Annotated in this window: 50 protein-coding genes and 4 pseudogenes (1 of these 54 only partly in view); 26 read left to right on the top strand and 28 right to left on the bottom strand. The window is 67.3% G+C overall.

Translation table 11 applies throughout. The features are described from left to right. The 5 genes from J3A75_RS05515 to J3A75_RS05495 form a co-directional block, all read right to left on the bottom strand. Positions 1-57, bottom strand: partial view of a BON domain-containing protein gene (locus J3A75_RS05515; protein WP_209649772.1) — the start only. It extends 594 nt beyond the left edge of the window; the window shows 57 of its 651 coding nt (coding positions 1-57); it begins with the start codon at positions 55-57; its stop codon lies off the left edge, out of view. Positions 58-121: 64 nt separating this feature from the next. Further along, complete coding sequence (locus J3A75_RS05510; protein WP_012317426.1) at positions 122-469, bottom strand: DUF1476 domain-containing protein; 348 nt, start codon at positions 467-469, stop codon at positions 122-124. A 104-nt stretch (positions 470-573) separates the two neighbouring features. Next, the gene (gene mgtA, locus J3A75_RS05505; RefSeq protein WP_209649770.1) at positions 574-3162 is read right to left on the bottom strand and encodes a magnesium-translocating P-type ATPase; all 2589 of its coding nucleotides are present in this window, start codon (positions 3160-3162) and stop codon (positions 574-576) included. A 39-nt stretch (positions 3163-3201) separates the two neighbouring features. After that, a complete protein-coding gene (locus J3A75_RS05500) occupies positions 3202-4461 on the bottom strand; it encodes a S41 family peptidase (RefSeq protein WP_245364363.1) in 1260 nt (419 codons plus the stop codon). A 166-nt stretch (positions 4462-4627) separates the two neighbouring features. Next, positions 4628-5884, bottom strand: a complete 1257-nt coding sequence (locus J3A75_RS05495) for a bifunctional aminoglycoside phosphotransferase/ATP-binding protein (RefSeq protein WP_245364364.1) — start codon at positions 5882-5884, stop codon at positions 4628-4630. Between J3A75_RS05495 and J3A75_RS36405 the strand changes: the two genes are divergently transcribed. The 5 genes from J3A75_RS36405 to J3A75_RS05475 all read left to right on the top strand — a co-directional run bounded on the left by J3A75_RS36405 (position 5852) and on the right by J3A75_RS05475 (position 10891). Continuing rightward, positions 5852-6238, top strand: coding sequence for a hypothetical protein (locus J3A75_RS36405; protein WP_245364365.1), 387 nt, complete (start codon positions 5852-5854; stop codon positions 6236-6238). The two genes, J3A75_RS05495 and J3A75_RS36405, sit on opposite strands and share 33 nt — an antisense overlap. Positions 6239-6453: 215 nt before the next feature. Next, the gene (locus J3A75_RS05490) at positions 6454-6855 is read left to right on the top strand and encodes a DUF6455 family protein (protein WP_209649764.1); all 402 of its coding nucleotides are present in this window, start codon (positions 6454-6456) and stop codon (positions 6853-6855) included. Between the two features lie 85 nt (positions 6856-6940). Then, on the top strand, positions 6941-9550 hold the full coding sequence (locus J3A75_RS05485) for a cation-translocating P-type ATPase (RefSeq protein WP_070998477.1): 2610 nt from the start codon (positions 6941-6943) through the stop codon (positions 9548-9550). Between the two features lie 67 nt (positions 9551-9617). Then, on the top strand, positions 9618-9914 hold the full coding sequence (locus J3A75_RS05480; RefSeq protein WP_070998475.1) for a hypothetical protein: 297 nt from the start codon (positions 9618-9620) through the stop codon (positions 9912-9914). A 116-nt stretch (positions 9915-10030) separates the two neighbouring features. Beyond that, entirely contained in the window at positions 10031-10891 is an 861-nt protein-coding gene (locus J3A75_RS05475) for a universal stress protein (RefSeq protein WP_070998473.1), read from the top strand. Positions 10892-11164: 273 nt separating this feature from the next. Here J3A75_RS05475 and J3A75_RS05470 read toward each other — a convergent pair whose 3' ends face one another. From J3A75_RS05470 to J3A75_RS05455, 4 genes are all read right to left on the bottom strand, one after another. After that, entirely contained in the window at positions 11165-11857 is a 693-nt protein-coding gene (locus J3A75_RS05470) for a helix-turn-helix domain-containing protein (protein ID WP_070998471.1), read from the bottom strand. A gap of 121 nt (positions 11858-11978) precedes the next feature. Further along, positions 11979-12203 carry a hypothetical protein gene (locus tag J3A75_RS05465; protein ID WP_070998469.1) on the bottom strand — a complete coding sequence of 75 codons (225 nt, stop codon included), beginning with the start codon at positions 12201-12203 and terminating at the stop codon, positions 11979-11981. Positions 12204-12294: 91 nt separating this feature from the next. Continuing rightward, positions 12295-12663 carry an SPW repeat protein gene (locus J3A75_RS05460; RefSeq protein ID WP_070998467.1) on the bottom strand — a complete coding sequence of 123 codons (369 nt, stop codon included), beginning with the start codon at positions 12661-12663 and terminating at the stop codon, positions 12295-12297. 401 nt (positions 12664-13064) lie between these two features. Further along, positions 13065-13961, bottom strand: a complete 897-nt coding sequence (locus tag J3A75_RS05455) for a LysR substrate-binding domain-containing protein (RefSeq protein WP_012317416.1) — start codon at positions 13959-13961, stop codon at positions 13065-13067. A gap of 326 nt (positions 13962-14287) precedes the next feature. Here J3A75_RS05455 and J3A75_RS05450 point away from each other — a divergent pair, with 326 nt between their 5' ends. From J3A75_RS05450 to J3A75_RS05440, 3 genes are all read left to right on the top strand, one after another. After that, entirely contained in the window at positions 14288-14566 is a 279-nt protein-coding gene (locus J3A75_RS05450; RefSeq protein WP_012317415.1) for a hypothetical protein, read from the top strand. A gap of 329 nt (positions 14567-14895) precedes the next feature. Further along, the gene (locus J3A75_RS05445) at positions 14896-16596 is read left to right on the top strand and encodes an ABC transporter ATP-binding protein (protein ID WP_209649762.1); all 1701 of its coding nucleotides are present in this window, start codon (positions 14896-14898) and stop codon (positions 16594-16596) included. Further along, positions 16580-17602 (top strand): efflux RND transporter periplasmic adaptor subunit, encoded by a 1023-nt coding sequence (locus tag J3A75_RS05440; RefSeq protein WP_012317413.1) that lies wholly within the window; start codon positions 16580-16582, stop codon positions 17600-17602. Before J3A75_RS05445 ends, J3A75_RS05440 begins: the two co-directional genes overlap by 17 nt. 111 nt (positions 17603-17713) lie before the next feature. Here the strand turns inward: J3A75_RS05440 and J3A75_RS05435 are convergent, their stop codons facing one another. The 3 genes from J3A75_RS05435 to J3A75_RS05425 form a co-directional block, all read right to left on the bottom strand. After that, positions 17714-18103, bottom strand: coding sequence for a response regulator transcription factor (locus tag J3A75_RS05435; RefSeq protein ID WP_070998463.1), 390 nt, complete (start codon positions 18101-18103; stop codon positions 17714-17716). Positions 18104-18192: 89 nt separating this feature from the next. After that, on the bottom strand, positions 18193-18801 hold the full coding sequence (gene fixJ, locus J3A75_RS05430) for a response regulator FixJ (RefSeq protein WP_012317411.1): 609 nt from the start codon (positions 18799-18801) through the stop codon (positions 18193-18195). Beyond that, on the bottom strand, positions 18791-20341 hold the full coding sequence (locus J3A75_RS05425; protein ID WP_071000621.1) for a PAS domain S-box protein: 1551 nt from the start codon (positions 20339-20341) through the stop codon (positions 18791-18793). Before J3A75_RS05425 ends, fixJ begins: the two co-directional genes overlap by 11 nt. A 261-nt stretch (positions 20342-20602) precedes the next feature. Here J3A75_RS05425 and J3A75_RS05420 point away from each other — a divergent pair, with 261 nt between their 5' ends. Then, positions 20603-21463, top strand: coding sequence for a universal stress protein (locus J3A75_RS05420; RefSeq protein ID WP_070998461.1), 861 nt, complete (start codon positions 20603-20605; stop codon positions 21461-21463). A 242-nt stretch (positions 21464-21705) separates the two neighbouring features. Here J3A75_RS05420 and J3A75_RS05415 read toward each other — a convergent pair whose 3' ends face one another. The 5 genes from J3A75_RS05415 to J3A75_RS37230 all read right to left on the bottom strand — a co-directional run bounded on the left by J3A75_RS05415 (position 21706) and on the right by J3A75_RS37230 (position 25718). Beyond that, positions 21706-22137: a BLUF domain-containing protein gene (locus tag J3A75_RS05415; RefSeq protein ID WP_070998459.1), complete on the bottom strand. Its 432-nt coding sequence runs from the start codon at positions 22135-22137 to the stop codon at positions 21706-21708. Positions 22138-22216: 79 nt separating this feature from the next. Beyond that, entirely contained in the window at positions 22217-22543 is a 327-nt protein-coding gene (locus tag J3A75_RS05410) for a c-type cytochrome (protein WP_070998457.1), read from the bottom strand. After that, a complete protein-coding gene (locus tag J3A75_RS05405; protein ID WP_070998455.1) occupies positions 22543-23355 on the bottom strand; it encodes a universal stress protein in 813 nt (270 codons plus the stop codon). Before J3A75_RS05405 ends, J3A75_RS05410 begins: the two co-directional genes overlap by 1 nt. A gap of 100 nt (positions 23356-23455) precedes the next feature. After that, complete coding sequence (locus J3A75_RS05400; RefSeq protein WP_070998453.1) at positions 23456-25381, bottom strand: heavy metal translocating P-type ATPase; 1926 nt, start codon at positions 25379-25381, stop codon at positions 23456-23458. Between the two features lie 64 nt (positions 25382-25445). Further along, positions 25446-25718: a sensor histidine kinase gene (locus J3A75_RS37230; protein WP_024831162.1), complete on the bottom strand. Its 273-nt coding sequence runs from the start codon at positions 25716-25718 to the stop codon at positions 25446-25448. Between J3A75_RS37230 and J3A75_RS37225 the strand changes: the two are divergent. The 4 genes and pseudogenes from J3A75_RS37225 to J3A75_RS05380 form a co-directional block, all read left to right on the top strand. Then, a pseudogene (locus J3A75_RS37225) lies at positions 25638-26201 on the top strand (efflux RND transporter periplasmic adaptor subunit); the annotation flags it as partial. The gene J3A75_RS37230 and the pseudogene J3A75_RS37225 overlap by 81 nt on opposite strands. 25 nt (positions 26202-26226) lie before the next feature. Beyond that, positions 26227-26640 carry a hypothetical protein gene (locus tag J3A75_RS37220; protein WP_312892934.1) on the top strand — a complete coding sequence of 138 codons (414 nt, stop codon included), beginning with the start codon at positions 26227-26229 and terminating at the stop codon, positions 26638-26640. A 9-nt stretch (positions 26641-26649) separates the two neighbouring features. Beyond that, a pseudogene (locus J3A75_RS05385) lies at positions 26650-29786 on the top strand (efflux RND transporter permease subunit). A gap of 86 nt (positions 29787-29872) precedes the next feature. Beyond that, positions 29873-30190 (top strand): annotated as a pseudogene (locus J3A75_RS05380) (IS3 family transposase); the annotation flags it as partial. A gap of 81 nt (positions 30191-30271) precedes the next feature. Here the strand turns inward: J3A75_RS05380 and J3A75_RS05375 are convergent. After that, positions 30272-31351: a PAS domain-containing protein gene (locus J3A75_RS05375; protein WP_058606527.1), complete on the bottom strand. Its 1080-nt coding sequence runs from the start codon at positions 31349-31351 to the stop codon at positions 30272-30274. Positions 31352-31922: 571 nt separating this feature from the next. On the opposite strand from J3A75_RS05375, the gene J3A75_RS05370 reads away from it, so the two are divergent. The 6 genes from J3A75_RS05370 to J3A75_RS05345 all read left to right on the top strand — a co-directional run bounded on the left by J3A75_RS05370 (position 31923) and on the right by J3A75_RS05345 (position 39897). Beyond that, the gene (locus J3A75_RS05370) at positions 31923-34328 is read left to right on the top strand and encodes a putative bifunctional diguanylate cyclase/phosphodiesterase (protein WP_070998451.1); all 2406 of its coding nucleotides are present in this window, start codon (positions 31923-31925) and stop codon (positions 34326-34328) included. 142 nt (positions 34329-34470) lie between these two features. Continuing rightward, complete coding sequence (locus J3A75_RS05365; protein WP_070998449.1) at positions 34471-36168, top strand: methyl-accepting chemotaxis protein; 1698 nt, start codon at positions 34471-34473, stop codon at positions 36166-36168. Positions 36169-36306: 138 nt separating this feature from the next. Further along, positions 36307-36627: a hypothetical protein gene (locus tag J3A75_RS05360; protein ID WP_070998447.1), complete on the top strand. Its 321-nt coding sequence runs from the start codon at positions 36307-36309 to the stop codon at positions 36625-36627. A gap of 440 nt (positions 36628-37067) precedes the next feature. Further along, positions 37068-37214 carry a hypothetical protein gene (locus J3A75_RS05355; protein WP_209649760.1) on the top strand — a complete coding sequence of 49 codons (147 nt, stop codon included), beginning with the start codon at positions 37068-37070 and terminating at the stop codon, positions 37212-37214. A gap of 1 nt (position 37215) precedes the next feature. Beyond that, on the top strand, positions 37216-38496 hold the full coding sequence (gene tnpC / locus J3A75_RS05350; RefSeq protein ID WP_209649719.1) for an IS66 family transposase: 1281 nt from the start codon (positions 37216-37218) through the stop codon (positions 38494-38496). 24 nt (positions 38497-38520) lie between these two features. Further along, on the top strand, positions 38521-39897 hold the full coding sequence (locus tag J3A75_RS05345) for a methyl-accepting chemotaxis protein (protein ID WP_209650908.1): 1377 nt from the start codon (positions 38521-38523) through the stop codon (positions 39895-39897). A 354-nt stretch (positions 39898-40251) separates the two neighbouring features. Here the strand turns inward: J3A75_RS05345 and J3A75_RS05340 are convergent, their stop codons facing one another. Next, complete coding sequence (locus J3A75_RS05340; RefSeq protein ID WP_070998443.1) at positions 40252-40470, bottom strand: hypothetical protein; 219 nt, start codon at positions 40468-40470, stop codon at positions 40252-40254. Positions 40471-41629: 1159 nt separating this feature from the next. On the opposite strand from J3A75_RS05340, the gene J3A75_RS05335 reads away from it, so the two are divergent. The 4 genes from J3A75_RS05335 to J3A75_RS05320 all read left to right on the top strand — a co-directional run bounded on the left by J3A75_RS05335 (position 41630) and on the right by J3A75_RS05320 (position 44087). Then, positions 41630-41905, top strand: coding sequence for a hypothetical protein (locus J3A75_RS05335; RefSeq protein WP_209649759.1), 276 nt, complete (start codon positions 41630-41632; stop codon positions 41903-41905). Positions 41906-41926: 21 nt separating this feature from the next. Next, on the top strand, positions 41927-42826 hold the full coding sequence (locus J3A75_RS05330) for a hypothetical protein (RefSeq protein WP_209649757.1): 900 nt from the start codon (positions 41927-41929) through the stop codon (positions 42824-42826). A 197-nt stretch (positions 42827-43023) separates the two neighbouring features. After that, positions 43024-43311 (top strand): hypothetical protein, encoded by a 288-nt coding sequence (locus J3A75_RS05325; protein WP_159392707.1) that lies wholly within the window; start codon positions 43024-43026, stop codon positions 43309-43311. Between the two features lie 581 nt (positions 43312-43892). Next, complete coding sequence (locus J3A75_RS05320) at positions 43893-44087, top strand: hypothetical protein (RefSeq protein ID WP_133250851.1); 195 nt, start codon at positions 43893-43895, stop codon at positions 44085-44087. Positions 44088-44392: 305 nt separating this feature from the next. Here J3A75_RS05320 and J3A75_RS37345 read toward each other — a convergent pair whose 3' ends face one another. The 4 genes from J3A75_RS37345 to J3A75_RS05300 all read right to left on the bottom strand — a co-directional run bounded on the left by J3A75_RS37345 (position 44393) and on the right by J3A75_RS05300 (position 47502). Then, on the bottom strand, positions 44393-45211 hold the full coding sequence (locus J3A75_RS37345; RefSeq protein ID WP_051516175.1) for an AMP-binding protein: 819 nt from the start codon (positions 45209-45211) through the stop codon (positions 44393-44395). After that, positions 45160-46002 carry an AMP-binding protein gene (locus J3A75_RS05310; protein WP_051475906.1) on the bottom strand — a complete coding sequence of 281 codons (843 nt, stop codon included), beginning with the start codon at positions 46000-46002 and terminating at the stop codon, positions 45160-45162. Before J3A75_RS05310 ends, J3A75_RS37345 begins: the two co-directional genes overlap by 52 nt. A gap of 501 nt (positions 46003-46503) precedes the next feature. Then, positions 46504-46740: a hypothetical protein gene (locus J3A75_RS05305; RefSeq protein WP_133250852.1), complete on the bottom strand. Its 237-nt coding sequence runs from the start codon at positions 46738-46740 to the stop codon at positions 46504-46506. 99 nt (positions 46741-46839) lie between these two features. After that, complete coding sequence (locus J3A75_RS05300) at positions 46840-47502, bottom strand: hypothetical protein (protein ID WP_159392706.1); 663 nt, start codon at positions 47500-47502, stop codon at positions 46840-46842. A gap of 470 nt (positions 47503-47972) precedes the next feature. On the opposite strand from J3A75_RS05300, the pseudogene J3A75_RS05295 reads away from it, so the two are divergent. Then, a pseudogene (locus J3A75_RS05295) lies at positions 47973-48847 on the top strand (IS5 family transposase). Here J3A75_RS05295 and J3A75_RS37215 read toward each other — a convergent pair. Next, positions 48840-49181, bottom strand: a complete 342-nt coding sequence (locus J3A75_RS37215; RefSeq protein ID WP_158682002.1) for a hypothetical protein — start codon at positions 49179-49181, stop codon at positions 48840-48842. The pseudogene J3A75_RS05295 and the gene J3A75_RS37215 sit on opposite strands and share 8 nt — an antisense overlap. Further along, entirely contained in the window at positions 49178-49576 is a 399-nt protein-coding gene (locus J3A75_RS37210) for a hypothetical protein (protein WP_159392705.1), read from the bottom strand. Before J3A75_RS37210 ends, J3A75_RS37215 begins: the two co-directional genes overlap by 4 nt. A gap of 651 nt (positions 49577-50227) precedes the next feature. Between J3A75_RS37210 and J3A75_RS05280 the strand changes: the two genes are divergently transcribed. Next, positions 50228-50575, top strand: a complete 348-nt coding sequence (locus tag J3A75_RS05280) for a hypothetical protein (RefSeq protein ID WP_159392704.1) — start codon at positions 50228-50230, stop codon at positions 50573-50575. A 443-nt stretch (positions 50576-51018) separates the two neighbouring features. Here J3A75_RS05280 and J3A75_RS05275 read toward each other — a convergent pair whose 3' ends face one another. Next, positions 51019-53019 carry a glycosyltransferase gene (locus J3A75_RS05275; RefSeq protein WP_024831176.1) on the bottom strand — a complete coding sequence of 667 codons (2001 nt, stop codon included), beginning with the start codon at positions 53017-53019 and terminating at the stop codon, positions 51019-51021. Then, a complete protein-coding gene (locus J3A75_RS05270) occupies positions 53001-54251 on the bottom strand; it encodes an HlyD family efflux transporter periplasmic adaptor subunit (RefSeq protein ID WP_209649755.1) in 1251 nt (416 codons plus the stop codon). The genes J3A75_RS05275 and J3A75_RS05270 overlap by 19 nt, the downstream gene beginning before the upstream one ends. Before the next feature lie 727 nt (positions 54252-54978). Between J3A75_RS05270 and J3A75_RS05260 the strand changes: the two genes are divergently transcribed. Beyond that, positions 54979-55956 (top strand): sensor histidine kinase, encoded by a 978-nt coding sequence (locus J3A75_RS05260; RefSeq protein ID WP_053620294.1) that lies wholly within the window; start codon positions 54979-54981, stop codon positions 55954-55956. 390 nt (positions 55957-56346) lie between these two features. On the opposite strand, the gene J3A75_RS05255 is transcribed toward J3A75_RS05260, so the two are convergent. Further along, the gene (locus J3A75_RS05255) at positions 56347-56583 is read right to left on the bottom strand and encodes a DUF6894 family protein (protein ID WP_012317391.1); all 237 of its coding nucleotides are present in this window, start codon (positions 56581-56583) and stop codon (positions 56347-56349) included. Between the last annotated feature and the right edge of the window lie 23 nt (positions 56584-56606).

Genomic DNA, 56606 nt, shown 5'->3' with positions numbered 1-56606 from the left:
GCTGGGGTCGAAGTCTAGCTCGTCGAGCACGTCGCGGCGCAGATCCTTGTCGGTCATGGCATCCTTCCTCATGGCATGTGTCCAATCGGTGCGGGGTGGCTGCCGGGTAATCCTGCGCGGCCTAGACGAAGGTGCCTTGATCCAGCGCAACCTCGACGCGCCGCTCGGCCTGCGCCAGCGCGGCGCACCGGGTCATCTCCGTGCGCAGGCGATCTACCGTCGCCTCGATGCCGGCGGCCTTCAGGTCGGATTGAAGCCTCGCGATCAGCGTCTCGTCGTTGGTCACGACCGCGCCCTCGGCGAAGGACATGACGTAACCCTCGGCCGCCGTGCCGGTTAGGCGCATCCGCTCACAGGCCCAGGTCGCCAGGAGCCGATTGCGCCGGTTACGGGCATGGAAGCGCGCCTCCTCCTCCTGGACGAAGCGGCGCTCGGCGGCCCGCTCGCGCTCGTCGAACGTCGTGGTCATTGAAGCCTCCAACCCGGTGCGGCGCCGGACCGTACCGGCGGCCGATCAGCTATTGTTCGACCGGTCCCGGCGGCCAGCCTTGAGGCAGATCAAGCTCACGGACGTCAACCCTGAATGCGTCGCCGCGGGCGGACGACCCATGGCTTCACGGCCTCGACCGCCGCTAAGTACGCGAGGGTGATCAGCCCGATGGCGAACAGGATCGGCAGGTCTGGGACCTGGAAGCCGAACCAGCTTCCCAGCGGCGAGAAGGCAAGAGCCAGCGCGGCCGCGAGTGCGGCGAGCGATGAACCGGCCAGCGCCGCGCTCGCACGGTCCTCCCAGGGACGCCCGCTCGTCCGGATGACGAAGATCACCAGGATCTGCGTCGCCATCGACTCCAGGAACCAGGCCGTGCGGAACTCCTCGGCCGAGGCGCCGAAGACGAGGAGCAGCACACCGAAGGTCAGGAGGTCGAACAGCGACGACAGGGGCCCCATCACCGCGGCGAAACGGAGTACGGTCGCGATGTCCCAGACCTGGGGCCGGGCGGTCGCGGACGGGGCCACCCGGTCGAACGGGATGCCGACCTCTGAGAGGTCGTAGAGCAGGTTGTTGAGGAGGATCTGCGTCGGCAGCATCGGCAGGAATGGCAGCGCCACCGAGGCGACCGCCATGGAAAGCATGTTGCCGAAGTTCGAGCTCGCCCCCATGCGGACGTACTTCAGGATGTTGGCGAAGGTCCGCCGTCCCTCCTCGACGCCGTCGGCGACGACCTCCAGGTCGGAGGCGAGCAGGATCATGTCGGCGGCGGCCTGGGCCACACCGGTCGCGCCGTCGACCGAGAGGCCGATGTCGGCCTGCGCGAGACCCGGCGCGTCGTTGATGCCGTCGCCCAGGAAGCCGACGACGGCGCCCTTGGCCTGGAGCGCGCGCACGACGCGCGCCTTCTGGTCGGGCGTCAGCCGCCCGAAGGCGTCCATCTTCCGGACCCGCACCGCGAGGGCCGCGTCGCTGAGCGCCGCGACCTCGGGGCCGGACAGGACCGTGCCGGCATGCAGCCCGACGAGGCCTGCGAGCCGGCGCACGACCACAGGATCGTCGCCGGACAGGATCTTCAGGCGCACGCCCGCCCGCGCGAGCCGCGCGATGGCGGCCGCCGCCGTGGGTTTCGGCGGATCGGCGAAGGCACAGAATCCCTCGAAGACGAGGTCGACCTCGTCCGCGGCCTCGGGCGGTGTCACAGGCCCGGACCAAACCCGCGTGGCGACGGCGATGCTGCGCAGTCCGTCTTCTGCCAGCGTCCGGACCTGCCCGAGGGCCTCTTCGCGCGCAGCAGGGTCCATCGCTTCCGTCCGCTCGACGGCACGGCGCGCGGTGCACAGCGCGAGGACGGCTTCCGGGGCGCCCTTGAGGATCAGCAGCGTCCCTTCCGGTCCCGGTGCGAGGACCGACCCGGTGCGGCGCCCGTAGTCGAACGCCCTACGGCCGGAGAGGACCCACCCCTGCCCGGCGTTCGGATAAGCGTTGGCCAAGGCGGCGTCGAGCGAACCACGGTCGCCGCCGAGGTCGGCGGCGACGGCCGCGAGCTGCGCCGGCCGCGCATTCTCCCGGCCCGCCGGGTCGAGGCTGCGCGCCAATGCGATCTCGGCGGAGGTCAACGTCCCGGTCTTATCGGTGCAGAGCACGGTCATCGCGCCGAGGTCGTGGATGGCGGCCAGGCGTTTCACGATGACCTTGCGCGCCGCCATGCGCAGCGCGCCCCGGGAGAGCGTCACGGTGGTGACCATCGGCAGGAGCTCCGGGGTCAGGCCGACGGCGAGGGCCACGGCGAACAGGAGCGAATCGAGCACCGGCCGGCCGAGGACGACACGGAACGCCAGGACGGCGAGCACCAAGCCGATGGTGAGCCGTGCGACGACGAGCCCGAACGCGTGCAGGTCGCGCTGGAAGGGCGAAGATGCCTGAGCCTCGGCCAGCATTGAGGCTGCCGCGCCGAACATCGTGGACCGACCGGTCGCGACGACGAGGGCGGTCGCCTCGCCCGTCTGGGCGACGGCGCCGCGGAAGAGGGCGTTCGAGGCCTCAGCCGGCTCGGAGGCCGTCACCGGTCCGGGGCGCTTCTCGACCGGGTAGGGCTCACCGGTCAGCGCGGCTTCGGCAGCCGTGAACGCATCGCTCTCGATGATGACGGCGTCTGCCGGAACGATGTCGCCGGCTCGAACGCGCAGGAGGTCGCCCGGGACCACCTGTTCCACCGGGACGGTGACGAAGCGGCCGTCGCGCCGTACTTCGGCTTTCAGCGCCACCGCGTGGCGCAGAGCCTCCGCGGCCCTCGTCGCATGACCCTCCTGCACGGTGTCGAGACCGACGGACAACTCCAGGATGGCGACGATGATCGCGCCTCCGACGACGTCGCCGGTCGCCACCGACACGAGCCCGGCCGCGAGCAGGATCAAGGCGAGCGGTTCGAGCAGGCGGCACAGCACCGCTCGCAGAGCGCCACCGGCCTGCGCACCGGCGTCGCTGTTCGGCCCGTAGCGTTCGAGCCGGCGCGCCGCGTCGGCGGAGCCGAGCCCGTCGAGCCCGCACCCGAGCTCGGCGCAGAGCGCCTCGGATCCGCGCGTCCAGAAGGTCGCGGCGGACACGGAGGGCGGCTGGTCCGGCAGCGAGGAGATGTCCCGGGCGAGGACCGGGATCGCTGTCATTTCCATGGGTGCAGGTCCATCGCCTTCCGCTCATGACGGACGACATCATCGGCGGGCGATGGGGTCGTTGCGCTGGATCAAGCCGCCGCCCTGGCCGGCGGCCCGTAGGTACTTCAGGCCGGCGGTCAGCTGCCGGTCCGGCGACGGGTCGATAAAGCCATCCTCCACGATGCCATCCTGCATTGACCCGCCGCTCCCGTACGGCCTCTCCGACGGCCTTCCGTTATTCTCCGCCGCGGTTGCGTCCTCCGGCACTACGCCGTCGGGCTCGATGCCGTTGCCTTCCACGCGGCGGCCTGCGGGCGTGACGACCCAGGCCGTGGTCAGCCGCAGACCGCGCCCGTCCCGGTGCGCGTAGGTGGTCTGAACGGCGCCCTTGCCGTAGGTGCGCGTGCCGATGACGGTCGCGCGTCGGTGGTCCTGCAGCGCACCGGCGACGATCTCGGCCGCGGAGGCCGTGCCGCCGTCCACGAGCAGGACGAGCGGAAGTCCATCGATCAAGTCACCTCCGGTCCCGTCCAACGCGAACCGCTCGACCTTGTCGGGACCGCGTCCGACCAGGCGCACGATCTCACCGTGCCCAAGGAAGGCTCCGGCCACCGCGACGGCCTGCACAACAAGGCCGCCTGGGTTGCCGCGAAGGTCCAACACGAAGCCGCGGAGCCGGTCCCGGCCAATGCGGGCCTTCAGGGTCTCGACCGCGCTGACCAGCCTGCCAGTGGTGAACTCGTCGAAGTGATCGACACCGACATAGGCGATGGCATCCAGGACCCGTATGCGGACCGGGTGCAGTGGCAGCCGTTCCCGTGTCATGATCACGTCGACCGGGGCAGGCGCCTCCATTTGCACGACCTGGAGGCGCACCGTGGAGCCCGGCTCGCCCCGCAAGCGCTCGGCGACTTGGTCGACCCCGAGGCCTTCGACGGCGTCGCCATCGATGCGCTCAATCACGGTTCCGGGCTTCAAGCCGGCTCGCGCCGCGGGGGCGCCGGGAAGCGTGCTCCGAACCCGCCCACCTGCCTCGACTTCCACGCCGATGCCGACGTAGCTCCCGGTATTCTGCTCATCGAGCCGGCGAAACTCGGTCGCCGTCAGGTAGCGTGAATGCCGGTCCAGAGAGGCGACCATCCCGGCGATGGCCGCGTCGACCAAGCGGCTGTCGGCTGGCATGTCGACCGCTCGTGTCCGGACGACGTGGAACGCAGCCCCGAAGGCGAGCAGGTCCCGATACGAGGACTCGCGCGCACGGTCGGGCCAAACGACGGCATCGGGTGAGGCCGGCGTCACGAGGGCCGTGCCGACCATCCCGGCTAACCCGGCCAACCCGACGATCAAGCACGCGACACCGCGACCGGGCGTTGACCGGTCGCGTGCCGGCTCGCCTTCGGTCGATCTGAACGGCATCGTCTGGCCCGGATTGCTGATGTGCCTTCAGGGTGGCTATGCGCGTCTGGCATCGCCTTGACGTGCGTCAACGGACGCCGGTGCGCGCCCCTCTCGACCGTCCCTGGCCGGATCTCGGGGCCGCCTGAGGAGGACGGGCGGTCGGCTGCCCCGTCACGCCGACGCTCCCGTCGAGAGACAGGACAGTGGAGCGCAGGATGTCCAGCGGCAGGTCTGACTGAAGACGATGCCACGCGAGCGCGCCGCAACCGTTTGCGACCTGGGCCTTCAGGACTGCCGCCGTCGCGTCCGATGGGTCACCGACGCGCTTCTCGATGCGGCTTGCGAGCGTGGCGGCCGGCGCTTCCAGCCAGACGCCGAGGAACCCGGCATCAATGTCCCGGGCGACCGCCTCGATGCCTTCCCGTTCCGCAGGGCGGTCGAAGACCGCATCGGCGACGGCGCAATGGTCCACGGCCAGAACTCGTGCCGCCTCCGACCGCAGGATCTCGTAGACCCGACGTGACACGGCGGGAGCATAGGCCGATGCCGGCAGCCGCGTGAGGGCGTCGACGCCAAGCAGGCGCTTGCGGATGCGGTCGCTCGACAGGATCCGGGCACCCGGGGCCGCCCCGATCCATGGGGCAACTGCGACCGCGACGGTCGACTTGCCTGAACCGCTGAAGCCGCCGACTGCCAGGACGACGACTGGCTTGTCGGTGAGCAGGCTCTCCGCGAGGACCAAATAGGCTTGCGCCTCGGCCGTCTTCTCGGCGGCGGCATCGCCGGTTCCATCCGCCGCTTGCGCCGCGGTGACGTGGGCGCGGATCACCGCGCGCAACGCCATCAGGAACGGCAGCAGCCCGATCCCGTCGGTCTCGTCCGCCAAATCGAGGTACCGGTTGAGGAGGAGGTTGGCGAGGTCGAAGCGGTCACGGTGCCAGAGATCCATGAGGATGAAGGCGAGGTCGTACAGGACATCGGTCGTCGCGATGGTCTCGCTGAATTCGATGCAGTCGAACGGCGTCGGTCTTCCCTCGAACAGGCAGATGTTGCGCAAGGTCATATCGCCGTGGCAGCGGCGGACCTTGCCGGCCGTGCGGCGCGCATCGAGCAGGGGGGCGTGCCGCGCCAGGTGCGACCGGAACCGCGCCGTGAGAGCCTCCGTCCCCTCGGCCGTGAGGAGCCGCATTGATCGGAGGGCGGCCTCGTTCATGTCGACGAGCGTCGCCATGGCGGCGGCCCCGCCTTCGTCCTGGTGGATCTCCGCGCTGGCATGGAAGGTCGCGATGACCTGCGCGAGCTCCGCGACGTGGCTGGGTTCGAGGCGGCCGTCGCGCGCCATGACGTCGAACAGGTCCGCCTCCGGGAAGCGACGCATCTCCACGACGGCGTCGACGAGATCTCCGGCCCCGTCGAAGGCCAGTGTCCCGCCCGGGTCGTTCGTGATCCGCCGGGCTCCGAGATAGAGCGCGGGAGCCGTGCGCCGGTTGAGCGCGACCTCCGCCTCACAAGCCGCGAGCCGGCGCTCGGGCGTGGAGAAATCGAGATAGGGGAAGCGGACCGCGCGCTTGAGTTTGAACACGCGGTCCCCAGCCAGGAAGAGCTTGGAGATGTGCGTGGTCGCGGTGTCCACCTTTCCCGCGCACGCCAGGCAGCGTGTCAGGAACTCGACGACTGCGTCCTGATCCACGGCTGACATGCGGGTTGATCCTCGGGCAGGGCGATCTCGGAAACTGCGCGATCTGACAGCGACGCGTCGCGGTGGTCAGACCTCGTGGGGGCCCGCGAAGGTGCGGGCCGCGAGGCTGCCGCGCCGACCGTGATATCCGCCCGGGCCGCTCTGTCGGCGTTGAGATGGGTCAAGGAAGCCGCGACCGCCGTGGGGCACGCAGGGGCTTTCAGGAGGCCTCAATGGCTGCACCCGCCGACAGACCCGAACCGTTCGACCCGTTCGGCATCGCCGCCTCGATGACCGAGTGGTGCTGCCTGTTGAAGGCGGCCCGGGAGCTCAGGGACATCGACGCGGAGATGATGGAGACGATGATGGAGGCCGACGTCGTCGCCTCCGTCACTCCGTCCCCGGAAGCCGCCGCGAAGGTCTGCAGCGTCGCGAGGCTGATGCGAAGCCTCAACCTCGACCCAGAGGCCGTGCGGCGGCGTGAGCCCGAGGTCATGCGGGCACTTGAGGCGGCCTGCCTGGGCTGCTCGGAGCGCAGCCGGTGCACGCGCGAGCTGTGGTCCGGGAAGGCCGCCGACACATACCCGGAGTTCTGCCCGAACGCGGCATGCCTCGACCGGCTGCGCCATGCTTGAACCGGCCTTGGCCATCGAACCAGCACCGTTCGACGCGCAGGTCGCGGCGCATCGTGCCAGGCCGGGAGCGAAGCAAGCCCACGCCATGCCGGTCGGGGACGTTCCCGGGCGCTTCGGGACGAGCCTGCACGCGGGCTTGACGGGAGCGGAGGCTCGGCGCCGGCTCTCGTGGGCGGGTCGAAACGTTATCGCCCCGAAGGAGCCGACCGGCGCGCTCGTCCTGTTTCTGCACCAGCTTGCGAGCCCCGTCGTCTACCTGCTGGCTGCGGCCGGGGGACTGGCGCTCTACTTCGGCGATTGGCGGGAGGCGGTCGCGGTCGTAGCGGTCCTCGCCGTCAACACCGGCCTCGGCTTCTTCACCGAGCTGCGGGCGGTGCGGTCCGTCGAGGGATTGCGGGCACTCGGGACGCACTCGTCTCGCGTCCGTCGAGACGGGTACGTCCGGGTGCTGGCAGCCGAGGATCTCGTCCCGGGCGACATCGTGCTGGTGGAGGGCGGGGATGCGGTCCCAGCAGACATCCGGCTGGTCGAGGCTTCCAACCTGGGCGCTGACGAGTCGATGCTCACGGGCGAATCCGTGCCCGCGAACAAATCGGCGGACCCGGTCGCTCCGGACGCGCTCCTGGCCGAGCGCTCGTCGATGCTCTTCCGAGGAACATTGATCACTCGCGGCAGCGGTACCGGTATCGTCGTGGCGACCGGCGCCGAAACCGAGCTCGGCGGCGTCTCCCGCCTCGTGGAGCAGGCTGAACCGGAGAGATCACCACTGGAGCGTCGCCTGGAACACCTGTCCCGGCAGATGGTCTGGCTCGTCCTGATGGTGGTCGTTCTCCTCGCAGGCGTCGGCGTAGCGACCGGGAAGGATCTCCGCCTGATGACCGAAGCCAGCATCGCACTGGCGGTCGCGGCCATTCCGGAAGGGCTGCCCATCGTGGCGACCCTGACGCTCGCGCGCGGAATGTGGAGGATGGCGTGCAGGAACGCGCTCATCCAGCGACTTTCGGCCGTCGAGACGCTCGGGGCCACGACCCTCATCCTGACCGACAAGACGGGCACGCTCACCGAGAACCGGATGACGGTGCGGCACCTGTCGTCGCCCTCGGGCGATTTGCCCGTATCCGAGGGAGGCTGCGACGCGTCCAGCGAAGCCCAACGCCTGCTCCGCGTCGCCGTGCTCTGCAACGATGCCGCCCTTGGAGCAGGCGTCCGAGAGGGCAGCGGCGACCCGACGGAACAGGCGCTTCTGCGTGCGGGTCGGTCCGCGGGCCTCGACCGCGACGCCCTCCTGCACGAGTGGCCGAAGGTGAAAAAGCACGCCTTCGAGGCGGACACCCGCATGATGGCGACCGTCCACCCTTCGGGTCCACGCTACTGGGTGGCGGTCAAGGGCGCCCCCGAGGCCGTGCTCGCCGCCTCGCGGCGCACCGGCGTTGGGGAGTGCGACCGCCTACTCGACCACAACGACCGCGACCTGTGGCGGCGACGCGTCGAGGATCTCGGCGCACGAGGCCTGCGGGTCATCGCCTGTGCCGAGAAGATGGCGGACGACAGGGACATCCATCCGTTCGAGGACCTCACGTTCCTCGGGCTGGTCGGGTTGGAGGATCCCGCCCGGGAGGACGTGCCGGCGGCGTTGGCAGCCTGCCGCGCTGCCGGCATCCGCGTCGTGATGGTTACCGGCGACCACGCCATCACGGCGCGAAGCATCGCGTGCGCAATCGGGCTCGCCCAACCAGAAGACCGCGTTGTGGAAGGGGCTACCGCGGGCGGCCTGCCGAACGGACACGAGGACATCGCGGTCTTCGCCCGGGTGAGCCCGGTCGAGAAGCTGGCGCTGGTGCGTGCCTACCAGGACATGGGTGAGGTGGTCGCCATGACCGGTGACGGCGTCAACGACGCTCCCGCGCTGAGGCAGGCGGACATCGGTGTCGCAATGGGTCTACGGGGGACGGACGTGGCGCGCGAGGCCGCCGCAATGGTCCTCCTCGACGACGCGTTTCCGACCATCGTCGGCGCGATCCGGGAAGGGCGGATCATCTTCGACAACATCCGCCGGTTCGTCGCCTACCTCCTGGCCTGTAATTTGAGCGAGGCGATGGTGGTCGGGCTGGCGGTCGTGTCGACGTTGCCGTTGCCGATCCTGCCTTTGCAGATCCTCTACCTGAACATCGTCACCGACGTCTTCCCGGCATTCGCGTTGGCGTTGGGAGAGGGTCGCGACGACATCCTCCAGCGGCCGCCGCGGGACCCCAAGGAGCCCATCCTTGGGCGAAATCAATGGGGCTGGATCGTCCTGCACGCCGGCGCGATGACGGCGTCGACCTTCGGCGCCTTGGCCGTTGCCGAGCTCTGGCTCGCCTTCGACCGAGCGTCGATCGTGACGGTCACGTTCCTGACCCTAGCCTTCGCGCAGCTCTGGCAGGTGTTTAACATGCGCGCCTCCGGTTCGAAGTCCTGCCGGAACGAGGTCATGCGCAATCCCTGGGTCTGGGCCGCGTTGCTCCTGTGCACGGCGCTCCTCGTCGGACCGACCTACCTTCCTTCCGTCGGCACCGTGCTCGGCCTCGCCCCTCTTGGCTGGAACGGCTGGGCAGTCGTTCTATCGGCGAGCCTCGCGCCGCTCCTGGCCGTCCAATTCGCGACCCTGGTCGCAGGAGCAATCAAGCAGTCCGCGCGCGAGGGCCGATCCGTTTAATGTCCGATGAACTCGACACCAGCGACGGGGGCATTTTTGCGAGCTTTCACACTGGAGCAGGATAGCGATGGACCCGATTGCGGCGGATTGGGATGCACGGGTCGAGCGGCTGGCCGGTCGCCTTCCCGCGCGTCTGCGCGATGCGGTCACCTGGCTGAGAAAGCCATCGCGGCGCCCGGTGCGGCTTGCGGCGGCGCTCGCGCTGATCGGAGGCGGCCTGCTGTCGTTCCTGCCCATCCTTGGCCTCTGGATGCTGCCACTTGGCCTCGCCCTCCTGAGCGAGGACGTTCCGTCTCTGAAGCCGCGGCTTGAGACGCTCGCCAGGGCGGTCGAGCGCGCCGTTTCCCGATTCCGGAAGCCATGACCGAGCCGGCTGCAAATGACTGGCCGCGGTCGTCGGAAGACCCGGCGTTGCGCTGGATCAAGGTAGGTCCGCCGCTACGATGAAGACTTAGCCGACAAGGCAGCCCGGACCCCTCCATGGCCCTCCCATCCTCCTCCCCCCTCGCAGCATTCCGTGACATTCTGGTCGCCGTCACCCAGGAGGGCCGCGGCGACGAGCCCGAGACGGCGCTCGGCTATGGCCTCATGCTCGCCGCCACGGCGGGCGCCCAGCTGACCGTGCAGTCCGCCGCCCGCCGTTTGACCATGGTCGGCGGAGCGGGTTTGGGGTTCGTCAACGACCTCGTCGCGGGCGAGAACCGCCGCCTGCGCATCCTGGCCCAAGCCGTGGCCGAACGCGTCGCCGGGGACGCAGCGAGGGCGGGCGTGACCTGTACGACCGAAGCGCCCGCGCTCGCCTACCCCAACCTGGTCGCGCGGCTAACCGCCCGCGCCCGCCTCGCCGACCTGACCGTCCTGGATGCCGAGACGCGGGAGGTGGATCTCGATCGCGACCTGATCGACGGGGTTCTGTTCGGGAGCGGTCGTCCGCTCGTCGTCGTGCCGACGGGCCGCTCGGCGTTCTCCGCGCGGCGGGTCGTCGTTGCCTGGGACGGAAGCGCACAGGCTGCCCGGGCCGCAAACGACGCGCTGCCGTTCCTGCGCGCGGCCGAGGCGGTCGAGATCGTATCGGTGGTCGGCGAGAAGGACTTGTCGGCCTCGGCCGCCGGCGTGGAATTCGCGCCGCACCTCGCGCGTCATGGCGTGAACGTTTCGGTGAACGTCCTGCCTGTCGTCGCTGACGTTGCGGAGACGCTCAGGGCTCAAGTTGGACTGTTCCGCGCGGACATGCTGGTGATGGGAGCCTACCGACACTCGCGCCTGCAGGAATGGTTCCTCGGCGGCGTGACGCGGTCGCTCCTGACGCGAAGCCCGGTACCGCTGTTCCTTGCCCATTGACCGATGGCGCGGCAGGCGCGCCGCGAGCGCTGATCCCTCCGCCGCCCGGGGACATCCGCCCTTCAGTCCGATGCCCGCACCCTGCATCGGCCAGCGGGGAGCTTCGCCCGACAGGCCCGGATTGCCAGAGGCATCCACAAGTCCGTTGGGCATCGCCTCCATTGCGGTCCGACGAAACCGGGCGTGCGCTGGGGCAGCTCAGCCAGAGGAATTGCAATCGCGAGGGCTGCGGCGGAACCGTGTTTCGACACCTCCTCGGTGGCAGTTACCCCTTCAGTCCTCGACCACGCGGCGGAGGCGGGCACGTCGCAGGATGACCTGGCGGCCGCCGACACGCCGCAAGGCTCCGTCCTCCTCAAGCTGCGAGAGCGTGCGCGAGACGGTCTCGATGGTCAGGCCGAGGAAGTCGGCGATATCGCGCCGGGTCATCGGTAGGGCGAACGTCCCGGTGCCGCCCAGGCGCTCGTCCACCTCCATGAGGAAAGTCGCCACGCGCTCCGCCGCCGAGCGGCGCCCGAGCAGCAGCATGTGGTCCTGGGCGTGCCGCAGGTCGTTAGTGGCCATACCCCAGAGCTGGCAGGCGACCTCGGCACTTCCAGTCGCGGCACGCTCGACCTGCCGCCGCTTGAAGATCAGCACCTTGGTATTGGTCAGGGCCTCGGCGGTGTGACGGTTGCACGCGCCCTGCTCGAACCCGAACAGGTCGCCGGGCAGGTGGAAGCCGGTGATCTGGCGGCGGCCGTCGCTTAGCACCTTGTGGGTGCGCACCGCGCCGCTGATGACCTTGTAGACGAACTCGGCTTCCTCGCCCTCGCCGTAGACCTCCTCCTCGCGGGCGTAGGAGAAGGGCGTACCGATGAACTCGGGGCAACCGGCGAAAAGGACGCTTTCGTTGATGCCTGGGACGGAAGCGGAATGGCCGACCGGCACCCGGGTGGACGTCCGTGCCGTGTGCTCGGTGCTCATCGGTTCGCTCCTCACCTGCGTCGGTGGGAGGAGATTGGCGGCGGTCGTGGATCGACGAAATTCCGGTCAGTCTCTTAAGCGGGTCCGCTTAAGGGGAACTACGTAGCCTCGCTGGCCGCGATCAGATGCCCGCGGTCGCCACGAGCGCCCACGCGGGATCGGGGTCGGACAAACGGAGCAGACCGTTGCGTCCCGCGAGCATCCAGCCGACGGCGGTGGTAAGCCCGTACGCCAGCCCGCTCAGGACGAGCGTGACGACGTCGGCGTGGCTGCGGAGGGCGTGGATGCCGGCGCAGCCGGCCGTAAAGGTCGCCGCGGCGGCGAGCGCGACCGGGTCGAGTGGCATGGCGGCCTCCGGGTAGCGTTGCTTTAGGGAGATCGGCTACCGCCGCACTGGGCGAGGTACCAGCGCGGCCGCTGCGGCGACGGACGGTCGGTCAGACCGAGCGCGCCTGGGGCGACACGAACAGCCGCCAGATCTCGAATGCGGCCAGGGCGGCGACGGCAAGCCCGATCCCCACGTGCGTCCATGTTGGTATGGCCGAGTCCGCGAAGCCGAGTGCCCACGGGGCGATGGACACCCAGAGGCCGACGGCGAGGTTTATGTACTCCTCCCAATCGTAGGACTTGCTGAGGGCGAGCACCGAGATAATTGCGATGGCCATCCCGCACACGAAAGCGTTTCGGGCCGCGGCGGTCTCGCTTCCGAGGCTCAGGTACCAGGGCATCATGAGCAGAGCGACGCCGAGTAGGGCATTGAGGGCGTTCGGGATCATGTCCTCGGTTCGGTTCTCGATGGTTCGCATCGTCGCCTCCTTACGGGACGGGGGCACCGGTACTGGGCACGCCGAATGCCGAGCCCTTGGCGGCAGACGGCCTGCCACCTCCTGAAGCCGAGCATCCGGCAATGTCGCATCGAAGCTTTGATGTGGCTCAAGGAGCGCGAGGGGCGCCCGTCTTCACACCCCATAGCCATATGACCTGCGCTAAGCCGGCGCCTGGACCGCGACTGATCATGGCGACGGAGGAAGGTGACCATGCATGCAGCCCGCCGCGGGACTTCGCGGGCGCGGCGGCTTACGCGGAACGGCCCAGGGCCCACGTAGAGGGGACCGCGTGCGCCTTCCCCGTTCCGGCTAGCTCACAGCTTGGCGCGAAGGCCTCGCGAGGACCTTGATCTGACGCAATCCAGCAAGGACCGACGAAGTCAGGAGCCGACCGTCGCAGGGACCGCGACGCGACGCTCCAACGCCGCGACAATCGTCGTCGACAAAAGCTGCACCGCCGGCGAGACGTGGCCGGGAGCCTGGTAGAGGACGATCTCCGTATCGGAGAGCTTCGGCAGCCGAAGACGAGCCGAAACCGATACCATGTCCTCGGGGACCATCTCCGTCGGCAACACGGTCACCCCGAGCCCGGCCTGCACGGCGGCCTGCAATCCGGCCAGGCTCGGGCTGGTGTAGACGATGCGCCAGTCCCGGCCGGCGGCGTCGAGAGCCGACAGCGCGCGCTTGCGGTAGACGTCTGGCGCGGGTGACAGGACGAGCGGGATCGGACCGTTGCCCTCCGCGACCAGACGCGGCGATGCGACCCAGTCGAGCACCTCCCGCCAGACCTTAGTGCCGCCGCTCGGTCCCTGTGGCTCCCGCTTGAACAGGATCATGTCGTACCGGCCCTTGGAGAAGTCATCGAGCAAGTTGACCGTGAAGTCGCAATTCACTTCGAGCGCGACCTGCGGGTGGGCGCGGGCGAAGCACGCTAGAACCTCCGACAGGTGCGTGGTCGCGAAATCCTCCGGCGTGCCGAGCCGGACGACGCCTGTCAGTTCCGGCGTCACGATCTTGGACAGAACCTCGCCCCCGAGCTTGAGGATCTGCCGCGCGTAGGTGAGCAGTACCTCGCCCTCGGACGTCAGCTTGAGTTCTCGACCGTCACGGTCGAACAGGCGACGCGTGAGGCCGTCCTCCAGCCGTTTGATCTGCAGCGATACGGTCGATTGCGTCAGGCCCAGCCTGCTGGCCGCGCGCGTGAAGCTTCCGTTGTCGACGATGGCGACAAAGGTGCGCAGCAGGTCGAGGTCGAAAGGCAGGGACGGCCCGGGCATCGACCTCACGTCAGGTCACACGGGTCGGATCTCAAGCTCCTCGGTTGAGAATCCACTCATCCGGAATGGATCGCAAGGGCGTTGGGTGACAAAGCACACAGCACCTATTGAGAGTATACGGCGATTGAGGATTAAATCAGGGGGGCATATCCTAAATATTTGGTTTCACAATGATCTCCATTGAGAGTGTGAAATTGTAGGCCGAAGCTCAATACTCCAAATCAGGTTTGTGGATGGGGCGAACGCAAGCCGCCGATGCGGGTCTGCTCCAGCCGTTTGATCCACGGATAGGTCCCCACGACCGCAAACTTGATTGGAGACGAGTGATGAATGCGTCGAAGAAGTTATCAGCCGTGGCCATCACGGCCGCGCTCAGCGTCGCGCCGCTCTCCGCCGCGTTCGCCGATTTGCGCCTAGGTCCGGGATCGCGGCCTCTCCCGCAGACGACCTGGGACGGGCTCTCGACCGGTTCGCTCCTCCCGGCCGAGATCCTGACCCCGACCGTCGACGGCTGCCGCCGGAGCTCGGCTCAGGAGGGCAACGCCGACCAACAGCACTTCCCGGTGAAGCAGTACGGCCAGACGTCGGGCGGCTACCGCTGCTGAAGCGGGTGCCCTGCCTCGACCCGGCCGCCGTCCGGATAGCCGGCAATCGCTGTCGCCAACGCGGTCCGCCATGCAACGAACCATGGCGGACTGCGCTTGCGGTCCCGGCCTTCAGGGCATCCGCCGCACGCCCGGCGGCGGCGGCCCATCGCTTCGATCTAACACCGTGAGGATCGAGCACCGCCCAAGGCGGCTACCCTGTGTCGGTTCCGTGTTCCTTCCCCCCACGCATCCCACGGTTTTCTCCTCATTCTGAGGCCGCGCCCCGCCTCCGGGCCGGGACCGTCGTCCTCGCCCGCCCTCAATCCGGTCTCGAAGGTCCTCGCTACATGGATGCGACGAAACACAAACCGCTGACGCTCGCGGAAGCCTGCAGGCTCATCGGCCGTTTCCTCAGGCCGGAGGCCGGTTTCGTCTGGACTGCGGTCGTCTACGGCATCGCCGTGGCGCTCCTGGGCCTCGCCGTGCCGGTGTCGGTGCAGCTCCTGATCAACTCGGTGGCCAACACTGCGCTGCCGGCGCCCCTGTTCGTCCTGTCCGGGCTGCTCCTCGGCCTGCTGCTCGCCGCCGCCCTGCTGAGCGCCGCGCGGATCTATGTTTTGGCGCTGTTCGAGAGGCGCGTGTTCGCGAGAACCGTCGCGGACATCACCCTGCGCGCCCTCCATGCCAGAAACCCGCATTTCGACGATGCACGCCGCGGCGACCTGTTCAATCGCTTCTTCGACCTCATGACGGTCCAGAAGGCGGTACCGCATCTTCTGGTCGGCGGCTTTGCGATCCTCCTGCAGTCCGGGATCGGCCTCGTCCTGACGAGTTTCTATCATCCGTTCTTCCTCGCCTTTAATCTGGTCGTGGTCGCCGTGCTCGTCGGCATCGCGTTCCTCTGGGCGGCGCCGGCGGTCCGGTCCGGCGCGGCGCTGAGCCATGCCAAGCATGAGACGGCACGCTGGCTTGAGAGCGTCGGCAGTTCGAACGGCTTCTACAGGCATGGTGGTCGCCTCACGACCGCGCTTGCCCGTTCCGAGGCTTTGACCGCCACCTACGCGAGGGTGCATCGCCGCCATTTCCGTCACACCTTCGCACAGACCATCGGATTCCTCATGGTCTACGCCATTGCGAGCGCTGGGCTTTTGGCGATGGGTGGGTGGCTCATCCTGCAAGGGCAGTTATCGCTCGGGCAACTCGTGGCGGCGGAACTCGTCCTGTCGAGCGCCTTCTATGGGATCTCGCAACTGGGCTCCCACGCGCGGACCTTCTACGACCTCGTCGCGGCGCTCCACGAGCTGTCGCTGTTCGAAGAGATCGAGCAGGCCGACGGCGGCGGGGGGAACGGCCCTGGTCCGGCCGACGGGAACCTGTGCTTGCGCGACGTCGAGCACGATGGCCTGCGCTTCGACTTCGCGGTCGAGCGCGGCGAGATCCTCGCCGTGGCCGCCGGCGAAGGTGTCGAGCAGGCAATTGCGGACCTCATCGAGAGGAGGGTCCGGCCCGTGCGCGGCTGGGTGATGGTCGGGGGAGCCGACATCGCGGCCTTCGGTCCGGAGGGTCTGCAGTCCGAGATCCTCGTCCTGGATCGGCCGACGCTGCCCGAGACGACCATCCGCCAGTACCTGTCGGGCGACGACGAGTCGTGCCCCGCTCGGATGCACGAGTGCCTTGAACGTGTCGGGCTGGCTGAGCGCATCCGGCGCCTGCCCTCCGGTCTCGACACCGCCTTGTCCAAGTCCGGCTTGCCGCTCTCAACGGGCGAGGTCGTCGCCCTAAAGCTGGCCGCCGCCCTCTTGCGGCCGCCAAAGCTCCTCGTCCTGCCGACGCTCCTCGACCTGTTGCCACCGGATCGCATCGGGGCTGCGCTCGCGGGGTTCCGGGAGGCGGGCACGACGGTGCTGCATGTCACCCGCCGCCCCCCGATGCCGGTTCACGACGACCAGATCCGCCTGGGCGCCCACGGATACGGGCGCGCGGCCGGACGTGTGGACCAGCTCGACAAGACGACGCCGACGGAGAAGCCCCATGCTGTCGCGGCCTGAACATCTCCATCGCTTTCCGACCCTGACCGCGATCCGGCCTCCGCGTGCGGTGGTCGTCCTCGGCTGGATCATCGGGCTCGGAACCGTCGTCGCAGTCCTGCTCCTCCTGTACGTGCCCTGGGTGCAGACCTCGGCCGGGACCGGGCGCGTCATCGCGCCCAACCCCGCCGACCGGGTGCAGACGGTCACGGCACTGGTCCAGGGCCGGGTGGAGCATTGGTACGTCGAGGATGGCCAGCGGGTCCGCGCCGGGGATCCCATCGCCCGCCTCGTCGACAACGACCCTTTCCTTCTCAAGCGCCTGGGCGCCGAGCGAGAGCAGATCGAGGCCGAGATCGCAGCGGCCGATCAGGCCGTGAAGGTGGCGGAGAGCCAGGTCAGCCAGACGCGCGAGGCCGCGGAGAAGGGGTTCGTGACGCGGCGCAACTTCGAGGCCGCGCAGATCCGCGTCGCGGAGCAACGGGCGAAGCTGGCCGAGTCCAAGGCCAAGCTCAGCCGGCTCGAAGTGACCTTGAACCGCCAGTCGGCGCAGCTCGTTCGCGCGCCCAGGGACGGCCGCGTTCTGCACATCAACGCCGCGGCGGCCGGCGCGCTGGTCAACGCGGGGGACACACTGGCCACCCTCGCGCCGCACGCGCCGGAACGCGTCGTTGAGCTGATGGTCGACGGGCGGGACGTCGCCCTGATCCGACCTGGGCAGAGCGTGCGCCTCGCCTTCGAGGGTTGGCCAGCCATCCAATTCAGCGGCTGGCCCTCGGTGGCGCATGGTATGTTCGACGGGCGGGTGAGGGCCATCGACCCGTCGGCCCAACCAAGCGGCCGTTTTCGCGTGCTCGTCGAGCAGGACGCCGGCAGCTCCGCGTGGCCCGACGTCGACTTCATCCCGCTCGGAGCTAAGGCGCGGGGCTGGATACGGATGGAGACCGTCTCGCTCGGCTACGAGCTGTGGCGCGTGCTCAACAACTTGCCGCTGGATTTTCCCAAGACGCCTCAAAACCCGATCTGAAGAGTTCAGTCACAAACCAATTCTCCGCAGACGCTCTGGAGAGCGTGCCAAGGGTCTGCTTTGTATTACTGGAGCGTAGGTGTGTGGCCGGGGCCATGCTGGCGCTATGCCTCAAGTTCGCGAAGCCGAAATCCCGGCGGCCTCCTCGCCGAGAAGTCCGAAGAGCGCGTCGAACACGAGGGGTTTTTCGATCAATGGAATGCCCGCAATCCGAGCCCACGTCCGGATGCCCGGGTCGGGATGGCCAGTGATCAGCACGACGGGGACATGCGCGTCGAGGTCGCGCAGGCGGCCGAAAACCTCAAGACCGTCCATCCCCGCCATGACCTGATCGAGCAGTACGAAGGCCGGTCGCGGGCCGGGAAAGGCCGCCAGCAGTTCGCTGCCGTCGGCGAAGGTCTCGACGCGGTGGCCTTCGCATTCGATCAGGCAGCGCGTGGAATGCAGGATGGCCGGGTCGTCGTCCACGACATCGATGAGGGTCTCGCGGGCCCATGGCATGGCGCGCACCGTTCAATGTGGCTCTGCGTTGAAGCCGCCACCAAGCGTTCGCGGATCGGGCGCTCGCCTTGACCTGCCTCAAGCCCGCGTCAGGCTAGCCCGGCCAGCACCGACCAGCGCACCAATTCCTGCAGGCTCTCCGCCCGCGTCTTGGCCATGAGCTTGGCCCGGTAGATCTCGACCGTGCGCGGGCTGATGTCGAGCGTCCGACCGATCTCCTTGCTTGTGCCTCCGGCGACGAGGTGGTTCAGGACCTGCCGCTCGCGCTCGCTCAGGGTTCCGAACCGTCGCACGAACTCCCGCAGCGTCGGGTCGACCGCTCCGGCGGCCCCGCCGCGCTCCAAGGCCGACCTGAGCGCTTGGATGAGCGCCTCGTCGTCGAACGGCTTTTCGATGAAGTCGCAGGCGCCGAGCTTCATCGCCTCGACAGCGAGCGGCACGTCCCCGTGTCCCGTCATCATCACCACCGGCAAGGCGTGCCCCGCCGCCCGCAGGCGGCGCAGCAGTTCCAGCCCGTCGATGCCGGGCATGCGGATGTCGGTCAGGACGCATCCCCCGGCCGGCTCCTTCAGCCCGTCGAGCAGGTCCGCCCCGGCCTCGTAGAGCCGGACATCGAAGCCCTCGGTCCCGAGCAGGAAGCCGACGGAGTCCCGCATGGCCGGATCGTCGTCCACGACGTGCACGAGGTCAGTCGCCATCGGGCGGGTCTCCCACGTGAGCGGCCTGGAGCGTCAGCCGGAAAGTCGCCCCGCCGGTTTCGTTGCGTTCGACGTCGAGGCGGCCGCCATGCGCCTCGACGATGGTGCGGCAGATCGAGAGACCGACGCCCATGCCACTTCGCTTCGTGGTGACGAACGGCTGGAACAGCCTGTCCGCGACCTCCGCGGCGATGCCAGGCCCGGTATCCGATACAGTGATCTCGACCGTCTCCCCGTCGACGGACCTCGCCTCCACGGTCAGTTCGCGCCTGTCGCCCTGGTGCATGGCCTCGCGGGCGTTGCGCAGGAGGTTCACCAAGACCTGCTGCACCTGCACCCGGTCGGCGAGGACGCAGCCGGCCCGCGGGTCAACGGCGACGCGCGCGGCGATGCCCTGCTCGCGCGCGCCGACCAGCGCCAGCGCGCTGGCCTCCTCGATCAGCCGCGCGACCGGCTCGACCCGCTTCTCCGCCTCGCCGCGGGCTACGAACTCGCGCAGGCGCCGGATGATCTGGCCGGCCCGCAGCGCTTGCTCGGCGGTCTTGTCGAGGACTTCCATCGTCCGAGCGATGGCCTCGGGATCGGCCCGAGCCAGCAGGCGGCGGCAGCCCTTGGTGTAGTTGGCGATGGCGCCGAGCGGTTGGTTCAGTTCGTGCGCGAGCGCGGAGGCCATCTCGCCCATCGCGCTGAGCCGCGAGACGTGGGCGAGCTCGGACTGAAGTTCCTGGAGGCGGGCCTGGGTGCGCTGGTGCTCCGTGAGGTCGTTGATGAAACCGGTGAAGTACACCTGCTCGCCCGAGCGCATCTCGCCGATGGCGAGCTCCATCGGGAAGGTGGAGCCGTCCCGCCTCCGGCCGGTCACGACCCGGTTGGTGCCGATGATGTGGCGTTCCCGGGTGCGGCGATAGCGGTCGAGGTAGCCGTCGTGCTCGCCCTGCATCGGCTCCGGCATCAGGATGCGGACGTTCCGCCCGACCGCCTCGCCGGCCGCGTAGCCGAACAGGCGCTCGGCCGCGGCGCTGAACGAGTGGATCAGGCCCTTCTCGTCGATGACGACCATCGCCTCGGGCACGGTGTCGAGGATCGAGCGCAGATGCGCCTCGCGGGCCCGGATGTCCTCCTCGGCCCGCTTCTGCTCGTCGATGCTCAGGACCACCCCGCGATGCCGTGCCGGCCGGCCGGCGTCGTCGAAGCTCACCCGCCCGCGCGAACGCAGCCAGCAGACGGACCCATCGGGACGAACGACGCGGTAGTCGGCCTCGTAGCTTCCGCCCTCACGCAACGCCCGCTGGATGGCGTCAGCGCGGGCCTGCCGGTCGTCCGGATGGACGAGCGCCTGTGTGTCGGCGAAGGTGGTGAGCCGCTCGGGCGGCACCCCGAACAGGTGTGCGCAGGTCGGCGAGGCGGTGGCCCGCCCGGTCTCGATGTCCAGCGACCAGACGCAGATGCCGACATCGTCGAGAGTCCGCCGAAGCTCGTCGCTCGCCCGCGTGACGTCGCGCTCAAAGTCGGCGCTGGGCCTGTCGACGGTGTCCGTCATCGAGCGCACCCGTGAAAGTCCTTCGTGCGGCCGTCGTGGAACTCGTCTGTGTCCGACCGCGGGGCGGCTGCATCGCGTGCCTGGTCATTACTGCGATTCCGGGGCGGGGAACAGCCGCCGGTGCGTATTCGCCGCCGGGGTCGAGTAGTTCTTTGGGCCGAACCGGCAATGATACCGCGTCACCCGAGACGCTTGAGGTGGATCAACGCGGCGCGGTCGCGACTAGAGGAACCATCGGACGGCGGAACCCGGAGAACATCCATGTCCAGACCTAGCCCTTCGCCCCTCGCGGGCATCCGAGACATCCTCGTCGGAACCGCCGTGGAGGGCGAGCGTGAGGAAGCCTCGTCGGCCATCGGATACGGCCTGACCTTGGCCAAAGCCGCCGGCGCTCACCTCACCGTTCAGTCGGCCTCGTGGCGCCTGTCGGGCGATGACGCCTGGCTCGGCGAGTTTGACTACGAAGGCGTGTCGGTCGTGGACCGACGGCTCGACGAACTGGCCCGCTCCATCGCCGAGCGCTCGGCCGGGGACGCCGCGCAGGCCGGCGTGGTCTGCACGACCGAGGCGCCGAGCCTGCCCTATCCGGAGATCGTGAGCCGTCTCGCCACGCGCGCGCGCCTGTACGACCTGACGGTCCTGGACATCGGTCCGCGGACGTACGACCTCGACCGCGAGATGGTCGAGAAGGCGCTTTTCCACAGCGGTCGGCCGGTCATCGCCGTCCCGCCTGGACGCGACGCCTTCGTCGCGCGGCGGATCATCGTCGCCTGGGACGGCAGCGCCCAGGCCGCTCGGGCCGCCAACGACGCCTTACCGTTCCTGCGTTCAGCCGAGGCGGTCGAGATCGTCTCGGTCGGCACCGAAGCGGAAATCCACGAAGCGGTGCCGGGCGCCGAGTTCGCGCCCCACCTCGCCCGGCATGGGGTGAATGTCAGCGTCAATGATCTTCCGGAGCGGGATAGCGTCGCCGATACGTTGCGCGTCCAGGCCGGCTTGTTCCGGGCCGACATGATCGTCATGGGTGCCTACCGGCACTCCCCAACCCGCGAATACTTCTTCGGTGGCGTCACGCGCTCTTTCCTCAGGGGTAGCCCGGCAGCCCTGTTCCTGTCTCGCTGAAGCCTGGAGGACGACGATGACGGAGCGAGATCCTCAACGGAACGTCGCGAAAGGCCGGGTTTTTCGGTCGCGTAAACGCGGGCGCCTCTCCGAGCCGGCTGCGACGCAGTCGAAGGCCGACGAAGCGCCACCCCAGGTCCGTGCACCGAACAGGATAGAATGGGCCGGCCCGCTGAACGAGGAAGAGCGCGCCGCGCTTGGGGCTGGCTGGAGCTTCGTTGAGTGAAGGGGCCGCGCACGGCCTACGGCGGCCCGAGCTTGCCGGGCCGCCAAATTCGTGCACGCGCGAGTTCCCCAATGGCCTGGATCAAGCGGTGCACGTCGCCTCGATGCGGCAGGGGCGTGGCGCGCTCGGTCAGAGTTCCGATCAGCCCATCGACGAAAACGGAGGCGCCGGAATAGGCCAGGGTCCAGTCCGCGAAGCGCCGCCTGTCGATGTCATCGTAGACTAGCACCTCCACGCCTGCATGGCGCCGATCGCGCTGGATGCTGTCCATCAGCGCGTCCACCGCGGCGCGGGGGCCTTCGAGTATCTGTGCGAAACGCTCGCGCGACGCGACGAGTGCTCCGGTGATGCCGAGTTGTGCGTTTCTGGCCAGCGACGTCTCGACGATGTTCCGGACCTCAACGTCGGAGGACATCCGCCGGCTGACGTAGAGAAGCGACCCTTCCATGGTGCTCGTCCCTTCGGGGCTCGGCGTCCCGTCGAACCCTCGCCCTTGGTGTCCGGCTGCCGGCGCTTTGACGTCCGTCTCACCGCCTCAGCGTCCGCATATAGGCCGTCAGGTCGGCCGCATCGCTCGGATCGAGCCGGAAGTCCGGCATGGCCGGATGCCGGCGTTCGACGCCTTCATCTAGGACGTCGGCAAGGTCGCCTATGGGAAAGCGCTCGGCGAGCGAGCGGAACGGCGGCGCCTCACGCATAGGGCTCGCGCCCGTCATGCGGACGGCGTGACAGCGCGCGCAGACGATGCCCGCCAGGGCGCGGCCGCGCGCGGCGGAAGCCTCTTCCGCCGCCGCAGGCCCGGCGAGCAGTCGGAGCGCGATGCTCGCGCCGATCAAGAAACGCCTGCTGGGCATCAATGGCACATCAGGCTGCAGAAAGGGGAGCGGTCCAAGAGGTCTCGCGTCACGCCGCCGAATATCCACTCCCGCAACCGAGAATGGCCGTAGGCGCCGAGGACGATCAGGTCGGCGTCCTGCATCAGGGCGAAGCGCAGGATCTCCGAGCCGTCGTCGTCCTTTGTGTGCAGGCGGTGCGGTGTGACGTGGGCACCGTGCCGCGCGAGGTGGTAGGCGACGTCTTCCACGCCCTTAAGGCGTGCGTCCGTGCCGACCGTCGCGACGAGGACCTGGTCCGCCTCCCGGATGAGTGGCAGCGCGGCCGACACCGCCCGTCGTGCTTCGGGGCTATCCTTCCAGGCGACCAAGATGCGCGCCGCCTTCAGGTGCGCGGTCCTCGGCGGCACGACCAGGACCGGCCTGCCTGCCTCCATGAGCACGGGCCCGGGCGGCACGCCGAGAGGCCCTGGATCCTGGTCTCCGAGACCCTTCCGGCTCACGATCACGAGGTCCGCGGCGCGCGCCTGCTCGATGAGATGTGCGGTGGCGTCGGCGAAGCACCAGCGCCAGTCGGTGGGAATGCCATTCCCGGCGAAGCGTTCGAACGACGCATGAGCCTGTTCCAGGATGGCTTGTATCTGCGCCTTGTTGCGGCCTTCCTGGTCGATGGCATCGTAGATGTCCCGCACCAGGATGGGCGCTGGAACGGTGTGGGCGGCCACACCTGTCAGGGTCGCCCCGAAGCGTCGGGCCAAGTCGGCGGCAAGCCGTATCCGATCCGGTGCGGCCTCGCCGAGGTCGGCGGACACGAGGATGTTCGCGTAGTCCATGGCGGCCTCCGTTGTGCATCGATGCCGACGAGGAAAGCCTGTTCTTGGTTGGAACGGGCCACCTTGATCCATCGCAAGCCCCGTGTTCCGTCGACCGGCCTCATGGATGCCGCGCAGCCTCCCGCGCCATCGGCTTGCGAGCGTCTCGGGGACCGCCGAGCGCCCGCATGGCGTTGAGGATAACCGCTACATCGATGAGCTCTTGGAGCAACGCGCCCTGGAGGGGCGTGAGGTGTCCTAGTGCCGCCGCGGTCATGCCGGCGAGCGACAGGCCAAGGCCGATCCATACGCTTTGAAGCGCGATGGCGCGGGCCCGCTTGGCAATGCGGATGGCTTGGGGCAGGGGCGCCAAGCTGTCGACCAGTAGAACGACGTCCGCGGCTTCGGCCGCGGCCGCCGCACCCCTCGCGCCGAGTGCCACGCCGAGATCTGCGGCCGCCAGGGCGGGCGCGTCGTTGACACCGTCGCCGACCATCATCACCGGACCGTTGCGGCGCTCGGCGGCCACGGTGTCCGTCTTCGCCGTCGGGTCGAGGTCGGCGGCGACGGCGTCTACAGGCAGACCAGCGACGAGCGCCTCGGCGACGATGCGCCGGTCTCCAGTCGCGAGTAACACCCGCTCGATGCCGCACGCGCGCAGTTCCAGAAGCGCGCTGCCGCCGTCCGCACGGAGCGGGTCGGCGAACTCCAGGATGGCGGCCGGCGCGCCGTCAATGGCGACCAGCACCGTCGCCGCGGCTGCCGCCAGGCCTCGCGCCTCGTCCGGTATTCGGAAGTCGATCCCGTGGATTCGCATCAGGTGCAGCCCCCCGACGACGAGGTGCCGCCCCTCCACGAGACCGGTCACGCCTTCCCCAGGCGTCTCCTCGACGGCTTCGGGTTGCGAGAGCGTCAGGCCGCGTTGGCGCGCCTCTTCCACCAGAGCCTGCCCTACCGGGTGGCCCGAGGCTTGTTCGAGGGACGCCGCGAGCCCGAGCACCTCGTCCTCGTCAACGGCGCCGAGGGTCCGCAGGGCCACCATCCGGGCGGTGCCGTGGGTCAAGGTGCCGGTTTTGTCGACGACCAGGACGCGGACCTTGGCCAGCATCTCAAGGGCACCACCGCCCTTGATAAGGACGCCGATGCCGGCGGCGCGGGAGAGGCCGGAGACGAGCGCAACGGGCACCGCCAGGATCAGCGGGCACGGGGTGGCGACGACCAGCACGGCCAGCGCCCGAGCGGGGTCGTCGGTGGCGAGCCAAGCGCCTCCGGCCAGCAGCAGTGTGAGCATGAGGAAGGCGAGACCGTACCGGTCCGCCAAGCGGGCCATCGGCGCCTTTCGGGCCTGCGCCGCATCCACGAGACGGATGATCCCGGCATACGTGCTCTCGGCCGCGGGCCGATCTGCGACCAGCGTGAACGGCGTGCCCGCGTTCACCGTCCCGCTCAGCACGGGCTCGTTCGCGAGGGCGGTGACGGGCAGCGCCTCGCCGGTCAGGCTCGAACGGTCGAGCACGGCGCGGCCTGCGGCGACCCGGCCGTCCACCGGCACGACGTCGCCGACGCGCACGAGGATGCGGTCTCCCGGGACCAACGCCGCAAGGGGCACCTCCGTCAGCACCCCGCCGTCCTCGCGCAGGGCGGTCCGGGGCTGGCGCGCGATCAGCGCGGTCATGGCCCTGCCGGCACGGCCGGACGCGTACGCCTCCAACGACTGGCCGCCGGCGTACATCAGGGCGATGACGGCGCCGGCCAGCGGCTGCGACAGCGCGAGCGCGCCGCCCATCGAGAGCAGGGCGACGAGGTCGAGCCCAACGTCGCCCTTCGCCAGGCTCGTAACAATCTGGAATACGAGGGCTCCGAGGACCGCCAGGGTCGCGAGGGTCCAGGCCGCCGCCGCGATATCTGCCCGACCGAAGACCTGCACAGCCAAGCCGACACAGAGGCCGGCAAGCGGCAGGGCTGCAAGCCACCCGTGCACGCCCGGCGTCCATCCGGCGGCCACCGGTCGATCCGTCTCGGGCGAGCTTAGGGCTGACGACTTCATGTCTGCCCCTCCCGTTCGAGCCTACGAGATGAGCTCGGTCCGGCTTTGCAGGCCTTGCGCTGGATCAACGCGTCGCGGCGGGACCGCAGATATCGTGCTCGCTCGCCGGCAGGCCTGGGCCGGTATCCTCCACGGCCACCTCGATCGCTTGGCCGGTCCAGGCGACCGCAACCTGGACAGTCCCTCCCGGGGGCGTGAACTTCACGGCATTGTCGATGAGATTCGAAAGGGCCTTGAAGCAGAGGTCCCGGTCGCCGTGGACGGTGAAAGGTCCCACAGCCGAGAGGACGAGCCGGACGCCGCTCTCTTCGGCCTCGGGCTCGAAGAAGCCGCGCACGCAGGGACGTGTGCTGAGCCTCGCCGTCCGGCCCGGGACCGGGTGACGGCGGGGCAGACGCTCGCGACCCTCGATGCCGCCTTCCTCCTCGACGCCCGCAACGGGCTCCAGGCGGCTGAAGCCGCCCTCGGCGAGGCGCGGGCCTCCGAGGCGGTGGCAGCGCTACAGGTGAAGCGTGGGCTGGAGCAGCTGATATTCGGTGGCGTGGCGCAAGCCGAGGTCGAGCGGCGGCAGGTCGATCTCGCCAAAGCACAGGCGGCGGTCAAGTCTGCGCAGGCGAACGCGGAGATGTACCGGTCGCAGTACCAACGCCTCGCCCCGGCCGAGGGCGCCGCGCCGGGCACCAGCGCCGTGGTCACGCCGATTGCCGGCGTAGTGACGAGCGTCGGCATCACCCTGGGCGAGGTGGTCGATACCGGGCGCGACGCCTTTACGATGGCCGATCCCACCCGTGTCGTCGTGCTGGCGAACCTCTACGGGGCCGATATCTCCCGGGTGAAGGCCGGGGATGCGGTCTCGGTGGAGAGCCCGGCCCGGCCATCCGCCCTTCGAGGGCCATATCCGTTCGGTCAACGCCGCCCTCGATCCGGCGACGAACACGGCTCCGGCGCAAATCGAGCTCGACAACCCGCAGGATCTCCTGCGCGCCAACCTTTTCGTCTCGGTGACGGTCGCGGCTTATGTCGGTCGCGACGGCGTGACCATCCCGGCGGCGGCCGTGCAGCAGACGGACACCGGCCCCATCGCCTTCGTGCGCACGGCCCCGGACAGGTTCGAGCGGCGGGCCCTGACGCTGGGCATCCAGCGCACCGACTGGGTGGAGGTGCGCCGAGGCGTGGCGGCGGGTGAGAGTGTTGCGACCGCGGGCAGCTTCGGCCTGAAGGCCATCCTGCTGCGCAGCCTTATCGGCTCGACGGATTGAGCGGCGGCGATGAAGAGCTGGATCGCCCTCTCGGTCCGCCGCCGCTTCCTCGTGCTGATGATCGCGCTCGCCGCGGCGTCGGGCGGGATCGCCAACCTCGAAGGACTCTCGATCGACGCGGTGCCGGACATCTCGCCGAAGCGGGTGATGATCCTCACCCTCTCGCCGGGGCTCGGTCCCCTGGAAGTCGAGCGACTCGTCACCTTTCCTGTCGAGAACGCGATGGCCGGCGCGCTGGGGCTCTCCAACGTCCGCTCGACGTCCCGGGCCAGCGTCTCGGCGGTCTACGTCACCTTCGACGAATCCGTGTCGGTCACAGCGGCGCGGACGGAGGTGTTCCAGCGCCTGCCCCAGGCCAAGAGCCTGATGCCCGCCGGAGTCGGCGATTCGCAGATGGGTCCGATGGCGACCGGCCTCGACGAGATCTACCAGTTCGAGCTGCGGGGGCCCGCCTACACGCCGATGCAGCTCAAGCGCATCCTGCAATGGACCATCGCGCCGAAGCTGAAGCTCACCTCCGGCATCGCCGACGTGAACATCTACGGCGGCCAGATGCCGACCGAGGAGGTCCGCGTCTCGGCGGACGCGCTGCGCCGCTACGGCGTGACGCTGGCCCAGGTCTACACGGCGCTCGCCGAGAACAACGCAGCCCGGGGCGGCGCCTACATCGAGCACAACGACCAGCAGGAGACGATCCGCTGCCTGGGCCTCGCCAAGAGCCCGGAAAACATCGCGAACATCGTCGTCGCGACGGGCCCCGGTGGTGTGCCGGTGACGCGCGGCACGCTGGGCACGGTGCAGGAGGCCCCCAAGGTCCGGCTCGGCGCCGTCACCCACGACGCGGAAGGCGAGACCGTCATTGGCATCGCGATGATGCGCGACGGCGAGAATGCCAGCGCCGTAGTCGCGGAGGTGAAGAAGACGATCGCCGCCCTGCGCCAGCAACTGCCGCCTGGGGTCGAGATCGTCCCGTTCTACGATCGCAGCACGCTGGTGGACCGCACCATCCGCACGGTGGAGCACAACCTCCTCGAGGGGGCGGCGCTGGTGATCGTGGTGCTGCTCCTGCTGCTCGGCCACCTGCGCGCAGGAATGATCGTCGCCGCCGCGATCCCGCTCTCGATGCTGATGGCGTCTGCCGGGATGCGGCTGCTCGGCCTGTCGGGCAACCTGATGAGCCTCGGGGCGATCGATTTCGGTCTGATCGTCGACGGCGCCGTGGTGATGATCGAGAACGTGCTCCGCGCCCGGGGCGAGCACCCGGATCGCCCGGCCCATGATCTTATCCGCGCCGCCGCCGCCGAGGTGGTCCGCCCGGTGATCTTCGCGGTGGCGATCATCATGATGGTGTACGTCCCGATCCTCGCCCTCGAAGGCGTCGCCGGCAAGATGTTCGCCCCGACGGCGCTCACGGTGATCCTGGCGCTCGGCGCGTCGCTCATCGTCACCCTGAGCCTCATGCCGGCGCTCGCGGCGCTCTTTCTCGCGCGGCGGACTGTCAATGAGCGCGAGACGCGCCTCGTCCACGCGGTGCGGCGTGTCTACACGCCGGTGCTGTGCTGGGCCGAGCGGCACGCGTTCGTCAGCGTGCTCACGACGGTCGCCCTGTTCGCCGGCTCCTGCGCGATGGCCACGCGTCTCGGGGGCGAGTTCCTGCCGAAGTTGTCGGAGGGCTCGATCGTTATCACCTCCGAGAAGCTGCCCAGCATCGCGCTGAACGCCTCGCTCGCCACCGTCACCCGCATCGAGCGGGTGCTGAAATCCTTCTCCGAGGTGAAGCGGATCGTCTCCCTCACCGGCAGCGCCGAGATCCCGACCGACCCGATGGGCGTCGAATCGACTGACAGCTTCATCACCTTGACCGACCCCTCGACCTGGAGGACCGCCCACAGCCAGGAAGGGCTCGTCGCGGCGTTCCACAAGCGCCTCCGGTAGAAGGTGCCGGGCGTCGCCTATAGCTTCTCGCAGCCGATCCAGATGCGGATGGACGACCTCTTGGAGGGCGTGCGCGGCGACGTCGTGATCAGCCTCTACGGCGACGACCTGAAGGTCCTGAAGGACACGGCCGATTCCGTCGTGCGGGTGGTCTCAGGCATTCAGGGCGCGGCGGACGTGAAGGCCGAGGCGCAGGCCGGGATGCCGGCGCTCTCGATCCGGGTCGACCGGGCCAAGGCCGCCCGCTACGGCATCAACGTGTCGGACGTGCTCGACGTGGTCGAGAGCATCGGCGGGCGCACCGCCGGCATGGCCTACGGCGACGACGATACCATCACCGACTTTGTGGTCCGGCTCGACCCGGCCGACAACAGCGACATCGAGCGCATCCGCGCCCTGCCGGTGGGGCGGCCGGGCAAGGAGACCGGTTCCGCCATGACGGTGCCGCTCGCGATGGTGGCCTCGGTGGAGGTCACCTCCGGCCCGGCCCAGATCAGCCGCGAGCGGCTGCAGCGGCGGAGCTCGATCCAGGTCAACGTCCGCGGCCGCGACGTGCAGAGCTTCGTGGACGCCGCGCAGAAGGCCGTGTCCGATCAGGTGAAGCTGCCGCCCCGCTACGCGCTGCAATGGAGCGGCCAGTACCACAACCTGCAGGAGGCTACCGCCCGTCTCTCGGTGGTGGTGCCGGCGGCGCTGGTGGGGATCCTCGTCCTCCTCGTCGTGATGTTCGGCGACATCCGCCGCGCCGGGCTGATCGTCCTCAACGTGCCGATAGCCGCGACGGTGGCATCCTGGCGCTTGCTTTACGCGACATGCCGTTCTCGATCTCGGCGGCGATCGGCTTCATCGCGACCTTCGGCATCGCGATCCTGAACGGCGTGGTGCTGACGAGCACCATCCGCGATCTCGAAGCTTCCGGCCTTGACCCGCGGGAGGCCGCCACCCGGGCGGCCGAGAGGCGCCTGCGCCCGGTGATAATGACGGCCCTCGTCGCAACGCTCGGCTTCCTGCCGATGGCCCTATCGACCAGCGCCGGGGCGGAAGTGCAGCGCCCCCTCGCGACCGTGGTGATCGGCGGGCTGATCTCCGCGACGTTGCTGACCCTCGTGGTCCTGCCGGCGGTCTATCCGGTGGTCGCCGCGATGCGCCTACCCTTCAGCAGTGCGCGAACCGGCAGATTGATCTTCCCTCGGCTTCGCGGATACCTCTGATACGCTCGTGCTGAGCGGGGAAGGTGTCGGATGGCGAAGACGAAACGCGAGTTCACGCCCGAGTTCAAACGCCAAGCGGTCGCCCTGCTGGAGAGCAGCGGCCGGCCGCCGGGCTCATCTGCTACCCGGATCGCGGCAGCCAGTACGCGGCGCAGGCCTACCGTAAGCAACGCATCAGCATGGGGGCGAAGCCGGCGATGAGCCGCACGGCTTGCTGCTACGACAACGTCCCGATGGAGAGCTTCTTCCACACGCTCAAGATCGAGCTCGTCCATCAGCGACGATGGACGACCCGAGACGAGGCGCGGCGCGATCTGTTCGCCTACATCGAGGGCTACGACAACCGGCAACGCATCCATTCGGCGCTCGGCTCTCTCACGCCCGAGCAAGCCGAGAGGGCCGCGAACCGATCTCCCCCTTGCCCGCGAAGTCAGGCGCGGATCAGGTGCCAGATGCACCGGATGGTCAAGCGGCCTCAAGTGCAGTCACGCCTCGCGCACGCCGGGCTTCTTGCCTGCCTCGAAGATGAATTCGACGCCCGCCTCTTCCAGAGCACGACGCACGGCGAGCAGGGTGTCCCAGCGCGACCTGACCGCCGAGGTCGGATCCTCCAGCCGGTTGAGGGTCGAGACCGAGACGTTGGCCCGCGCGGCAAGCTCATCCTTCGAGAGGCCGGTGATTGCGCGGGCCGAACGGATCTGGCTCGGGATCAGGGTCTCGTCGGCGACCGAACCCTGCGCGGTCCCCGGCGGCGGGACCGCCTCGGGCGGCGGGGCCCCGTAGCGGGTCCGTCCCGGAACGTTTAAGCAGACTCCGACCCATTCGCGGACGGAGCCGTCCTTGTTCAGCACCGGCGCGCCGCGCGCATTGAACCACCGGTAAATCCCGTCCGCGCACAGGACGCGATAGTCCGTGTTGTAGGGCGCCGTGTGCTCCACCGCCGTGGTCCAGGCCGCGAGCGTGCGGGAGCGGTCGTCCGGGTGGACGGCGTCGAGCCAGCCCAGACCCTGCATCTGCGCGTGAGACTGACCGGTCAGGGCCATCCACTGCGGCATCTCGCTCGGCTCGCCGTTCGCCTTGTTGACCCAGAAGACCGCTGCCGTCGCGGCGATCAGCGCGTTCAGGCGGTCATGCCGCTGCATGAGCGCGTTCATGGTCTCGTGCTGCGCCGTGACGTCGAACACGACGCCCATGCCCTGGCTCGGGCGCCCGTCCGAGCCGAGCATGACCTCGGCGTGGTGCAGGAGCCAGCGCTGGGTCCGGTCCGGCCGGATGATGCGGAACTCGCGACTGACCGGCTGGCCGGAGCGTAGCACGGCGATCTGGTCACCGTGCGCGGCCTGATCCTCCGGGTGGATCATGTCGAGCCCGAAGCCGAAGGTCATCTCCGTGGTCGGGTCGAGGCCCAGAATCCGGTAGAGGCCCGGCGACGCGTCCAGTCGCTCGGAGCGCAGGTCCGCCGACCAGAAGCCGATTTTTCCCGTATCCTCGATTAGCTTCAAGTAGTGGCGCGAGGAGAAGCCGCGCGGGGCGGCGCCGATCTCGGTCTTCGCCTGCGGACGCATCAATGCACGTGTCGGCATCGCCTCACCCCGATTGCCAGTGCTCCAGAGCTGAGATGCGGAATGGCATAAGCGTGGCCGTGAAAGCGTTAAGAAGACAGCATTTGATCCATATTGACTGACATTCGATGGCGAATGTCAGTGTCGTGCAGGCCAAAGATTGATTGGGAAAGGAAGCCTGCGGCGGATTCATTCTTGGCGATCGATGGATACCAGAATGCGATGGGTTATCTATCGGGCGAGCCCGATGTATATGCCGAAGAATGGAATAAATAATCTCACTACGCTCGAAGCTTCGGATGTCTCCGGTGGAATGACAGGAAATTCGATTCCCTCGAGCGCGATTGAACAGGAATTCCGGCGATCGGCTTGAGACTCTGGCAGTCCGAAGCGGTCATCCTCGCACTGGAGACGCGGCGAGACGTCTCCTGCCTGGGTACCTGAATGTCGCTGCCGAATGCCGAATGCCGGGCGAAGTCGTGCACCCTCGACAGTGCACCGACGTCGATCCAGTTCGACCTCCGCGGCAGGGTGATCGCCGCCGACGCTTCGACGTCCTCGAACGGGCGCGGCCATGAGTGAGATCATCCTGCCGATGGGCGTCGACGACGCGGCGCACCTGCCCGACGAGGACGCGCGCCTGCGTGAGGCGATGCGCGCCACGATGCTCGCCGAGACGCTGCAACTCGGCCGTTACTCGGCGGTGACGCAGGCCGCCGTCGTGCTCGCGCTGGCCGTCATCTTTTGGGGCATCGTCTCGCACGCTTACCTGTCCGGTCTCGCGGTGGCGGTGACGGCGCTGTGCGCGGTGGCTATGATCGCGATGCGACGCTATCGCGGCCGCCTCGGCGACCGATCGATCGCCCGGGAGGCCTTCGCCGTCCTTCACGGCCTCGCGCTCGGCCGCGGTCTCGCCTGGGCCAGCATGCCGGCGATCCTGCTGCCCTCGGTCGACAATGCCTACCGGATCGTGGTCGGGGCCGTCTGCGCCGCCCTGATCTCGCACGCCTACGTGGCGGGCCCGATCTTCTCCCTGGCGCTCCTGGCCGTGGCGCCGGTGGTGGCCGGCATCTTCGTCGGGCTCGCCGGTTGCGAGAGCCCGGTCGGCGAGTACGTCGCCGTGCTGCTGTCGCTGTACGCGGCCTTCGTCTTCGTGAGCGCGCGTCGGATGTGCCGGCACTCCTACCAGCGCCTCTGCGACCGCGTCATGGTGCAGGCGCAGAGCGAGACCATCGGGTTCCTCCTCAAGGATTTCGCCGAGGGCACGAGCGACTGGCTCTGGGAAACCGACACGGTCGGGCGCCTTCGGCAGGCCCGCGCCGCTGTCGCCGCCCTGCTCGGCGTCGAGGTCGCCGGGCTGCGCCACCGGACGTTGTCTGAGCTCCTGCGCGCGTTCGCCGACCCGGACGGCGACGGCGCGGATGCCCAGGCCGTCGCCGCGGCGATCGCGGCGCGCGCGCCTTTCCGCGATCGCACCATCCGGCTCCGTACCGCGGTCGGCACGCGCTGGATCACGCTCAACGGCAAGCCCGTCTTCGACGCACAGGGAGCGTTCACGGGCTACCGCGGCGTGGGCTCGGACACCACCGAGAGCCGGGAGGCGCAGGCCCGCATCGCCTTCCTGGCGGGTCACGACAGCCTGACCGGACTGCCGAACCGCAGCGGCTTCCAGGACGCGCTGGGGACGCTCTGCCGCACGGTCCGCATGGCGGAGAGACCGAGTGCGCTGTTCTATCTCGACCTCGACGGCTTCAAGGCCGTCAACGACAGTCGCGGCCACCTCGTCGGCGACCGATTGCTGCGCGCGGTGACTGCACGCCTGCTCGCCATCGGTGAACCGCACAGCCTGTTCCGCCTCGGCGGCGACGAGTTCGCGATGGTCGTCCGCGACCTCGGTCGGCCCGCGGCCGAGGCCCTCGCCGCCCGCGTGGTGGCCGAGCTGCGCCGCCCGTTCCAGATCGACGAGGCCCGGCTGGAGGTCGGTGTCAGCGTCGGCATCGCCTACATGCCGGACGACGCGGTCGAGCCTGCCAGCCTGCTCATGCGCGCCGACCTCGCCCTCTACGCCGCCAAGGCGGACGGCAAGGGCTGCTGGCGGACCTTCGATCCGTCGCTGGAGGAGCGGGTCGTCCGCCAGCGGCAGTTCGACCTGGACATGCGCGCGGCCCTCGCGGCGGGCGAGATGGAGCTGCACTACCAGCCCCTGGTGGACATGCGGAGCGGTCGTGTAGCCGGTTTCGAGGCGCTGCTGCGGTGGAACAAGCCCGGGTACGGCTGGGTCTCGCCGGGGGAGATCATCCCCATCGCCGAGACGACCGGCTTCATCGTCGAGATCGGCCGCTGGGCCCTGCGCCGCGCCTGCACCGACGCCCGCACGTGGTCCGACCTGAAGATCGCGGTGAACATCTCCTCCATCCACGTGCGGATGCCGGGCTTCCACGCCGAGGTCGCGGCCGTTCTCCGCGAGACCGGCCTCGCGCCAGATCGGCTCGAGATCGAGATCACCGAGTCGGTGCTGCTCGACCACGGTCCGGAGGTTCTGGAAAACCTGAAGCGCCTGCGCGCGACGGGCGTGCGCATCGCGCTGGACGATTTCGGCACGGGCTACTCGAGCCTGAGCTACCTGACCGAATTCCCGTTCGACAAGGTGAAGGTCGACCGCTCCTTCGTGCGCGATCTGCAGGGCCGCCCCGAGAAGGTCGCCGTGGTCGAGGCCATCGCCCGAATGGCGCGGGCCCTATCGATGAGCGTCACGGTGGAGGGCGTGGAGACCCGGCAGCAACTGGACGTCCTGCGGGACAAGCGCTGCGACATCGCGCAGGGCTTCCTCTACAGCCCGGCGCGCCCGGTCCACGAGGTCGCGGCACTCATCGCGCGCATCGAGGGTGCTGCGCCGCCGCCGAGCGTGAGCGCCGGCGATCCGGACGGGAGCCCGACCGCCGACGCGCGCTCGGTCCTGTCGCTGGCCCGCGCCTCGTAGGCGACGGGCGGCGCATCGCGTCGCCGCCGAAAGGCAGAAAACCTCTCTCGTCGCGCTGAGGACGCCCCCGGCGCGCGCTTGCCGGGCAACGCGTCTTTAAATGCGGCGACTTCAAAATTCAGAAGTAGCGGAGCAACAGTACATGTCGCGCCTTTCCGACCTCAAGATTGTTACCAAGGTGACGATCCCGCTGCTGCTGGTCGCCGCCGTCGCCGGCGGGCTCGTGTATCGCGCGCACGGCGTCTTTGATGAGTTGAACGAGAAAACGCAGCACATCGTCGATGTCCAGTCCGCGCGACTTGAGAATATCCTGACTGTTCGCACGAACGTCCTCGAGGCGACGGTTCAGAATCGGAACATCCTCATCGAGGACCGGCCTCCCGAGCAGGCCATGTACCGATCGCGCTACGACGAGGCCGTGAAACAGGCCTACGTGGCGGTCGACAGGCTGATCGCGCTGTCGAACTCGCCCGAGCGGCGGGCCGTCAATCAGAAGCTGCGCGAGGCCGTCGAGGTCTATTTCCACGTCGTCGGGCGCGCGAACGCGGCGGCCCTCGACAGGGACGCCGAGACCGCGCGGAAAATCGTGCTTTCCGAGGGTCTCGCGGCCCGCAACAAGGTCCGCGATCTCGTCCAGCCGCGCATCGACAATCTCGCGGCCGAGCTCGCCCAGGCGAAGGCGGAGGCCCAGGCGAGCGCGGAGCGGGCGACGACGGTCCTCGTCACGGCCGCGGTCGCCGGGCTGCTCGCGGCCCTGGCCATCGCGTTCGCCATCGTCCATTTCGGGCTGACGCGGCCCCTGACCCGGTTGGTCGCCGTTCTGCAGCGCATGGCCAAGGGCGATCTCGACGCCGACATCGCGGAGGCTGCCCGTCGCGACGAGATCGGCCAGGTCGGCAAGGCCGTCGCCGACATCCGCGCCATGGTCGCGCGGAAGGCCGTCGAGGACGCGGAGACGAAGCGCGCCGCCGACGCGGCGCTAGGCGCCGAGCGACGGCGCATCATGATGGACCTCGCGAACGGCTTCGAGCGGACGGTCGGCGGCATCGTCGGGATGGTCTCGGCCTCCGCGACGGAGTTGCAGGCCACGGCCGCGACGATGACGGCGACCGCGACCGAGACGGCCACGCAGTCCACGGCCGTGGCGGCGGCGGCCGATCAGGCAGCGTCGAACGTCGGTACCGTGGCGGCGGCCTCCGAGGAGCTCGGGAGCTCGGTTCAGGAGATCGGCCGTCAGGTACAGGGATCGGCATCCCTCGCCCAGGCCGCTGTCGGCGAGGCCGACCGGACGGCCCGGCTCGTCGAGGACCTCACGACGGCCGTCGCGAGGATCGGTGACGTCGTCGCGATGATCTCGGCCATCGCCGGCCAAACCAACCTCCTGGCGCTGAACGCGACCATCGAGGCGGCGCGGGCCGGCGAGGCCGGCAAGGGCTTCGCGGTCGTCGCAGCCGAGGTCAAGGAACTCGCGTCGCAGACGGCCCGGGCGACGGACGAGATCGGCGGCCATATCGGCCGCATCCAGGGCGTGACGGGCGAGGCGGTCTCGGCCATCGGCGCGATCACGGGGCGCATCCGCGAGATCAACACGGTGGCGGCCAGCATTGCCGCCGCCGTGGAGCAGCAGGGCGCGGCGACCCAGGAGATCGTGCGCAACGTCGCCCAGGCGGCGACGGGCACCGCGGAGGTGACCGGCAACATCGCCGGAGTCGCCTCAGCGTCGGAGGCTACCGGCGCGGCGGCGACCCAGGTGCTGGCGTCGTCCGGCGAGCTGTCGCGACACGCCGAGCAGCTCGCAGCGGAGATGACGCGCTTCCTCACCACCGTGCGCGCGGCCTGAGGCGATCCCGATGGCGTGCAGCACAGCCAGCGTCTCGGGCCTCGGGGTCAATCCCACGCTTCGGCTGGGTTGCCGGGGAGATGCCCCGTCGGGGCACCGGCCTTGCGGCCCGTACCGGGTCGGGCTGGCTTGATCGCCATGGCCGACATCATTCCCCTCGGCACCATCCCGGGCGCCGAGAACGCCCGCGCGATGCTTCTAGACCTCCGCCGGCGCCTCGATTCCGGCGAGGACATCGGTCCGCGGATCGCGCAGATCCGTCAGGCCGCGGCGTCGATGCGGGCACTGGCTGGCGGCCTCCGGCGGGTCCTGCAAGCCCCGGACGAGAGGCTGTCCGCCGAGCCGGAGGTTCTCGTCGCGGCCTGGAAAGTCCTCGCCTTGGCGGAACGCAACGTCGCGAAACTCGAGGAATTCCTTCGGCTCGCGGACGAAGAGGATTTGGCGCAGGCTTCGCGCTAGCCTTCGGGCCAGCCTCGGGAATGCGGGCCAGCCGATCCGCATCACGGTCCTGACCCAGGCTGTCCGAGCTCCGCACACCGGACCGACGTGTCCGCGCGATCGAAGGCGCGCGGTGAGCGACCAGAGAGACCGCGCTCGACGTCACGCGCGGATCGGACCGTCGCCCGTCGCGGCACCGTGCGCAGCGGCTCTCGACGCGCGCTCGAACCGGCTCCGATCATTTCGTGACCGCCGTTCGCCTGTCGACAGTCGCGGAGACTTGAAGGCAGGGATCGATCTGACACGGAATGGGTCATAGCCCGACCATGATCTGTACTGGGCTCAAAAAATCCTTTTGAAATGGAACGTGGTGGCGCACGGTCCGAGCCGGATTCCGAGATGCGACTAAGACCAACTTATAGTCTCGGTGTCACGATACGGCGTCCAATGAGAGTTGCGCCATGTTCCGTAAGCCCGCCTTTGATGAGAACCAAGCCACCATCGACGCGCTGACGCGCTCGTTGGCCATCATCGAGTTCGGCATGGATGGCACCATCCGTAATTACCCACGCCCTTGCGCGGGACGGATTTCGCTGATTCTCTCGTGAGATGGGCCGCAGCGAACTGGAACGGCTGAGCCGCGAAGAGCTGATCGAGCTGGTGCTGCGGCTGCAGCGGCCAGAGAAGACGTCGCGCACCTCGTCCAAGCCGCCCGCGACCGATCGCAAGGAGCAGCGGGAGCACTCCAAGCCCGGCGGCGCCAAGCCCGGTCACGAGGGTCACAGCCGCGTCGTGAGCGACGATCCCGATACGCTCGTCGAGCATCGTCCCGAGGCGTGCGCGTGCTGCGGCGCCAGCCTGCACGCCGCTCTTCCGGCAGAGGTCGTCAGCGTCGCCGAGCAGATCGAGCTGCCCGCGGTGGCGCCGATCGTGACGCAGCACCGCCGGCTCGCGGTCCGTTGCCCGCGCTGTGGGGAGCGGGTGGTCGCACCGGTGCCGGAGGCGGCGCGCGGCACGCCCTTCGGTCCGCGGCTGCATGCGGTGGCGACGTACCTGAAGACCTTCCAGGCGCTCTCGTACGAACGGTTGCAGGCGGTGCTCTCCGACCTGTTCGGCCTCACGCTCAGCCAGGGCGGGCTGATGAACCTGCTCCGCCGCGCGCAGGGCTGCTTCCGTCCGGGTCGCGACGCGGCCATCACGACCCTGCGCCGGGCTGAGGTCGTCGCCTGCGACGAGACCGGCGTGCGCATCGAAGGCTCGAACGCCTATCACTGGCTGTTCCACTCGGGCGACGCGGTGGTGCACACGCCGTCTCCGACGCGCGGTGCTGTCGTGGTGCGCGAGATGATGGACGGACACCGACCGGCGGTATGGATCTCCGACCGCTACACCGCCCAACAGGGCCATGCGGATAAGCACCAGACCTGCTTGGCGCATCTGGCCCGCGATGTTGCCTACGCCGTCGAGGTCAGCGACGATCCCGTCCCCTGGCGCCTGCAACTCTGGCTACAGAGCGTGTTCGCCCTGGCCGAGCGCGTCACAGACTTGGCTGCCTCGACGCTCTCGGCCAAGCGCCGGAGCCTGGATCGGCAACTCGGCGCTATCCTGGCCACGCCGAGCCGCTGTGATCTGACCCGCGACCTGCAGGCCAAAATCAGCCGTGCGCGCGATCAGCTCTTGGTCTTCCTCGCCTATCCCGGAAAGGTCGAGCCGACGAATAACGGCTCCGAGCGGCTGCTGCGTCCCGCTGTCGTGCAGCGGAAGGTGACCAACGGCTATCGCGCCATGTGGGCGGCCGAGGGCGAAGCCGCCATTCGCACCGTCGTCGACACCGCCCGCATCACAGGCAGCAGCCCCTTCAGCACCATCCTCAAAACCACCGGCGCTTGAACCCTGCCATCATAGGCCTGGGTAATTACCACCATCCTGCGCGCCAACCCGAATTTCCTGGCCGTCGTGGACTACGATCTCGCTTCCCTGCAGGGTAAGCACCACCGGATCCTGGTTAGCGAGGAGACGGCCAACGGTCCGGAGTATGATGAATTCTGGTCGAAGCTGCGGGCCGGCGAATTCATGTCCGGTGAGTTCCCCCGCCGCGCGCGGTCCGGCGCGAGGGTCTGGCTCGAAGCCACCTACAACCCGATCCTGGGCTCCGACGGCAAGCCGTTCAAGGTCATCAAGTTCGCCAGCGACATCACGGCCAAGAAGAGCGAGACCAACCGGCTGCTGCGCATGATCGACGAGATGCCGGTCGCCGTCATGACCGCGGATCCGAAGAACGATTTCAAGATCAATTACATCAACAACACCTCGCGCAAGACTCTGGAAGCCATCGAGCGGCATCTGCCGATCAAGGTCTCCGAGATGATGGGCAAGTCCTTCGACGTGTTTCACAAGAACCCGCATCACCAGCGGAACATGCTCGCCGACGCGCGCCGACTGCCCCACCGCACCAAGATCAAGGTCGGACCCGAGACCCTCGATCTGCAGGTCTCCGCCATCACCGACGCGGACGGAGCCTATGTCGGGCCGATGTTGACATGGTCGGTCATCACCGCACAACTCGCCATGGCCGCGGACGTCGCCGGCCTCGTCGAGGCGCTCGGGACCGCGATCGGCGAGATGAAGGAGTCGGCGGAGGGCCTGAACCGCTCGGCGGACGCGGCGAGCGAGCGCGCGAACTCCGTGGCGGCCGGATCCGAGGAGATGACCAGCTCGATCCACGAGATCTCGGGTCAAGTCGGGCGGGTCTCCGAGCGTACCCAGCAGATCGCCAACCAGGCGACGGCGACGGACGTGACGGTTCGCAACCTCGCCGCCAATGCCGGCGAGGTCGACGCGGTGGTCGGAATGATCAAGTCTATCGCCGACCAGACCAATCTTCTCGCACTCAACGCCACGATCGAGGCGGCGCGCGCGGGTGCGGCCGGTCGTGGCTTCGCGGTAGTGGCCACGGAGGTCAAGGAGCTTGCCGGCCAGACGGCGAGAGCGACCGGCGAGATCACGCACAAGGTCCACGCCATCCAGAAGGCGACCGGCGAGGCCGTGACGGCGATCCGCTTGATCACCGACGAGGTGGCCGAGCTCTCGAAACTCACGCTGGCCATGGCGAGCGCCGTCGAGGAGCAGGCCGCCTCGACCCAGGAGATGTCGTCCAACATCACCGGTGTCTCGGCCGCGGCCGGAGAGACGGGACAGCTCGCAGAGATGGTCCGGCGGATCTCCGACAAGCTCGAGGCGCATTCCGCCGGCCTCGGTGCCAGCATGGAGAAGTACCTCAAGGCGAGTTGATGAAAGCATAAGGAGGCCCTTCCAGCTATCTGATTTAGGCTCTCCGAGGGGAGCTGAAGCGAGCGCTGCTCCGTCGATCCTTCTGGGAGGCGCCGAGGTGGGCCTGCTTTGCGACGCGCAAGACTGTGATCGCGCATTACAGGATGTGGCAGTCGCCTCACTATTGGCGAGACAAATAATCTTTGAGCGAGGCGCTGAAATTGCGGGTCACAGTGCTGCTCTGTAAAGAGAGTTGAGCGCCTCATGATGATTGATTGCATCACGACCGCAAACATCATAACCGACTGCGAGGGAATGATCATTCGCTCTGACGAGCCTGTATTGCGAATTAGTGCGCAGCAAGAGGTAAGGCGATCACTGGCGGGCCCTTGTGATCTCAATCTGTGCCACCGACGCAGGCGAACAGGCCAAGCGGTGAGCGATCTCTTGAAGAGGACGCAAGGCGAACGCCTCGCTCTGATCGGTGTACGCAATCGCGAGATGGCGGCCGACGATACGAGGAATCTTCTCCTGGAACGTCTGGGGCTCATCCAGCGGATCGGAGGTCCGCGCCTGCATCATCTGCGCGGTCATCCCATTGTTGAGTGGACCATTACCGAGGCAGGCAAGACTGCGCTCTCTGAGTTCATGATCGCGACAAGATGGCTCTGAACCACGGGAAGCAGAGAGGTTCGCCCCACGTGTGCGCTACGGCGGGATCCCCGGATGCCGGCCGGATCGCTCCCACCTGTGAGGTTGGATCTGGAGGAGTTGGATAGCGTCTGTGATTGCCTCAGCCAGCGCACTCAGTGGCGGCGCAACCGAATGAAATTGACCCATCGCCTGCAAACGGCGCAGGGAAGACCTTCTTCTTAAAAGCTGAGCGATGGTACCAGTTTCGACCGGGACCGATTGCCTGCCAACAGGCGCCGACAGGGCCAGTATGAACTATTTGTCGATGATGGTCCGTGAAATAATCTTTAAACCTAGAGCATTCGAAAGGACTGAGAGGATCGAAAGGCAGGCGCCAATCGGGGCGATTTTGCTCAATTTTGGGGATGCAGGAGGAGCTTGCTGATTGCCTGGGATGGGCGCATCCCTGCCAAAGTGGTAGCGAAACCTGCATCCGCTCAGGTAAACCACATGGCCGCGCTTGAACCACTGCATTGGGACGATTGGAGGCCGTCCGCTCTTCCGGCAGCACCACTCCGAAGCCGACCGGCAGCTTTCGGCCAAGTCCAGCCCCGCCGGCATGGTTCTCTGAATGGCCGAGGTGGGTGGACTTCCGCCGGTCCGCTTCCAGGCGACAATGCACGAAGGCAGACGTCGTTAGCCCGACCTAGGACGGAGCGTGACCCACGGGCGCCCGGCAGGCCCCCGCTACACCGCCGCTGTTCTCGATTATGCGCCATTCTTCGGGAGGCGTCCCGCCACGCTATAGGCCGCGCACTCGCGCGCGGCTCTGCGCCCCTGTTCCCGGAGGTGAGCGCATCGAGCCGGCGCAGGGCGCAGTCGCTCCGCCGGACCCCGTGCCGGGCAGGCAGTCTGAAATGCACTCAGTTCCTTAAAGCCACCGCCAGAGACGCCCGGCATCCAGACGGCGCAAGTTCATAACCTTTCGCCGTCACACGTTTATGCATCAGATTTGTTTACAAATACTCATTTTGTCCATCGGACAAAATTTATGCTTGACGGGTTAAGGCAACGATGCTGATAAACGGAAATTGCAGCATCGATAGGTAGGAATACAGAGATGATGATTCGGTCGATCGGGCACGCTGTGCTGTTTTCAGCGATCACTCTCGGGTCGATCACTGCTGTTTCGGCGGCTCCCGGTAACAGCGCAGGCGGCGGCAACAGCGGAAATGGCACCATTCCGGGTCATTCCAACGGTCTCGGCGGCGGAGATGGCGGCGATCACTCCGGAGGCGCACCCTCACCCGAGGTCAACGCCATGCTGGGCCTCGCCCTCGCCGGCGGCACCCTCGCGTTCCTGCGCCGCAGACGAGCAGGCAAGGCCAAGTCGTAAGCTTGACCTGCAGGCCCACCCATGAAGGCGCAGACTTCGTCTCAGTCGGGGTTCGTAGCGGTGACCGGCCGGGAGCTGGCCTCACTCTTCGCCATGCCGGCCGCCAGCTGGGCAATGCTGGTGTTCGCCTGCGGCACGGCCCTCTCGGCGGCGCTGCAGCGCCTGCTGCTCGAGCACGATCCGGGCACGCAGCGCCTGATCGAGCTCGATCTCGGCGAGATGTTCGCCACCGTCGCTGTCGTCGCGCTCGTGCTCTTCTCGCGCAAGACGCGGTCCGCGCTGCAGCCGATCGACCTCGCTTTCCTCTGCGTCTGCGCCCTGCCCTGGCTCCTGCCCGAGGCCCACGCGGTCTATGCCGGCATGACGATTGTTGCCCTTTGGCTGATCGCCCGGCGCGCCCACGATCGCTTATTGGTCGAGGTCGGGCAGGTCTGGCTCGCCCTTTCCCTGTGCGAGCTGTGGAGCAAGCTCGCCTTTAAGCTGTTCTATCCCCTTATCGCCCCCGCCGAGGTAGCCTTCATGGCCTGGGTCGGGCGCTCGGCCATCCCAGGCCTGTATGCCAGTGGCCTCTACCTGAGCGGCCGCCCGGGCTGGTCAATCGTCATGCTGGAGGGCTGCTCAGCGTTTCACAACCTGTCGCTGGCGGCTCTCATCTGGCTGTGCGTGCTCAGGATCGCCGGCCGGCGGGCCACCCGTGGGGCGGCCGCAGCCCTGGCGGCGAGCGCCGCACTCGTCGTGGCGATCAACGTTGCTCGGATCCTGGCCATGCTGCCCTCGCAGGAGGCCTACTCGTTCTGGCACGATGGCATTGGCTCGGTCATCGTCGCCCTCGCGGCTGCCACGGCCTCGGTGCTGCCGATCGTTGTTGTCGTCGAGCGTGCCGTCGGAAGCGAGCCGTGCTCGGCCCCGCCAAAGGCCTGAGGCCGGCCGATCGCGCGGCGTTGGCCGTCCTTTGCCTGCTCCTCGTCATTTCGGTGTGTGGGCGCCTCTACGCCTGCTGTCTGCTCGAGCCGGCTCTGGAACCCACCACTATCGTAGCTGCGAATGCAGACCATTTCCTGCCGCGGGCGGAGGGCCCGCGCCGTGCGGTTCCGGTAGGCGCTTGCGCCGGTCCCGTCATGATCGAGTTCGTAGAGCCTATTTCACACGGCCGGGACACGCTTCTAGTGGCACCGCCCGACCAGGGCGACCGAGTCTTCTACGTATATCAGGGCTGGATTCTGCACGATCCGAATGGCGCGATGAAGCTGAGTGCGCTACACGTCCTGCGTCGCGCGATGGGTCTCGTCGGCCTCGTTGCGGCCAGCGAGCGGGACAAGCTTGCCATGAAGGTCATCGTGCCTGCCGGCTGCAGCGCTTCCCCCAACGCCGTAGTGGCCGCGCTGCCGGGCAAGGCGCGGCCCTGAGTCTCATCACTGCGCCGACCGGCTGCAGCCATTGCGGAAGCGGTGGTCGATGCCATGCCGCCGTAGCGGTTAGATCGCGCAGTATCGCAGATAGTCCATCAGTCCGCTTTCGACGGTGCCTAACAGGCTAACGCCGAATGACCTGAGGTCGAAATCTAGATGGTGGCTCAGGATCGATCCACCTGGTTCATTTTGGAGGATAATGCCTAGAACCGACACTGAGAAGGACATTAATCTCTTTCGCCGACACGCTGAATATTGCAATCTCGTTGATCCCTCAGTCGGAAAAGCCGCTTCAGCTTCGTCACTAACAACCCTGCGGTCTGAGATTTGTCCTGCCCCTCTTGGTGCAAGACGCGAAGACGACGCAACAGAGCGGTGACCTCCGCGTCGGCCGTCACGATGTCAGGGTTCTTTCGCAGCAGTTCTTCGATCCAAAAGTCCGACATGCTCCTACCGAAGCTGTTCGCGGCAGAGACCACCCGTTGCCTCAAGGAGGTCATCATCGCCTCACATCTCACGACTTCGTGAGGTATGGTACTTGCTGTACATGATATCTGTTCGGCATGGGGAAGCCAGCCATGCCTGATGAAAAGCCCGTTGCGACGGCTGTGGCTGTCCGCGAACTGATCGATATCGAGCTCATCGACGGGGGTGACACCGTAGCTGCCCGCTTCATCGCGGCAGATGGCCAGATCGTCGGCGTGGTCATCCCACGAAGGGTGTTTACCGAGTTGCAGGTGACGGTACCTGATGGCTCGGATCGTAAGCGCTAGGCCGGGCTTGTATCGAACAGATGGCCAGCGACCGCTTTGTAGATGCGCCCCTGGCCAATCGGGCGGCTGGGTTGGGTCGGTCCGAGGCCTTCCGCTTTTCCTGTCGGTCGTCTCCGAAGCGCCCGTTCTGCTTCCGGCCAGAATCCGTCGTACAGAATCGTTATGGCGCGCAGAACCGGACGTTCGGCTTGGCGCCCATCCCGACCTTTCAGCACGCTTCGTAGCCATCTCCGAAGCGGACGTCCCGGTAGCTGTATCTACAGGATGGGAGAAGGTGATTCGACTGAGACCGGGTACCGCGCGGCTTAGGCGGATGCCGCCGCGGCCAACAGCGGCGCGCGGACGCGTTTCATTTCCGTGGGCGCAGGCTCGTCAAGTGCAGTCCTCGCCAACCCGCGCGATGGCGCGAACTGCCTCCCGGTCTGGCTTGCCCTGCTCCGTGCGCGGGACCCGCGGCACTGGGAGGAACCGAACTCGCGACGCCATGCCGGGACCATGGACGGCATCGACCGCTCGCTGGCAGGCGAGGACATCCAGGGCGTCCTCCGGCCACGCCTCCACAACCGCGGTCCAGGTCGCGGTCCACAGTTCGTGACGACCACGGCGTACCGAACGGAGGTGACGCCACAGAGGGTGTCCTCGACCATCGTCGGCGTAAGCGTGCGTCCATCGACCGAGAGGGCGTCCACAGCTCGACCGAGAGTATGCAGGCGGCCGGCCGCATCGAGCCGTCTTAGGTCTCCGGAGCGGTACCAGCCATCGTGGAAGGCCGCCGCGTCCAGATCGGGCCGGTTGAGGTAGCCGCTGGCCATCGCGGGCGAACGCACCTCGACCGAGCCCCCCTCTTCGGGAGCCGCGAGGCCACCCTCGCCCCGCCGGAACCTGACCTCGACGCCGGGAAGGATGGGCCCGGCGGAGCCGAAGCTCTCGGCGTCGGAGATGTCGTGCCCAGAGGGCGGCAGGACGCTGATCAAGCCCATCTCGCTGGCCCCGTAGGTGTGGGCGACGACCGGGCCGAGGCGCGCGCGGGCTTGGCGGCGCAGCGTGGGCGGCGCGGACGCCCCGACATGCGTCAGGCAGCGCAGCGACGAGAGATCCCGCCGCGCGACGTCCGGGTGGTCCATGAGCTCAACAATTGCGGCTCGACCAGGAAGAGGTCCGTGATGCGCTCACGCTGAATGATGCCGAGGGTGTCGGCCGGATCGAAGCCGTCCCGCAGCACGACCGTTCCCCCGCCGAGCAAGGTCATGTCGACCAACACTTGGGACAGGTACGCGAGGCGTCCGTTGACGAGTTGACGCCTTTCCGCGGAACTCAGGACGTCGACAATGGCGGCGTAGGCGGCGAATGTGCGCCAACTCCCCTTGAGTACGCCCGTGCTGCCGCCGGAGGAGATCACGACGCCGAGGTCGTCCGGCCTGGCCGCGCAGGCGAACCACTCGGTGGCTTGGGCCCTCGGCCAGCGCATCGAGTGGCCTCGGCCGGAGCCGGCGACGCCGCCTCCGGCCGAGGCCACCCCGATGCCACCATCAACCGGGACGAGCTTCGCGGTCTCGGGGAAGACAACGAGGAGGTCCGGCGCCGTCAATCCCAGGAGTTCCGCCTGCGCGGCCGACGATGCCGTGACAGACAGGAAGGTCGTCGCGGCTGCGATCAAGTTCGCGGCGTAGCGCACGGCGAGGGCCGCCGGACAGTTCGGGGCCAGGAGGGCTAGGAGCGAGCTTCGCCGGATCCCGATGCCGAACAGGGCGCGGGCGTAGCGATGCACGGACGCGAGCAGTTCGCCAGCGGTAACGGTCGCACCGTCGTATCGAAGGGCCGGAGCGGAGATGTTCCGGCTCAGCCGCTTGATCGACTCGGCGACGTAGACCGAGGTGGTCGCCGGGTACCCTGACGGCACGGTGCCGCTCGTCACGACGCGGCCCGCTGTCCGGACACGAAGCGACCGACGGCCGGCCCGCGATAGAAACCGGACAACCGATCTCACCACCGGCGATCATATGTCGGTTCGAAATGTATAGCTTTGCGCCGTTTCGGAAAAGTTTTCGCAAACATCGTGCGGCTCGATGGCTTATGAAGACTTGCTAAGCCAAGCGGTTCGCTGCTTCAGTTCCAAGACGTCACGACGGAGTGGGGCATGAAGCGCACAATCGCGGGCGTATCGATCTGTTTCGGGATGTCCGGCCTGAGCTCGATACCGGCTCAGGCGCTGTCAGTCGTCACCTCTCCCGGCTCCGGCAGCCCGGTCGAGCTCATCGCCGAGATACATCAGCCACCTTCACCGGAGAGCACCCGCCAAAGGTTGCGATAGCCTTCGCCGGTCAGAACGGCATCGGCGGGTCGGCTCGCGTTCCAGTCCACGGCACCCATGGCGTTCAAGCACTGTCGTGCCTTTCCCACCGGGTACTGAGCATCGTCATCCTTTACGGTCGATCGATACAGCTCGGCGAGTTTTTCCGCTGCGCTTCGTGGTGCAGAGTTCATCCGCAATCAGCACGGCCGCCTCCGTACGAACTCCATGATAGATCATCGCAGGAAGCGCATCGAGACGGCGTCGACCCCGCTCGGTCAGCGCGTCGAAGTTCACTCCGGTCATGCGGCTGAGCGCTGAAATACCCCACGTACCATTGTTGACGATCGCTCGATAGAGCACCCTGAAGGGTTCAGCCAGGGCATCAGTATCTGATACATTTATTCCCTTCAAAAATTATTTTTTGGACATCTCTTCAAGAGCGTTGCTCTTGATTAAATCTTAATTGACAATAGATAATAGCGCATTTTCTAAACATTCGCCGCTGTATTTCTCCAGCTCCTCCTTGAGTTGAAGAATCTGCAACATGACTCCGGAGAGATCAGCCATTTTGCCGCTCTTTCCGAACAGGCCTTCCGGTGCCCAGTCGCTCGGCGTGAGCTTCTTCTCCAGATTCTGAAGGCCTTTGAGCGCTTCCCGAACGCCTTCGGGAGAGAACCCGGTCAAGTCTGCGAGGTCGGCAAAGCCGGAATTCTTGGCAAGGTTGCGGGCGTAGCTCTGCGTTGCGTCAAGCAACATGTCTGCCTTGGATCTCGCACTCGGATCGTTGCGCAACGTCGCGTAGCCGTAGGTCTGCCTGAGAAGCTGCTCGGACTTGGCGAGCACCGCGTCGAGGTTCTTCTCGGCCCAAAGATGCGCGACGTAACACCGAAAATCGACCCATTGGGGCGCATAGATGATGGATTGAAGTTCGTTTAGACGTCCGCGGGCCTCGAGATCGTCGATCAGAGAGACCGAGCGTGAGGCCAGCGCACCGGTGTTCCGGCCGACGTACTCGATGAGCTCGCGTCGGGAGGTGCCCTCCGCGAGTCCGACGACACCGACGCTATCGTGCCCGATGTGCCCTGCCCTACCCATTAGATTCCAGAACTCGCGCGGAGACATCTCGATCGAGCGTCCATCTTGCGGAACGTGACGCGATGCCGGGAATATGGACGAAACGGGGAAATTGATGCCTTGCGCGATGGTCGAGGTTGCACACAGACCCTAAGGTGACCGGCCTCGGCAAGCCATTCCATCAGCGTCCTGATCTCGTCCGACAGGCCGGCGTGATGGACTCCGACCCCGTGCTCAAGCGTCGCAATCAGTTCGAAGTCTGCACTGACCTCCGTGCGCAGATAGTCCTGCACGAGCCGAACTTCGTCGGGTTTTCTTGCGAATTCCGGAAGAGTGGCCGCCGCGTGACGGGCCATCGACCAGACGGTGTCGATCCTGTTTGCGACGCCAATGCTGCTACGACCGCGCTCCGACATCACGCAGGCTATCGCTGCCGTCTGCAGGCCAAGTCCGATCTGCGTGCCGCCGATGAGCACCTTGCTCTTCGGAACGTCGATCGGTTTCACGGGACCGGCCGAATGCGTGCCGCGGAGCGGCATGGCCTTTTCAGTGACGGTCAGGCTCTCGAACTGACTGACGCGCAGTGGGAGCAGATCGCCCCGCTGCTGCCTCCGCAGAAGCCGCGCACGGGCCGGCCTGCGGAGGATCACCGGCAAGTCCTCAACGGCATGCTCTGGATCGAAGCGCATGGGCGCATCCTGGGAGGATCTCCCGGCGCGCTATCGTGCTGTGGGAACGGTGTCGAGCCGGTTCTACCGGTGGCGCAAGGCCGGCGTGTTCGACCGGGTGCTGCGGCGGTTGCAGGCGCAGGCGGATGCGCGCGGCGACCTCGACTGGGACCTGCACTTCGTGGACGCCACGGTGGTGCGCGCCCACCAGCACGCCGCCGGGGCACGCCGGTCCGGCGCCGTCGGGGGGTGAGGCGACCGTCGAGGGCGTGGGCGAAGCGCGCGGGCGCAGCCAGGGTGGCTTCTCGACCAAGCTGCATCTGCGTGCCGAGGGCGGGGGTAAGCCGATCACGGCGGTGCTGACGGCGGGCGAGCGCCACGAGCAGTTTGCGTTGAATGCGCTCATGGACAAGGGCGCGGTGCCACGTCCAGGGCGAGGCCGCCCGCGCCTACGTCCCCGCCGGACGGCAGGCGACCGGGGCTACTCCAGTCCGCCGGCCCGTTGTCGCCTCTGACAACGCCGGGTCGAGCCGGTGATCCCCACCCGCAAGGATCAGCCCCGCCAGCTCGATTTCGACAAACCCGCCTACCGCCAGAGCAACAAGGTCGAGCGGTTGATCGGCCGGCTCAAGCAGTATCGCCGCATCGCCACCCGCTACGAGAAGCTAGCCGCAAACTACCTCGCTATCGTCACGCTCGGCATGACGATGCTCTGGCTCAGATGACTTTGCAGAGACGCCCTAGTGGCGCGCCATCTCGATCGTGCGCTGATCCAGGCCTGCGCGGGTTCGCCGGGCTGCGCGACGGGCGGCGCATGCACGACCTGATGTCGAGCGCGCGGTACCGGGCGCTCTGGCCGCACCGCGCGCTGTCCCGCTCGGGCGCGATCGCGTTCGCCAATACGGCGACCGGCTCGCGCGAGGGCATGCCATTCGCCACGCTGACCGCGAGCCGCGGCGACCGGGTCATCATCGACGATCCCCGCTTCACCGAGATGGTCGAGACCGAGCGCGAGCGGACGCTGCGGATCTTCCGCGAATCGGTGACGACGCGCCTCAACGACCCGGCGCTCCGCGATCGTGGTAATCATGCAGCGCCTGCACGAGCGCGACGTAACGGGCGAGATCCTGCGGCTCGGCCCGGGCTACGTTCACCTGATGCTGCCAATGGAGTTCGAGCCGGACCGCGGCTGCCGGACGCCGAGCTTTGCCGATCCGCGCACGCTCGACGGCGAATTGCTGTTCCCGGAGCGCTTCCCGCGTACGCGCCGAGCGCGACAAGATCCCGCTCGGCGCGTACGCGGTGGCAGGCCAGTTCGAACAGAGGCCCGCCCCGCGCGAGGGCGGGCTGTTCGACCGGTCGACCTTGTGCAGAACGTCCGAGACGCTCCACGGTCCCGCGCTCACTGAAATCGAGACGGTCGCGGGCTCCGATTCAACGACCGCGCCACCCACCAGCCCTGACCTCGGCCACGGTGCGCCACCGCGTCTCCGTCGGAGGCCTCATGCCCGAGCTGTCCCTATCCTGCCGCTGACGAAAGTCGATGCGGCCAACCAGCTCGACTACGACCTGGCTGATCGTCGCTCATCAAGGTCGGCCCTCGCGACGATGGAGGGCGATCAGCCCGGGCCGCGCCATCTCGTCGGCCTCGCGGTCACGAAGGGGGGTGAGGGTGACACCGGCGCCTCCGAAACATCCTCAGCGGGGGCGATCCGCGACCACGTGGCCAAGATGAGCCCGGAGTCGCGCGGATTTTCTGATCAAGGTCTCGCACCAGATCCCGCAGCAAGTCGCGCGCTGATGCGCTCGCACCCGCCCTCTGCGGACGGTCGCCCGCGACCACGTGTGATCCCATCGTGTTAAAGGAACGCATCAATGCTCTTCTCGAAAGCGGCGGCATCATGAAACGGTTAATGCGGCAATGAATGCCAGTATATAGACATTTCATGTCGAAGATTCTACAATTAAACGTCTGCTAACGCTCCGCGCCGTAAATCCTGCACCCAAGCCGCTGCGTCGCAAAATTAATTCTCTAGATATCTGTGGTCCACTATGAGATCTCCAAACCCAAGCGCCTCCTTGGCGTGCAGGAGAGGAGAACCTCTGTGGCATCAGCATACGTGATCGGCGGGATCTTAGTGCTCGGCGCGCTCACGGGCGCAGCAGATGGAGCGATAGCTGCCTGCAACGTCCAATTACATATAGCGAACACATGTCTGGGCAATTTCAAGTCCGCGACAGGCCGTGGCAGCGATCTTTTGAAATCGACGGAGGAGCGCATCGGCGCCGATGTGAAGATGGGGGCTTGTTCATCCACTGACCGGGCCGAAATCGGCCGCGCCTCGTGGAATGCCGGTGAGAGGGCAATGCAGCTCTCTCAAGATGGGCAGCTCAAATCGACCAGTGAGGTCCAAGAATTTTGTCTCAATCATGCTCGAAAATTTTCCAATTGAAATTATATATATTATGCGGACGACAAATAACTTTCTATAATACAGTTATAACTGTAATTTTCATTGCATTGCCGTGGAGCAAATTTGTAAATTACTATTTCCCGCCTGTCCGCTGCACGACAGACTTGCTGTTTGAGAATGCGCTGCCAGCTCGCGGCCAACTCAGACAGGGTCACTTCGTTCGTCGAAGGCAGTCCCACGTCTGGGTCGAGGCTCCTGAGGTTTATGGTCGCCTTCGGCACCTACGGCTTGCTGTGGAAAGCATACAGGATGACGTGCAACTCCGACGGCCGGACCGTCTCCACGAAAGCACGGCCGAGCGACCTGACGAGCCGCGCTACACCCGCGTCAATCGGCCAGCGACCGGGTGAAAGCTCGGATGCTGCCACCCTCGGTAAGATCGACTTCGTCAAAGCCTCCGCACGGCTCGGCGCGGAGGCGCGCTAAATGATCTCCGGGCTTTTGCCGAACATCCGCGACCATACCCCGCCTGCGATAGCCGACTTGTCGAGGTCGTGGATGTCCTGGCTGTAGCGGCCTGTGTAGAGCTTGACGATCATGCGGTCGCGGCATTCGCCCTCCAGCTTGAACCTGAATTTCACGCTGACCGGCTTGCCCGCCTTCGGAGCCGCGACCTTCTCGACTGTGCAGCGCAGGTGCGGGAAGGCGTCCATCTCGACCCACATGTAATCACCGGTGCGCAGGCCCGGGGGCGTGGCGAACTCAGCGATTCCCCCGTCCAGCGAGAGACTGACGATGCGCGCCTCGCGGTACGTCTCACTCACACCGAGCACGCGTGCGCGCTCGTTCGTGGAGAAGGACTCTACGAGGGGACGTGGCTTCTCAAAGCAGATCAGCGCAGCGATCATCAGAACCACGATATTGATTACCGCCCAGTAGGCTGACACCACCGAGAACTCGCCCTCACCGATCCGCGACCATTCGGGTACGATGTTGACGATAAGACCGAGCGACGTGATCGCGATCAAGGAGGCGATCCAGAGGAACGTGTAGGCGTCGAACTCGGACTCCTCATTGCCCGAGCCCTTCGGCGTCACCTTGAAGGGCACGCCGAAGGGCTTGATCAGGCTGGAGAGCACGACGGGCAACATGCGGAAAGTCGCGAAGGTGCCGACCGCCGAAGAGATCAGGGGCAGGTACCGCGTCGGCGTGAGCCAGCCCATCAGCAGGAAATAGCCGACCAGCACAGGAAGCTGGTAGCGCACGATGTCCTCGGTGCCGGTGAAGTAGAGCGGCGCCGATCCCGTCCACAGGTAGACGGCGGGCACGATCAGGATCACGAAGCGGACGGTGTACTGAACCAACCAGGACAGGGGTATGAACATCACCCGCTGGAACAGGTTGAGGCCAGGACCGCGCAGCGGGCCGTTATGGAGGTAGATCGTCTGGATGCCGCCCCGGCACCAGCGCCCGCGCTGCACGAAGTAGCCCTTCAGGTTCTCGGCCGCCAAGCCCATCGACAGCCGCTCGTTGAGGTACCGGGTCTTGTAGCCTTTGTTGAGCATCGCGAGCGTGGTGAGCAGATCCTCGGTGATCGAGTCGTGCGGGAAGCCGCCGATCGCGTCGATGGCGGCCCGCCGAGCGATGGAGCAGGACCCGCAGCAGAAGCTCACGTCCCAGGCATCGCGGGAGGTGGCCATCTCGTCGAAGAACAGCCGCTGCTCGTCGGGCCAGACCTTCTCGAGATTGAGGTTCGACTGTACCGGGTCCTTGTTGAAGAAGTGCTGCGGCGTCTGAACGATGCCGATGGTCGGGTCCCGGAAGAAGGGCAGCGTGCGGCGCAGGAAATTGCGGTACGGCACGAAGTCGGCATCGAAGATCGCGACGAAGGCACCCGACGAGACCTTCAGGCCGTTGTTCATGTTCCCCGCTTTGGCGTGGCTGTTGTCCGGGCGCGTGACGTGGATCGCGCCCTTCGACTCACAATAGGCGCGCAACCAGTCGCGGCGCTTGTCGTCGAGGACATATATTTTCAGCTTGTCTCGCGGATAGTCGAGCGCGAGAGCCCCGACGATGGTCCGTTCCAGAACATCCAGAGGCTCGTTGTAGGTCGGAATGAACACGTCGACGGTGGGCAGGCTGTCAGGGCGGGTGGCGAAGAACGATTGCTCCAGGCGGTCGGCCTCGGCGTGCCGATCGACGTAGCGGCTCATCGCCACCAGGAAGAGCAGGATGTCGGCGAAGGCACCCATTTCGACGCAGAACACGAACCACGTCCAGAAGAAGCCGAAGCTTCGATCCGCTGGGTAGGGCAAGACGGTGTGGAAGAAGCGCCACCAGAGATAGCGCACGGCGACGAGCAGCACGAAGGCGCAAGTCACCGCGCGCGTCCACGTGCGATCCCGCGGCCAGTTCAGGGCGAAGATAAAGAAGAAGGCCGCTACGAAAAGCGTCGGCCCGAGGCTCACGAGATGCTGAACCACAGGCCCTTCACCCAATTCATGACCGGATCGAGGGCGGTTTGAAGGGACGACCCGGCACGCGCGAACCGAACTTGAACCGTGCGACCCACCTGGCAGAAATTGGCGTAATCGGTCTGCATATCGCTCGGGTCGAGCGCGACCCGGATGCGGGCATTCTTGCCCCGGCTTTGCGGCGGGATCGCTGCCAGCACCACCTCTTCGACGGCGGCTGCCGACCCGCGCACCGACAAAACACGACCAGGGATCACCTGGGACGTTCCGAGCAGCCGTACATCGGCGCTGTCGCCCGGCTTGATCTCATCGTAGTTCACCTCGTCCACGAGGATGTCCACGAACAGGTCGCGACAGTCGAGCAGGCGCATCAACTCGTTGCCGACCAGCACGTTTGAGCCAGCCACGACGTTGTTGCGCCAGATGACACCCTTGAACGGAACCTGCACCGCGACGAAGGAGAGCCGGTCGTTCCGGGAGCGCTCCAAAGAAAGCTGGAGGCTCAACTGCTGGGTGCGAGCTTTCTCGATCCGGATCTGCGCCTCGACGTTGGCGAGCTGGATCGTGACCTCGTCGATACGCTGCTGCGAGTAGGGTACGTCATTGCGGCCCTCGCCGACGAAGGTGCCGCGCTTGAGCGCATCCAACTGGCGCTGGAGCCGCTCCAGCTCGGCCTTGGCGATGTTCTGCTCACTGCCGGCGCCGACTGAGGCGGCGCGGGCTTGTTCGACCGAACTCCCTGCCACCACGCCGGTCGCGCCGAGCGTCTGCTTGCGCGCAAGGTCCGCCTCGGCGGAGGTCTTGTTGGCCTGCGCCGTCGCGATGCGCTGCTGACGGATGATGATCTCTTGCTGAATGCTCACTATGCTCGCCTGCTGGTACTCTCTGAGGCGACCGATCAGATCAGTTTTGAGTGCAGATAGATCCTTCGCTTGCAGCTCGAGTGCCCGCAACTTTTCCTTGGATGCAGCCAAGTCAGCATCTAATTGCGCCTCGGCGGTTCGCGCGATGCGGCCATTGTTGATGAAGAACACCGAGGTATCCTCGGGCAGCGCCGACCCGACCTTAGGCGGCGTATCGGAGACCACGCCCTCGATGGGCGCCGACACGACGGCGAAGCGCGCGTTCACGGTGCCGTCTAGGCTGGTGTAGCCTGTGAAGCTTGGAAGGACTGCTAGGATGGCAGCACTCAGGAGGAGCACGCCGACCAGCACGCGCATCCAGCGACTGTTCCAGGGCATTCGGCGCCTCAGTTTTGTATGATTGTTTTCAGATCCGGTATCGCTTCTGTCCGTATCGAGCACAACTACGCGAATTAGGCGCCAGTTCCGCCTCGAGATACATCCGGCGAGCTTTGAATCGCGCTCCGAATCTCCGAGATTGCTATAGTTCATGGACTATTAATTTGAAGCTCCGGAGCCGGCCCCGCGCTGATTGGGACGAGTTTGCGGGTAGCGCGTCGGTAGGTGAAGGAGCTTGCTCATGCCTTCGCCCCTGTTTCTGGACCTGCGCGAACGTGTTACGGCTGCCGTGGTGGCGGGTGCCTCCTGACGCTGCGCCGCGGCCCGCTGCGCGTCCTCGGCGACGGCGTTTCGCCTCGGAGAGAGCGACGTCGGCGCACTGCATCAGCTCTTCAGGGCTCGACCGATCCTCGCATCCGCTCAAATTAAGGCTGCAGCCAATGGAAGCGGCGCACTCGTTGAGCGCGTACGGTCTTTCGATCTCGGCGATGATGTCTTCTGCAAGGCGTGCGGCCGAATCGGAACCCGATCGGACAATCATCGCCATCTCGTTCGTCACTGAAGGCTCGCGATGCCGGACAGGTCTCCCGCCCGAGGCCCTGTTCGCGCATCCTCGCGGAGGATGACAGCGTGATCGAGCTATGCCGGAGCCGGCACGTCATCCGCGGGTTATATGCCGGCATCGCAACGGGCGGGTCACCCCGATAGGCAGGCACGCGAGAACGACATGAACGGGGGGCTCGAATTGACCGGTGACGAGTGGACGTTGGCGAATTTCACCGGCGCGATTCACCGGGGCGGCGTCGGCCTCTGGGCGTGGTCGCCGACCCAACGGGTAGCCCAGCTCGACAGCCTGTGTCGCGAGTTCTGGGGCGTCTCCGGAGCCGTCGTCGACATCGACGTGCTGTTCGCGCGCGTCAACGCCGCCGATCGCAGTGCGATGGTGAAGGAATGGGCGGCCAGTGAGCGGGACCCGCATCCTTACAGCTTCGACTTCCGTATTGGCGAGGGTGCGGACGCGCGCTGGATCTCGGCGCGAGGTGTCGGCGGGGACGCCGGTCGGGTCGGGGAATGGGTTCAAGCCATTTTCCTCGACATCACGGACCGCAAGCGGGCCGAGGAGGCCGAACGGCTTCTAACCGCTGAACTCGCGCACCGGGTCTCGAACATGTTCACCGTAGCCCGGGCACTGACTTCCATCGTCGCCCGAGACGCAACGTCGGCGGCGCTTTTCGCGGAGGACCTGTCGCGGCGGTTCGGCGTGCTGCACGAGGCGACCGTCCTGGCAACACGCGCTCAGCAAGGCGAGAGCGGGAACGTCTCGATGGGCATCCTCGCCGAGCGCATCTTGGCGCCTTATAGGCACGGCAACAATATCGAGATCGACATCGATGACGCCGTGGTTGCCACCCAAGGCAAGGTCAACGACTACGCGATGATCTTTCACGAGCTCGCCACCAATTCGGCCAAGTACGGGGCCCTTTCGGGCGGCGGGACCCTCAAGGTTCAGGGACAGATGGCCGCCGATGGGATGCACGTGACGTGGCGAGAGCGGTCAGCGCCTTCGGAGGTGCCTAAGGCCGATGGAACCGGGTTCGGGTCGCGGCTACTCAAGCAGACCATCGAGCGAAGCCTGGGCGGTCGCTTCGAGCGCGCCATCGACGGGAAGGGCCTGCGCTTCGCGATGGTTATCCCGCAAACCTGACGCGTGAACCACGCAAGGTGCCGCGCCGGCGACGTCGTCCGGCCGGCGGTACGTATGCCCTCGGCCGCCGTTTCATGGCGAATTTTGGCCCACCGCCCGGCATCCGCTTCTCAGATCTGACACCCGAAACCGGAACAGCAGGACTCTCCTCGTCGCGGACGGCGCGAAGCTTTCGTGCTGGGGTACGACTGGTGCCTTCGGCCGCCAAGTTGACAGCTCAGTGCTCGAATCGCAGCGCAGAAGCGAAGCACCGCAATCTCTATGTCGGGGATTCGAGTCCCTCCCTCGCTACCATCGAATCCAGCCCGCCTGGTTCCACACACGGCGGCCTTTCCGGGCGCCGACTCAACCAGAGGCACGAACTTTTCGGCAGTTCCGCACCCCTGAGCCTCAGCCGACGGGGCCGGCATCGAGCGACACCCGGAAGCGCATCCGCACCACGCCCGCGTCGTCGCGGACCGCCGCGATGTAATCCTGACGCCCGGGCCGGTCGGAGAGCCCCTGGGCGATGCGCGTCATGATCTTCACAGCCTGCGAACGGGCGGCTTCGAGACTGGGCAGGTCGTAGCCGTCCTTGTCGCGGACCAGTTCGGTTCCGTCGTGCAGATCGATGAAGAAGCGGGGCATGGGCGGCTCGGCGGGGGGATCCG

Source organism: Methylobacterium sp. PvP105 (assembly GCF_017876975.1).
Lineage (GTDB): Bacteria > Pseudomonadota > Alphaproteobacteria > Rhizobiales > Beijerinckiaceae > Methylobacterium > Methylobacterium radiotolerans.
This window is presented reverse-complemented; position numbering and strand designations above follow the sequence as displayed.

Coding starts and splice junctions, on each gene's coding strand:
- J3A75_RS05255 (WP_012317391.1), bottom strand. CDS start 56,583: ATGCCCCGCTTCTTCATCGATCTGCACGACGGAACCGAACTGGTCCGC.
- J3A75_RS05415 (WP_070998459.1), bottom strand. CDS start 22,137: ATGGAAGGGTCGCTTCTCTACGTCAGCCGGCGGATGTCCTCCGACGTT.
- tnpC (WP_209649719.1), top strand. CDS start 37,216: ATGGGCCGCAGCGAACTGGAACGGCTGAGCCGCGAAGAGCTGATCGAG.
- J3A75_RS05335 (WP_209649759.1), top strand. CDS start 41,630: ATGATGATTCGGTCGATCGGGCACGCTGTGCTGTTTTCAGCGATCACT.
- J3A75_RS05480 (WP_070998475.1), top strand. CDS start 9,618: ATGGACCCGATTGCGGCGGATTGGGATGCACGGGTCGAGCGGCTGGCC.
- J3A75_RS37220 (WP_312892934.1), top strand. CDS start 26,227: ATGCGGTCTCGGTGGAGAGCCCGGCCCGGCCATCCGCCCTTCGAGGGC.
- J3A75_RS05510 (WP_012317426.1), bottom strand. CDS start 469: ATGACCACGACGTTCGACGAGCGCGAGCGGGCCGCCGAGCGCCGCTTC.
- J3A75_RS05495 (WP_245364364.1), bottom strand. CDS start 5,884: ATGGCGCGCGACGGCCGCCTCGAACCCAGCCACGTCGCGGAGCTCGCG.
- J3A75_RS05370 (WP_070998451.1), top strand. CDS start 31,923: ATGAGTGAGATCATCCTGCCGATGGGCGTCGACGACGCGGCGCACCTG.
- mgtA (WP_209649770.1), bottom strand. CDS start 3,162: ATGGAAATGACAGCGATCCCGGTCCTCGCCCGGGACATCTCCTCGCTG.
- J3A75_RS05360 (WP_070998447.1), top strand. CDS start 36,307: ATGGCCGACATCATTCCCCTCGGCACCATCCCGGGCGCCGAGAACGCC.
- J3A75_RS05460 (WP_070998467.1), bottom strand. CDS start 12,663: ATGCGAACCATCGAGAACCGAACCGAGGACATGATCCCGAACGCCCTC.
- J3A75_RS05375 (WP_058606527.1), bottom strand. CDS start 31,351: ATGCGTCCGCAGGCGAAGACCGAGATCGGCGCCGCCCCGCGCGGCTTC.
- J3A75_RS05300 (WP_159392706.1), bottom strand. CDS start 47,502: ATGTCTCCGCGCGAGTTCTGGAATCTAATGGGTAGGGCAGGGCACATC.
- J3A75_RS05420 (WP_070998461.1), top strand. CDS start 20,603: ATGTCCAGACCTAGCCCTTCGCCCCTCGCGGGCATCCGAGACATCCTC.
- J3A75_RS05365 (WP_070998449.1), top strand. CDS start 34,471: ATGTCGCGCCTTTCCGACCTCAAGATTGTTACCAAGGTGACGATCCCG.
- J3A75_RS05330 (WP_209649757.1), top strand. CDS start 41,927: ATGAAGGCGCAGACTTCGTCTCAGTCGGGGTTCGTAGCGGTGACCGGC.
- J3A75_RS05405 (WP_070998455.1), bottom strand. CDS start 23,355: ATGGACTACGCGAACATCCTCGTGTCCGCCGACCTCGGCGAGGCCGCA.
- J3A75_RS05325 (WP_159392707.1), top strand. CDS start 43,024: ATGATCGAGTTCGTAGAGCCTATTTCACACGGCCGGGACACGCTTCTA.
- J3A75_RS05340 (WP_070998443.1), bottom strand. CDS start 40,470: ATGACCGCGCAGATGATGCAGGCGCGGACCTCCGATCCGCTGGATGAG.
- J3A75_RS05445 (WP_209649762.1), top strand. CDS start 14,896: ATGGATGCGACGAAACACAAACCGCTGACGCTCGCGGAAGCCTGCAGG.
- J3A75_RS05450 (WP_012317415.1), top strand. CDS start 14,288: ATGAATGCGTCGAAGAAGTTATCAGCCGTGGCCATCACGGCCGCGCTC.
- J3A75_RS05410 (WP_070998457.1), bottom strand. CDS start 22,543: ATGCCCAGCAGGCGTTTCTTGATCGGCGCGAGCATCGCGCTCCGACTG.
- J3A75_RS05320 (WP_133250851.1), top strand. CDS start 43,893: ATGCCTGATGAAAAGCCCGTTGCGACGGCTGTGGCTGTCCGCGAACTG.
- J3A75_RS05470 (WP_070998471.1), bottom strand. CDS start 11,857: ATGAGCACCGAGCACACGGCACGGACGTCCACCCGGGTGCCGGTCGGC.
- J3A75_RS05485 (WP_070998477.1), top strand. CDS start 6,941: ATGCCGGTCGGGGACGTTCCCGGGCGCTTCGGGACGAGCCTGCACGCG.
- J3A75_RS05260 (WP_053620294.1), top strand. CDS start 54,979: ATGAACGGGGGGCTCGAATTGACCGGTGACGAGTGGACGTTGGCGAAT.
- fixJ (WP_012317411.1), bottom strand. CDS start 18,801: ATGGCGACTGACCTCGTGCACGTCGTGGACGACGATCCGGCCATGCGG.
- J3A75_RS05425 (WP_071000621.1), bottom strand. CDS start 20,341: ATGACGGACACCGTCGACAGGCCCAGCGCCGACTTTGAGCGCGACGTC.
- J3A75_RS05490 (WP_209649764.1), top strand. CDS start 6,454: ATGGCTGCACCCGCCGACAGACCCGAACCGTTCGACCCGTTCGGCATC.
- J3A75_RS05465 (WP_070998469.1), bottom strand. CDS start 12,203: ATGCCACTCGACCCGGTCGCGCTCGCCGCCGCGGCGACCTTTACGGCC.
- J3A75_RS37345 (WP_051516175.1), bottom strand. CDS start 45,211: ATGGACCACCCGGACGTCGCGCGGCGGGATCTCTCGTCGCTGCGCTGC.
- J3A75_RS05400 (WP_070998453.1), bottom strand. CDS start 25,381: ATGAAGTCGTCAGCCCTAAGCTCGCCCGAGACGGATCGACCGGTGGCC.
- J3A75_RS05455 (WP_012317416.1), bottom strand. CDS start 13,961: ATGCCCGGGCCGTCCCTGCCTTTCGACCTCGACCTGCTGCGCACCTTT.
- J3A75_RS05475 (WP_070998473.1), top strand. CDS start 10,031: ATGGCCCTCCCATCCTCCTCCCCCCTCGCAGCATTCCGTGACATTCTG.
- J3A75_RS05270 (WP_209649755.1), bottom strand. CDS start 54,251: ATGCCCTGGAACAGTCGCTGGATGCGCGTGCTGGTCGGCGTGCTCCTC.
- J3A75_RS05500 (WP_245364363.1), bottom strand. CDS start 4,461: ATGGTCGGCACGGCCCTCGTGACGCCGGCCTCACCCGATGCCGTCGTT.
- J3A75_RS05355 (WP_209649760.1), top strand. CDS start 37,068: ATGTTCCGTAAGCCCGCCTTTGATGAGAACCAAGCCACCATCGACGCG.
- J3A75_RS05440 (WP_012317413.1), top strand. CDS start 16,580: ATGCTGTCGCGGCCTGAACATCTCCATCGCTTTCCGACCCTGACCGCG.
- J3A75_RS05435 (WP_070998463.1), bottom strand. CDS start 18,103: ATGCCATGGGCCCGCGAGACCCTCATCGATGTCGTGGACGACGACCCG.